The sequence below is a fragment of the Streptomyces lancefieldiae genome (assembly GCF_031845825.1).
Taxonomy (GTDB): Bacteria; Actinomycetota; Actinomycetes; order Streptomycetales; family Streptomycetaceae; genus Streptomyces; species Streptomyces lancefieldiae.
This window is the reverse complement of record NZ_JAVRFH010000005.1, coordinates 113,269-170,593: the sequence shown is the minus strand read 5'-3', so window position 1 is coordinate 170,593 and position 57,325 is coordinate 113,269. Positions and strand designations below refer to the sequence as shown.

Sequence of the window (57,325 nt, the reverse complement as noted above, 5' to 3'; positions counted from 1 at the left end):
CCGAGATCTGCGCCCGTGCCGGGTACTACATGTCCTTCGCCGGCAACGTCACCTTCAAGAACGCCCAGAACCTGCGCGACGCCCTCGCCGTGGCCCCCCTCGAGCTGGTCCTGGTGGAGACCGACGCGCCGTTCCTGACACCGGCGCCCTACCGGGGCCGGCCCAACGCCCCCTACCTGGTACCGGTCACGGTGCGCGCCATGGCAGACGTGCGCGGCATCGACGAGGACGCCCTGGCGACGGCACTGGCGGCGAACACGGCCCGCGCCTTCGGCTACTGACCCGAGAACCGTCACGGTCGGCAGCCGGGGGGCGGCCCCGCGCACGACCCCGGCCGACCCGCGCCCGCCCCCGGCTACCCTTGCGGAGTGAGCAGCCCCACCCCAGACGCCCTCCTGGGCCCCGCCGACGTCCGTGAACTCGCGGCAGCCCTCGGCGTACGCCCCACCAAGCAGCGCGGCCAGAACTTCGTGATCGACGCGAACACGGTCCGCCGTATCGTCCGCACCGCCGAGGTACGCCCCGACGACGTGGTGGTCGAGGTGGGACCGGGTCTCGGCTCGCTCACCCTGGCCCTGCTGGAGGTCGCCGACCGGGTCACCGCCGTCGAGATCGACGACGTCCTCGCCGGCGCCCTGCCCGCCACCGTCGCCGCCCGCATGCCGGGCCGCGCCGACCGGTTCGCGCTCGTCCACTCCGACGCGATGCACGTGACCGAGCTGCCGGGCCCCGCCCCGACCGCGCTGGTCGCCAACCTGCCGTACAACGTGGCCGTGCCCGTCCTCCTGCACATGCTCGACACCTTCCCGAGCATCGAGCGCACCCTCGTCATGGTCCAGGCCGAGGTCGCCGACCGCCTCGCCGCCGGACCCGGCTCGAAGGTGTACGGCGTGCCCTCCGTGAAGGCCAACTGGTACGCCGAGGTCAGGCGGGCCGGTGCCATCGGCCGCAACGTTTTCTGGCCCGCGCCGAACGTCGACAGCGGACTGGTGTCACTCGTCCGGCGCACCGAGCCGCTCAGGACCACCGCCTCCAAGCGCGAGGTCTTCGCCGTCGTCGACGCCGCCTTCGCCCAGCGCCGCAAGACCCTGCGGGCCGCCCTCGCCGGGTGGGCCGGGTCCGCGGCGGCGGCCGAGGCGGCCCTCGTCGCCGCGGGCGTGTCGCCGCAGGCGCGCGGTGAGGCGCTGACCGTGGAAGAGTTCGCGCGTATCGCCGAACACAAGGAGTGACGAGCAAGTGAGCGTGACGGTCCGCGTCCCCGCCAAGGTCAACGTCCAGCTCGCGGTCGGCGCCGCCCGCCCCGACGGCTTCCACGACCTGGCCAACGTCTTCCTCGCGGTCTCCCTCTACGACGAGATCACCGCGACCCCCTCACCGCAGGGCCTGCGCGTCACCTGCGAGGGCCCGGACGCCGACCAGGTCCCGCTGGACCGCACCAACCTGGCGGCACGCGCCGCCCTCGCCCTCGCCGAGCGCTACGGCCGTGAGCCCGACGTCCACCTGCACATCGCCAAGGACATCCCCGTCGCCGGCGGCATGGCGGGCGGCAGCGCGGACGGCGCGGGCGCGCTGGTCGCCTGCGACGCCCTGTGGGGCACCGGCGCCTCCCGTGACGAGCTGCTCGCGATCTGCGCCGAGCTGGGCAGCGACGTGCCGTTCAGCCTGGTCGGCGGGGCGGCGCTGGGCACCGGGCGGGGCGAGAAGCTGAGGGAGCTGGAGGTGGGCGGCGACTTCCACTGGGTGTTCGCGAGGGCCGCGCGGGGACTGTCCACGCCGGCCGTCTTCCGCGAGTTCGACCGGCTGGGGGAGGGCCTGGACATTCCGGAGCCGGTCGCCGACCAGGCGGTGCTGGACGCCCTCGCCAAGGGTGACCCGGCCGCGCTCGCCGTCGCCGTCACCAACGACCTCCAGCCCGCGGCGCTCTCCCTCTTCCCCGAGCTGGGCGACACCCTCGCGGCAGGGCGGGCGGCGGGGGCGCTGGCGGCGCTGGTCTCGGGGTCGGGCCCGACGACGGCCTTCCTCGCACCGGACGCCCGCTCCGCGTCCGACATCGCCGGGGTACTGCGGGCTTCGGGGACGTGCCGCGACGTGCGTACGGCGTCGGGGGCGGTGGCGGGGGCGTCGGTGGTCTGAGAGGGCTACTGCCTGCCGAGCGCCGAGAGATCGATGCCGATGGCGTAGGGCTTGTCGACCTTGATGACGTCTCGATGCAGGCCCATGTGTACGTAGGCCTTGCTCACCGGGTCGAGTTCGTAGACGTGGATGAGGAGCCCGCCTTTGGTCCCTTCCCGTTCAACGCGCCAGAAGCTCGGAATGCCGGCGGCAGCGTATTTGTGAGGCTTTGTGGTGCGGTCGCGAGACTCGGATTCCGGGGACACGACCTCGACGGCGAGGAGGACGTCCTCGGCCCGGAAGCTGGTCTGATCCAATCCGGTGACCGCGTCGGCGCGCACCACACTGATGTCGGGCTCGGGTCCGTTGCGCTCGTCCAGGAGAACGGTCATCTCGCGTTCGACACTGAGTCCGGCCGCCAGCGAGCTGCGCAGTCCGTTGAACAGCAGGTCGATGGCCAGGTAGTGGAAACGGCGCTGCGGACTCACGAAAACCAGGCTCCCGTCGATCAACTCTGTGTGCGGCGGGAGATCCGGCAGCGTGGACAGGTCGTCCACGGTGTATCCGTCCTGCGGCGGCACCGGCCACTGGACGCGGCGCTCTACGGACTCGGCGGTCATGGTTCCTCCCATACGCGGGATCCTGCTGCCTGCTCCCCACCGTAGCCGCGCGGTCCGACATACGTCACCACAAAGAGTGACGAACCCCTTCCGCGTCACCCCACCCCCCGGAGGGCCTACGCTTGAAGGCTGATCGATCCCCCAGGCAGGAGAGAAATGGCCGTCAACCTGGTCAATGTCGAGAACGTCAGCAAGGTGTACGGCACCCGTGCACTCCTCGACGGCGTGTCCCTCGGCGTCTCCGAAGGGGACCGCGTCGGCGTCGTCGGTCGCAACGGCGACGGCAAGACCACCATGATCCGGATGCTCGCCAAGCTGGAGGAGCCCGACACCGGCCGGGTCACCCACTCCGGCGGGCTGCGGCTCGGCGTGCTCACCCAGCACGACTCGCTCGACCCGGAGGCCACCGTCCGCCACGAGGTCATCGGCGACCTCGCCGACCACGAGTGGGCGGGCAACGCCAAGATCCGGGACGTACTGACCGGGCTGTTCGGCGGGCTCGACATGCCCGGCTTCCCGCAGGGGCTGGACACCGTCATCGGGCCGCTCTCCGGTGGTGAGCGGCGCCGGATCGCGCTCGCCAAGCTGCTCATCGACGAGCAGGACCTGATCGTCCTCGACGAGCCCACCAACCACCTCGACGTCGAGGGCATCGCCTGGCTCGCCCAGCACCTGCGCGAGCGCCGCTCCGCCCTCGTCTGCGTCACCCACGACCGCTGGTTCCTCGACCAGGTCTGCACCCGCATGTGGGACGTGCAGCGCGGCGACGTCTACGAGTACGAGGGCGGCTACTCCGACTACGTCTTCGCCCGCGCGGAACGCGAGCGGATCGCCGCGACCGAGGAGACCAAGCGGCAGAACCTGGTCCGCAAGGAGCTGGCCTGGCTCCGGCGCGGCGCGCCCGCACGCACCTCCAAGCCGCGCTTCCGCGTCGAGGCCGCCAACGAGCTGATCGCCGACGTGCCGCCGCCCCGGGACAGCAGCGAGCTGATGAAGTTCGCGTCGTCCCGGCTCGGCAAGACCGTGTTCGACCTGGAGGACGTGACCGTCCAGGCCGGCCCCAAGGTGCTGCTCAAGCACGTCACCTGGCAGCTCGGCCCCGGCGACCGCATCGGCCTCGTCGGCGTCAACGGCGCCGGCAAGACGTCCCTGCTGCGGGCCCTCGCCGACGCCGCCCGCAGCGAGGGCGAGCAGCAGCCGGCGGGCGGGCGGGTGCGCGTCGGCAGGACCGTCAAGCTCGCGTATCTGTCGCAGGAGGTGGCCGAGCTCGACCCGGACTGGCGGGTGCTGGAGGCCGTGCAGCGCGTGCGGGAGCGCGTCGACCTCGGCAAGGGCAGGGAGATGACCGCCGGTCAGCTCTGCGAGACGTTCGGCTTCGGCAAGGAGAAGCAGTGGACGCCGGTCGGAGACCTCTCCGGCGGTGAGCGGCGGCGGCTCCAGCTGCTGCGGCTCCTCATGGACGAGCCCAACGTCCTCTTCCTCGACGAGCCCACCAACGACCTCGACATCGAGACCCTGACCCAGCTGGAGGACGTGCTCGACGGCTGGCCGGGATCGATGATCGTCATCTCCCACGACCGGTTCTTCATCGAGCGCACCACCGACCGTGTCTTCGCCCTGCTCGGCGACGGCGCGCTCCGGATGCTGCCGCGCGGCATCGACGAGTACCTGGAGCGGCGTCGGCGCATGGAGGAGGCGGCTGCGGCCAACGTCCCGGCGGCAGCGGCCAAGCCGGCCTCGGAGGTGCCGGAGAAGAGCGCCGCCGACGTGCGCGCCGCCAAGAAGGAGCTCCAGAAGATCGAGCGGCAGCTCGACAAGGTCTCCGAGAAGGAGGCCAAGCTGCACGGGCGGATCGCCGAGAACGCCACGGACTTCGCGAAGGTGGCCGAACTGGACGCCGAGCTGCGTGAACTGGCGGGGCAGCGCGAGGAACTGGAGATGCGCTGGCTGGAACTGGCCGAGGACGCCTGAGTCCTGCGCGCAGGGGGCGCGCGTGGCGTGAAGAGGGCGTGAAGGCGCGTAACAGAGGCATCACGGGCCGGTCCTCCCTTGGGAACAGGGGCGGACACGGCCCGTTGTGCCGTCCGGCGCGGTGATAGAAAGGCCGTCCGAGGACTGTCCAGGGACCGTCCGAGACAGTCCGAACGATCGCCTGCAGACGACTCCGGGGCCAGCGCGTACCTCGGGGCGTGGCTAGAAATCAGTAGTAATAAGGGGGAACGCGCTGATGAGCCAGCCGCCCAATCAGCCGCCGCAGCCGGGTGGCTTCGGAGCACCGCAGGATCCACCGCCGGGAGGCTTCGGGGCACCGGCCCCGCAGCCCCCGCAGGGCCCGCCGTCCGGCCCGCCGCCGCAGCCGCAGCCGGGGTACGGCTACCCGCCGCAGCAGCAACCACCGCAGCCGGGGTACGGCTACCCGCAGCAGCCGCCGGGGCAGCCCGCGCAGCCGGGTCCGTACACGCAGCCCGGACCGTACAACTCCGGCCCGTACGGCCAGCCCCAGCAGCCGGGCCCGTACGGCCGGCAGCCCGGCTACGGCTATCCGCAGCCGCAGTTCCCGGGCACGCCCGGCACCCCACCGCCCGGCGGCTCCGGGTCCCGCAACCCCTTCAAGGGCAAGCCCGCCCTGGCCGTCGGGGCCGCCGTCGCGGCGCTGCTCGTCATCGGCGGCGGCGTGTGGGCGGTCACCGCGAACAGCGGTGACGACAAGGACAAGAAGCCCGTCGCCGGCAAGAGCGACGACCCCAAGCCCACCGGCTCCGGCAGCGCACCCGTCGACACCGGTGACGGCAGCGGCGACGGCGGCGAGGACCCCGAGAACCTCAACGAGGGCCGCCAGGCGGGTGAGTCCCAGGTGCTCTGGTACAAGGAGGCGCCCGACGCACCCGGTTCCGGCGCCGACGCCCCCGGCATGTGGATCACCGGCAAGACCGCGGTGAAGGCGGCGTACAAGCAGGTCGTCGCCTACGACGTCGGCGACGGCAAGCCCAGCTGGGACCCCATTGTCTTCCCGGAGAAGATCTGCTCGGTCACCCCGGAGAAGACGGCCGACGACAAGATCGTCGTCGTCTACATGAGCGGCTCCAGCGACCGCGCCAAGTGCAACCAGATGCAGGAGATCGACCTCGCCACCGGGGCGAAGGGCTGGAAGGCGGAGATCGAGGACGGTGAGCTCTTCGACAGCACCCTCTCCGTCGAGCTGAACGTCAGCGGCCAGATCCTCATGGCCGGCCGCTCCCAGTCCGGCACGGCCTACGACGTCACCACCGGAAAGAAGCTGTACGACAAGAAGCGGTACGGCGACGCCTGCTTCCCCGCCGGGTTCGCGACCGGACCGACGCAGATCGTCCAGGTCGCCTCCTGCGGCGCCGGCGGCAACAACGACCACGACGAGCTCCAGGGGCTCGACCCGAAGACCGGCAAGGTCCTGTGGACCTACCCGTACGAGAAGGGCTGGCGGGTCGAGCGCGCCTACTCCGTCGACCCGCTCGTCGTCTACGCCACCAACGAGGAGAAGAAGGTCTGGAACATCTCCACCTTCACCTCCGCCGGCAAGGTCCTCCAACAGGTCGGCGTGCAGGAGGACTTCGCCCCCGAGTGCGGCTGGGCCATCCTCGAGCGCGACCTCCAGGGCTGCGAGGGTGTCGTCGTCGCCGACAACACCCTCTACCTGCCGACCGAGGCGACCAGCGGCGCCAACGCGATCGTCGCGATCGACCTCACCACCGGCAAGGAGAAGTGGCGCGTCAAGTCCCCCGCGGAGGAGTCGATGATGCCGATGAAGGCCGAGGGCGGGCAGCTCATCGCGTACGTGCGGCCGTCCTACGACGCGGGCGGCCAGGTCGTCTCGATCGCCACCGGCGGCGGCGACCACCAGCCGGCCAAGCTGATGCAGAACCCGCGGGGTGTCGCGGAGATCGAGAACAGCTTCTACTCCAAGGACATCGACTGGGTCGACGGGCGCTTCTACATCTCCAGCACCCGCCTGAGCGGAGACGACGACTCGAAGGAGAAGTTGATGCTCGCCTACGGCAAGTGACCTTCTCCGCCCGCTCGTTCCCGTCGTCTCCGCTTCCCGAGGTACTCACGCCATGACACAGCCACCGCAGCCGCCGAACCAGCCCCCGCAGGCAGGGGGCTTCGGCCCTCCGCAGGGCCCTCCGCCGCAGCCGCCGACCCCGCCGTCGGGCGGTGCGCCGAACTTCGGCGGGGCGCCCGAGCCGGGGTACGGCTATCCGCAAGTCCCGCAGGCCCCGCAGGCGCACCCGCAGGGGCCCGCGGCTGCGCCCACCCCGCCGGTGGGTCCGCCGCAGCCCGGGTACGGGTATCCGCAGGCGGCCCCGCCGCAGCCCCAGCCCGGTTACGGCTACCCCGGGCAGCAGCCGGGGCCCTACGGTCAGCCGACGCCGCCGTACGGCCAGCCCGGCCAGCCCGGGTACGGATATCAGGCGACCGTGCCGATGCAGCCCCAGGCGGGCGGGTCCGGCGGCGGGCGGAAGATCAACGCGCAGCTGGCGATCATCGTGTCGGCCGTCGTCGCGATCGCGTTGATCATCGGCGGTGGTGTCTGGTACGCCGGCTCGGCCGGTGACGACGACGGCGGCAAGGACGACACCGCCAGCTCCAGCGGCGGCACCGGCGGCAAGGGCGGCACGGACGAGAAGGGCGGCACCGACGAGAAGGGCGGCTCCGGCGGCACCTCCTCCGAAGCCAAGGAGAAGGCGCCCGCGGACCCCGCCGCCAAGGTGCTCTTCCAGGTACCCGCCCCCGCCGTGAGCAAGGACGACAACAGCGTCGTCGTCTCCGGGTCGTGGCTCACCGACAAGGTGTACGCCAAGAGCGGCATCGCCGAGATCGTCGGCTACGAACCCGGCAAGGGCAACAAGCTGTGGACGGTCAAGCTGGCCGGGCCGGTGTGCGCGGCCGGCCGGTACGTCACCGACGACAACAAGGCGGTCGTCATCCACCAGCCCGCCATGCCGACCAAGACCGAGCGCTTCCGGGGGTGCACCGAGGTCGCGATGATCGACCTCGACGCGGGCAAGACGCTGTGGACGAAGAACGGCAAGCTCAGTGGCCGGTCGGTCTCCTTCAACAACGTCACGATCAGCGGCGACACCGTCGCCGCCGGCAGCAACGACGGCGGCTTCGCCTTCGACGCGGCCAACGGCGACGTCCGGTGGTCCCCGAAGACGGCCGACACCTGCTCCGACGCGGGCTACGGCGGCGGCGAGAAGCTGGTCGCGGTGCGGCGGTGCGGCTCGTACGACGCCCGGTGGCTGAACATCCAGACCATCGACCCGAAGAGCGGGAAGGTGCTCTCCGAGTACAAGATGGCCAAGGGCATCGAGTACGCGGGCGTCGTGTCGACGAACCCGCTGGTCGTCGCCGCCGACGTCGCCGAGTCCGCCGGTGACGGCAGCGGGATCTCGGACTTCTTCTCCATCGACAACAAGACCGGCAAGCTGCGCGCCCGCATCTCGGCGCCGGGCGACCAGTTCGCCGCCAGCTGCGACAACATCACGAAGATCGAGCAGTGCACGGGCCTCGCGGTCGGCAACGACCGGCTCTACATCCCGACCGAGGAGCACGAGAGCAGCGGCGAGGGCTACAGCCAGACCAACGAGGTCGTCGCCTTCGACCTGGCCACCGGCAAGCAGACCGGGCAGCGCGCCGACGCCGGTGAGGACTACACGATCACGCCGCTGCGCATGGACGGCGGCAACGTGCTGGCGTACCTGCGTCCGCCGTACGACAAGGGCGGGAAGATCGTCAGCATCGACGGCGGGACGTTCAAGCAGACCACGCTGCTGGAGAACCCGGCGACCGAGGCGGTGCGGGACGTGGAGGCCGGCATGTCGCCGGAGTACTCCGAGCTTCTCTACGCGCAGGGGCGCCTGTACATGTCGCAGGTGTACGCCAGCGAGCCGTCCAGCGCGGACGACAAGGAGTACCTGGTGATCGCGTTCGGTACCGGCGGCTGAGACCGTTCGTCGTTCCGTCGGTGCCTTCCTGTGGCCCTCGGCCCTCACGGCCCCGTCCCTTTTCAGGGGCGGGGCCGTATTGCGAGGGATTTCGGCGATCCGGGGCAGTTCTCGCCGGTAGGGGCAGCGCGAGGCCGCACGAGCGTGTAGCTTCCGGGGAACTGGGGTGACTGGGGGGTTGCTCGATGGGAGTACGGCTCATGGTGGTCGACGACCACCGTTTGCTCGCCGAGGCGTTGGCCTCGGCACTGAAGCTGCGGGGGCACCGGGTGCTCGCCGCGGCGGCGCCGGCCGCGGGCGCGGCGGAGCTGGTGATCAGCCGCGCGCCGGAGGTGTGCCTGCTGGGGACGGCGGCGCCGGCCGAGCCGGGGATCTTCGACCCGGTGGTGCGGATCAAGCGGGAGCGTCCGCAGGTGGCGGTGCTGGTGCTGGGCCCGGTGCCGAGCCCTCGCGGTATCGCCGCGGCGTTCGCGGCGGGGGCCTCGGGGTATGTCCGGCACGACGAGCGCATAGAGGGTGTCGAGCGGGCGATCATGAAGGCGCGGGCCGGGGAGGCGGCGGTGGCGCCGGCGCTGTTGCAGGGGGCGTTCGGTGAGCTGCTGAACCCGGCGGCTCAGCCCGACGACGAGGGGCAGCGGCTGTTGCGGATGCTGACCCCGCGGGAGGTCGAGGTCCTGGTGCGGGTCGCCGACGGCGAGGACACCCGTCTGATCGCGGCCGGGATGGGAATCGCACCGTCCACGGCTCGTACGCATGTGCAGCGGGTGCTGATGAAACTGGGCGTGGGCTCGCGGCTCGAGGCGGCGGCGCTGGCGGCCCGGACGGGGCTGCTGGACCGGGCGGGGACGGGGGCCTCCGGCGGTTGAGCGGGGTGCGCCGTCTGTGCGGTGGTGGGTCGGGGGGGGGGGGGGGGGGGGGGTGTCCGTCCTCGGAACGGCGCGGAATCGGTCGGCCACGGAAGTGACGGCGTGGACGCGCCAACCACTGTGGGCGGACACCCCCCGACCCGCCCCCTTCCCGCCGTACGCGGCTTTCCCGCCGTAGCTGCCCAGCTGCGGACAGCCCGTGCCGCGTAGCTGCGGGCAGCCGGGTTCCGCCGAGCTGCGGGCAGTCGTGCCGCTGGGGCGGCACGGGTGGGCGCAGCGGCACCCCGTAATGCCGGGCCGCGCACCCCACCCCCGCCCCGCACCCACGCCGGGTGCCAGGCCCACGCCCGGCCGCGCAGCGCCCCGCACCCACGCCGGGTGCCAGGCCCATGCCCGTCACGGCACCGGCGTCACTCCTGCGCAGACTCCTCCGTGGAGGCCGGCGCCGTAGGCCTCAGCTTCAGCCAGGCCAGGAAGAACAGCCCCAGCACCAGCATCCCCAGCCCGGTCCACAGGTTGATGTTCACCCCCTGCGCCTTGTCGATGTCGTCGTCGGACGCCACGAAGCCCGCGATCGTCACGATGACGCCGTAGACCACGAACAGCCCGCCGATGATCCGCCGGATGTCGAACAGCCGTGCGGCGGTGACGGACTTGGTCTCCAGCTCGGAGACCTCGTCCTGGACGTTCCTGTCGGAGTAGGAATCAGACATGCTCTCTCAATCCTCTCGCGGTCAGAACGAGAACGGGATGTAGCAGGCGGCGGCCAGCACGACCGCGCCCCAGCCGAGCAGCGCCGGCCTGCGGTACCACGCGTCGTCGCCCTTGGCGGGCGCCTCGGTCATGCCGGGGGAGGTGGTGCCGTAGACCAGGCCCTGGAGCTCGGCGGCCGGCTTCGGGCTGGTGAACAGGGACACGGCGACCATGACGACCGCGCCGGCCACGAAGCCCGCGATCGCGGAGACGAAGTTGGCGCCCTGGTCGGAGGGGATGTCGATGATGCCCTGCTTGTAGATGACGAAGTAGTTCACCATCGCCGCGGTGGTGCCCGCGATCAGACCCCAGAAGCCGGACTTCATCGACGCGCGCTTCCAGAACATGCCGATGATGAAGACCACGAACATCGGCACGTTGAAGAAGGAGAAGAGCGTCTGGAGGTAGCTCATGATGTTGGAGAAGGAGGAGGCGAGGAACGCCGTGCCGATCGAGGCCAGGACGCCGATCACCGTGATCAGGCGGCCGAAGCGGACGTAGTAGGCGTCCTCCCGGTCCTTCACGACGTACTTCGCCCAGATGTCGGTGGTGAAGACCGTGTTGAACGACGAGACGTTCGCCGCCATGCCCGCCATGAAGGCGGCCAGGAGGCCGGTCACCGCGATGCCGAGGACGCCGTTGGGCAGCAACTGCTGCATCAGGTACGGGATGGCGTCGTTGTACTGGAGGTCCGAGCCGGGGGTGCCGATCTTCGGGACGAGGACCGCGGCGACCAGGCCCGGGATCATCACCACGAAGACGATGAAGATCTTCGGGAAGGCGGCGATGAGGGGGGTGCGCTGGGCCGCCGAGAGGTTCTTCGCCGACAGGGCGCGCTGCACCTCGGCGAAGTTCGTCGTCCAGTAGCCGAAGGAGAGCACGAAGCCGAGGCCGAGGACGATGGTCAGCCAGTTGGCGCCCAGGGGGTTCGCGCTGCCGATGCCCGTGCCGCCCCATGAGGTCATGAAGTCGGCGCCGTGGGACTGGGAGAGGGAGTCGGACAGGCCGTCCCAGCCGCCGACCTTCTTCAGGCCCAGGATGGTGATCGGGATGAGGCCGGCCAGGATCACGAAGAACTGGAGGACCTCGTTGTAGATCGCCGAGGACAGGCCGCCCAGGGTGATGTACGCCAGGACGAAGAAGCCGGCCACCACGATGGCCACCCACTCCGGCCAGCCCAGGAGCGCCTCGACGACGATCGCGAGGGCGTAGAGGTTCACCCCGGCGATCAGGATGGCGGCGAAGGCGAACAGGATCGAACTGAGCATGTGTGCCGCTTTGTCGAAGCGGAGGAGGAGGAACTCGGGGACCGAGCGGACCTTCGAGCCGTAGTAGAACGGCATCATCACCAGGCCCAGGAAGACCATCGCCGGGATGGCGCCGATCCAGTACCAGTGGGTCGTGTAGACGCCGTACTGGGCGCTGTTGGCGGCCATGCCGAGGATCTCGGTGGCGCCCAGGTTGGCCGCGACGAAGGCCAGACCGGTGACCCAGGCGGGCAGTGAGCGGCCGGACAGGAAGAAGTCCAGGCTGGTCTTGACCGAGCGGCGGGCGGCGAAGCCGATGCCGAGCACGACGACGAAGTAGATCCCGAGGATCGAGTAGTCGAGCCAGTTGGTCGGGAGCCGAAGCTCCGCGGCCAGATATGTGGGGGTATGCATACGAACTCGCTTCGTTGCGCGAACTGATCCGAGCGGAACCTACGCCTCCGCGTTCAGTAATTGAACACTTCCGGTGATGTTCTTTGTTTGATTGTGATGATCGCCATGCTGGTGGGTTGTGATGTGTTATGTTTGATTGTGTTGAGTGATTGGGTGTGGGTGTAGAGGAGTACGACAGTGAAGAAGACCTCGACCCGGCTGGCCGACGGTCGTGAGCTCGTCTACTACGACCTGCGCGACGACACGGTGCGGGACGCCGTGGACCGCCGACCGCTGGAGCGGACCGTCACCACCTCCGAGGTCCGCCGGGACCCGTTGCTCGGCGACTCGGTCGCCATCGCCTCGCACCGCCAGGGCCGCACCTACCACCCGCCGGCCGACGAGTGCCCCCTGTGCCCGTCGCAGGGCGAGCGGCTGAGCGAGATCCCGGACTCGTCGTACGACGTGGTGGTCTTCGAGAACCGTTTCCCCTCGCTGGCCGGCGACTCCGGCCGCTGCGAGGTCGTCTGCTTCACCTCCGACCACAACGCCTCCTTCGCCGACCTGAGCGAGGAGCAGGCCCGCCTCGTGCTCGACGCCTGGACGGACCGCACGTCGGAGCTCTCGCATCTGCCCTCCGTTGAACAGGTGTTCTGCTTCGAGAACCGGGGCGCCGAGATCGGCGTGACGCTCGGTCACCCGCACGGGCAGATCTACGCCTACCCCTTCACCACCCCCCGCACCGCGCTGATGCTCCGTTCCCTCGCCGCGCACAAGGACGCCACCGGCGGGGAGAACCTCTTCGACGCCGTCCTGGCGGAGGAACTGGCCGGTGACCGGGTCGTCCTCGAGGGCGAACACTGGGTGGCCTTCGTGCCGTACGCGGCGCACTGGCCCTACGAGGTGCACCTGTATCCGAAGCGGCGGGTGGCCGACCTGCTCGGGCTCGACGAGGCGGCGCGCACAGAGTTCCCCCAGGTCTATCTGGAACTGTTGAGGCGGTTCGACCGGATCTTCGGGGAGGGCGAGCCTCCGACGCCCTACATCGCCGCCTGGCACCAGGCGCCGTTCGGGCAGCTGGAGGACTTCGAGGGTGTGACGCGGGACGACTTCGCGCTGCACCTCGAGCTTTTCACCATCCGCCGTACGTCCGGCAAGCTGAAGTTCCTCGCGGGTTCCGAGTCCGGCATGAACGTGTTCATCAACGACGTGCCGCCGGAGCGCGCGGCCGAGCGACTGCGAGAGGTAGCGAGTTCATGAGCGGGAAGTACCTGGTGACGGGCGGTGCGGGGTACGTCGGCAGCGTGGTCGCCCAGCATCTGGTCGAGGCCGGCCACGAGGTCGTCGTCCTCGACAACCTCTCCACGGGTTTCCGGGAAGGGGTGCCGGCGGACGCCTCCTTCATCGAGGGCGACATCCGTGACGCCGCCAAATGGCTGGACTCCTCGTACGACGGTGTCCTGCACTTCGCCGCGTTCTCGCAGGTCGGCGAGTCGGTCGTGAAGCCCGAGAAGTACTGGGACAACAACGTCGGCGGGACCATGGCCCTGCTGGAGGCCATGCGGACGGCGGGCGTGCGGCGCCTCGTCTTCTCCTCCACGGCCGCCACGTACGGCGAGCCGGAGCAGGTCCCGATCGTCGAGTCTGCGCCGACGAGGCCCACGAACCCGTACGGCGCCTCGAAGCTCGCCGTCGATCACATGATCACCGGTGAGGCGGCGGCCCACGGACTGGGCGCGGTCTCGCTGCGGTACTTCAACGTCGCGGGCGCGTACGGTGCGTACGGCGAGCGCCACGACCCCGAGTCGCACCTCATCCCGCTGGTCCTCCAGGTGGCGCAGGGCAGGCGGGAGGCCATCTCCGTCTTCGGCGACGACTACCCGACGCCGGACGGCACCTGCGTCCGCGACTACATCCACGTCGCCGACCTGGCCGAGGCCCACCTGCTGGCCCTGGACGCGGCCGTCCCCGGCGAGCACCTCATCTGCAACCTGGGCAACGGCAACGGCTTCTCCGTGCGCGAGGTCGTCGAGACCGTCCGCCGGGTGACGGGCCATCCGATCCCCGAGGTCGTGGCCCCCCGCCGGGGCGGCGACCCGGCGGTCCTGGTGGCGTCGGCCGGCACGGCGCGGGAGAAACTGGGCTGGAACCCGTCCCGCGCGGACCTCGCGGGGATCGTCGCGGACGCGTGGGAGTTCGCGCAGCGGCGCGCGGACCAGGACTGAACGGAAGGGCGAGGGGACAGGGCATGGACGAGGCTGTCGCAGGAGCGGTCGGCGAGCGGTTCCGGGAGCTGTACGGGGTGGACCCGCAGGGGGTGTGGGCGGCGCCGGGCCGGGTGAACCTCATCGGTGAACACACCGACTACAACGACGGCTTCGTCATGCCGTTCGCCCTGCCGCACACCGCCGTCGCGGCGGTCGCCCGGCGCGACGACGGCGTGCTGCGCCTGCACTCGGCGGACATCGGCACCGACCCCGTCGAGCTGCGCGTCGCGGACCTGACCCCCGAGTCGGACAGGTCCTGGACGGCGTACCCCTCGGGCGTGGTCTGGGCGCTGCGCGAGGCCGGCCACGAGGTGACCGGCGCCGACATCCACCTGGCCTCCACGGTCCCGTCGGGCGCGGGTCTGTCCTCCTCGGCGGCCCTGGAGGTCGTCGTCGCCCTCGCCCTGAACGACCTGTACTCCCTCGGCCTGCGCGGCTGGCAGCTGGCCCGCCTGTGCCAGCGCGCGGAGAACGTGTACGTCGGCGCACCGGTCGGCATCATGGACCAGACGGCCTCCGCCTGCTGCGAGGCCGGCCACGCCCTGTTCCTCGACACCCGCGACCTCTCCCAGCGGCAGATCCCCTTCGACCTCGCCGCCGAGGGCATGCGCCTGCTCGTCGTCGACACGCAGGTCAAGCACTCCCACAGCGAGGGCGAGTACGGCAAGCGCCGGGCGGGCTGCGAGAAGGGCGCCGCGCTGCTGGGCGTGGACGCGCTGCGGGACGTGGCGTACGCGGAACTGGACGCGGCGCTGGAGCGGCTGGCCGACGACGAGGAGGTCCGCCGCCTGGTCCGGCACGTCGTCACGGAGGACGAGCGCGTCGAACGCGTCGTGTCCCTCCTGGAGTCCGGTGACACCCGCGCCATCGGCCCCGTCCTGGTCGAGGGCCACGCCTCCCTGCGCGACGACTTCCGCATCTCCTGCCCGGAGCTGGACCTGGTCGTCGACACGGCCCTCGCCTCCGGCGCCCTGGGCGCCCGCATGACCGGCGGCGGCTTCGGCGGCTCGGCGATCGTCCTGGCCGAGGAGGCCGACGTCGACCCCATCACCAAGGCGGTGGAGGAGGCCTTCGCGGCGGCGGGCTTCACGGCGCCCCGGGTGTTCGAGGCGGTGCCCTCGGCGGGGGCGCGGCGGGTGAGGTGACGGGCGGAGCGGACCGGGGGTTCGCCGACCAGGGGCCTGGATCATCGACTGTTGTCCCCCTGGCGAGCTACGTGCAGGTGCCCACCGCAGGGTGAAGATGCGGGACCGCCGCGTCCATAGAGTTCTCATCAGTCGCCGGGAACGACCGACCGGCCGGCCGGGAAAGACCCTCGAGAACTCGTACCCGTAGCTCACCCTCGCCTGCTGGAGGCCCCTCATGTTCCGCGCCCTCGCCAAGACGACCGCTGCCCTCGCCATCGTCTGCACCGTGGCCGGCGCGGGACTTGTCCTCAACGAGGAGTACGCCGAGGCCGACTCCGACACCAAGGACATGGTCGCTGCGGTGTCCGAGGGAGCCTCCTTCACGGGCACGAAGAGGATCCGCGTGGACGGCCGCGCGGTCAACGTCTCCTGCTCCGGCCGCGCCGAAGCAGACGAGCCCCTCGTGATGCTGATGGCCGGCGGCGGCGAAGGCCTGGACAACATGGCCCCCCTCCAGAAGGCCCTCAGCAAGACCTCCCGCGTCTGCTCCTACGACCGCCTCGGTGAAGGCAGGAGCGACAAGCCCGACGCAGGCCCGCAGACCATCAACGACAGCGGCGCCCTGCTCACCAAGGTCCTCGACCGCCTCGCGGGCGCGCGCCCCGTCGTCCTGGCCGGTCACTCCCTGGGCGGCTACATCGCTGCCCGCTACGCCCCCGACCACACCGACCGCGTCAGGGGCCTGGTCCTCCTCGACGCCACCATCCCCCACCTCACCCGCGACATGAACCGGACCATCCCCGCCGATGCCACCGGCATGGCAGCCCAGCTGCACGACGGGGCGATCGCCGCCAACGAGGGGCAGAACCCGGAGCAGTTCGTCATCGCCGACGGCCCGGTCCGCTCCGCCGGCCGGATCCCCGTCGAGATCCTCAAGCACGAGTCCCAGTACGCCGAGGTCCCCGAGTACGGCCCCGCCCTGGAGCGGATGTGGGCCAAGGGCCAGCACGAGTGGCTCAGGATCTCCCGCAACAGCCACCTCACCACCGCCAGGGGCAGCGGCCACTACATCCACACCGACCGCCCCGACCTCGCCCTCAAGACCATCCAGAAGGTCACCGCACGCGCCGCGCACGTCCGGTAGCAACGCCCCGCAGACCGGCCCTGGGCCGTGGCATCCCCCGCCACGGCCCAGGGCCTCTGCCGTTCCGCCTTCTGGTCACCGGATCGACCTCCGGGCCCTGTGAATCTCCGCGACAGCCCGGGCCGCTGCAGGCTGACCGCCCGCAGCGGCCCAGTGTTCTCAGTGCTGGTCGCACGGTGGCCGGCAATGGTGTTCGGCTATAGGCCGATGCCGTACAGCGGATTGGTCTGTCCCAGATCCCGGCCTGGACGAAGTAGCCAGTCAGGGACTTGGAGCCGTCGGTCCAGCCGCCATGGCGGCCGGTATCGACGAGGTCCTCGCCGGCCTGCTCGGCAGCGGTGGCGAAGCCGCGGCGCAGGCCGTGCCCGCTCCAGCGGGGCGGGAGGTGGGGCAGCAGCCCGCCGATGGCGGACGGGCCAGCGCGGGTGGCTGCCCGGGACACCGCGTCCCCGATTCCCTCTCCGGTGATCCGGCCGCTGGGGTCGCCGATCGGCTCGTGAACATCCACCTGGGCCAGCTACGGCAGCTCGCGTCACAGCGGGCCCAGGCCCAGACCCGGATCGATTTCTCCATGAACAGCAGGTGGAACACTCACTACGAGGCTGACGTAGACAGTCTCGGCCAGGAGATCGAGCAAGCCCGGGAACATGGCCCGGAACTCTTGGAGCAGTACCTGGTCAGGCCAATGTCACAGCAATGCTGGCAGACCCTGGCCCTGGCGACGAGGTCGGCAGCCTGTACGGGCTGGCTGGGCAGCCCGTCGATACACCCTGCTTGGAACCGGCAGAAGCGACTGCGAGGACGTGTCATTCAGGACGCCCTCGCCACTGTTGAGGTCATGCCCGGCACTCGGGCCGGCGCTGTATGGCGGCATACGAGCAGGACAGGCCGGGCCTATTACGCCGAGCGGGCTGCGGTCTACGAGAGCCTGCTGCAGCTCCTTGACTACCAGCTGGCGGACGTCGGCGACCAGGGCATCATCGTCATGGACGGTGACGGCACCGACGCTGCTTACCAGCGAGCGCACCGCAAGCTGAAGCTGGCCACCAGGCACATCGTCGAAGACCCCTGGTTCATCGGCTCACGCACCCAAGCCCAACGTCGACCCAGCCGTAGACGATGTATCCGGTGCTTTCCGCACCCGAGTCGTCGATGTGGAAGATCCGCGCTGCCACGTCCTCAACCTACCGATGGGGCGTACTGCTGGTTCATTGTGTCGGTGCTGCCCGGGCGACGCGGTCACGGTCGGCGTGAGCGACGAGGGCGGGGTGAAGGCGGTGCGGCTGTGGTGCCCAGGGCGCCTGGGGTGGATCAGGAGAACGGGCGTGGCCTGTTGATCACCGATGCGTTGGCCGCCCGGTGGGACACGGGGGACGGGTGGGGGGGCTGACGGTGTGGGCCGAGGTCGCCGTCGGGGCCGCGGCGGACATCTCGGCCGGTTCCGGTGAGTGAGAGGACTGGCGCCCGCAGCGGAAGGCTGTCGCCTTCATACTGGAGGCCGGGAGGACCCATGACTCAGCAGACCCTGTACCGGCGGCTGCGCGACATGCGTGACCACTTCACACCCCCGCCCGGCCTCGCCTGGCCCGAGATCAGTGACGGGAAGATCGTCATGATGATGAGTCCGCGCCCGCGCCATCAGCTGACGGCGACGCGGGTACGAGACCGGATCGTCCCGCAGCTGCCGGACGGCTTGGGCGTGTTCGAGGCGACCGACACCGACGACGAGGGGCTGGGCAAACTGCGCGTTCCCGACCTGCATGTCTGCGCCTACGACGCCATGGAGACCGACGCGCCCCTCGACCCCCGCGAGATCACGCTGGCGATCGAGATCGTCTCCCCGTCCAACCCCGACAACGACTACCGCGACAAGACCCGTGACTACCCCGCCATGGGCATCCCCCACTACCTGATCCTCGACCCGCGCGACGGCACCTGGACCTACCAGTGGGGCATCGGCCGGACCGAGGGCCGCCCCGCCTACGAGAACCGTCTGCACCTCCCGTACGGCAAGCCGGTCACCCTCGTCACCGAGCTCGGCACCTGGACCGTCGAGACGACCGGCCTGCCCCGCTACAGCGCGAAGGACATGGGGCTGGAGCCCGAGTGACGGCGACCGGCCCGGCAGTCGCCCGGTCGTCTCAGCCCAGCCGCTTCACCAGCGTGTACTCCGTGATCCCCGGTGGATAGTCGGGGATCACGCACATCACCTCGTAGCCGCGCTTCGTGTAGAAGCCCGGGGCCTGGAAGTCCCAGGTCTCCACGCGGGCGGCGGCGCAGCCGCGTTCGGTGCGGGCCGTGCGTTCCGCCTCGTCGAGGAGGGCGGAGCCCAGGCCCGAGGCGCGGCACCCGTCGTCGACCCACAGGTACGTCACGTGCAGCCAGGTCGCCCAGGTGTGGCCGACGAGGCCGCCCCCCAGCGCGCCGGTCTCGTCCAGGGCCCACACGTGCAGGGGGAATTCGCGTTCGTGAGGGGTTCCGCGCAGCGAGCGCAGGACGGAGGAGGCCGCCGTGTTCGTCTCCCGCAGGCGGGTGCGCAGCAGATCGCGCCGCGCCTTGTCTACTTCTGTCACAAGACGAAACATGCGGCTCACCATAAACGGGCCGGGCGGTCAGTTCTGCAAATAGCCTTCCGCTCCCGGCGCCCGCCCGTACTCTGATGGGCAGCACCGGTGGGGGCCGGTGCCGTTCAGGGGGCGAGACAGCCGGGTACGGCGCCCGGGGCGGGGGAGCGCATACTGCGCGGCGGCGGCCGTGCGACTGCGGCGACCCGTCCCCGGAGTACCGAGCGCACTGCTGGATACGGGGCTTCGGGCGGCGTCGTACCCGTGCCGGTGTCGACCTCCCGACGACGGGTAGACGAGGTATCCCCTGCTCCTCGAGGAGCTTGGGGGAGGGGGTTTCGTGGTTCGTATCCGAGTCCTGGTCGTCGACGACCATCGCATCTTCGCCGAGTCGCTGGCCGCCGCGCTGGCCGCCGAGCCCGACGTCGACGTCTCCGCGGCCGGCAGCGGCCCGGCCGCGCTGCGCTGCCTGGAGCGGGCCGCGTCCGAGGGGCGGCGGTTCGACGTGCTGCTGGTCGACGCCGACCTGGGCGGTCACGTGCCCGGCGCCCGCCCGGCCGTGCCCGTACGGGACGGCAACGAGGACGGACTGGTGGACGGGATCTCGCTGGTCACCGGGGTGCGGACGGGACAGCCGGGCGTACGGATCGTCGTCCTCGCCGAGAAGGACGACCCCCGCCGGGCGGCTCTCGCGCTGGGGGCCGGCGCCTCCGGGTGGGTGGCCAAGGACTGCTCCCTGTCCCGGCTGCTCAGCGTCATCCGCGGCGTCCTGCGCGACGAGACGCATCTGCCGCCCGCCCTGCTCACCGGCGTGCTGCGCGAGCTGACCGCCGCCCGCAAGCACCGCACCGACAGCGAGACGCTGGTGGAGTCGCTGACCCCGAGGGAGCGGGAGGTGCTGCGCTGCATGGTCGCCGGGCTGGGGCGCAAGGCCGTCGCCGAGCGGCTGTACCTGTCCCCGCACACCGTGCGCACCCACATGCAGAACGTCCTGGGCAAGCTGGGCGTCCACTCCACCCTCGCCGCCGTGGCGCTCGCCCGGCGGGCAGGTGTGGGGCCGGTCGACCTAACCGGGAATGTTGTCGAACGGGGCGGTCAACTGGCGTAGCAGCGCCGCCAGTTCGCTGCGCTGGGCGCGGGAGAGTTCGCCCAGGATGGCGCGCTCCTGCTCCAGCAGGCCCGCCAGCGACTGGTCGGCGCGGTCCCGGCCCTCGTCCGTGAGTCGCACCAGCACGCCGCGCCGGTCGCTCGGGTCGGGCAGGCGTTCCACCAGGCCCTTCTTCGCCAGGCGGTCGATGCGGTTGGTCATCGTGCCCGAGGTGACCAGGGTCTGGGTGAGGAGCTGTCCCGGCGAGAGCTGGTACGGGGAGCCCGCGCGGCGCAGTGCCGTCAGGACGTCGAACTCCCAGGGCTCGAGGTGATGTTCGGAGAAGGCCAGCCGCCGGGCGCGGTCCAGGTGCCGGGCGAGTCTGCTGACCCGGCTCAGCACCTCGAGCGGTTCCACGTCGAGGTCCGGGCGCTCCCGGCGCCACGCTGCGACCAGCCGATCGACCTCGTCCTCCATGACGATCAGTGTAGTGGTTGTGTCGACGTGAAGTCTCTTGATGTCGACTGTCTTGACGTCGAGAGAGTGTGCGGGTGACGCTGGGGTATCCGTCCCGTACGGCCACCCCCGGAGGCACCATGTCCGCCACCGCCCCCACCTGGGACCCCGCCCAGTACCTGCGCCACGCCGGCCACCGCGCCCGCCCCTTCACCGACCTCCTCGCCCGCGTCCCCGACCTCCCCGCGGGGCCGCCCGCCCGGCCACCCCGCATCGCCGACCTCGGCTGCGGCCCCGGCAACGTCACCGCCCTGCTCGCCGGCCGCTGGCCCACCGCCCGCATCACCGGCCTCGACAACTCCCCCCAGATGCTGGAACGGGCCCGGGAACACGCCGGCCCCACCCCCGGCGGCGGCCACATCGACTTCGCCCACGCCGACGCCCGCACCTGGACCCCCGCCGAGCCGTACGACCTGATCGTCAGCAACGCCACCCTCCAGTGGGTCCCCGGCCACGTCGACCGCTTCGCCGACTGGATCGCCCACCTCACCCCCGGCGGCACCCTCGCCTTCCAGGTCCCCGGCAACTTCGACGCCCCCAGCCACCGCCTGATGCGCGACCTCGCCCACTCCCCGCGCCGGCGGGACCGCCTCGCCGGCACCCTGCGCCACGACGACGCCGTCCTCACCCCCGAGGCCTACCTCGCCCACCTGACCGGCCTCGGCTGCACGACGGACGTCTGGGAGACGACGTACGTCCACCTGCTGACCGGGGAGGACCCCGTCCTGGACTGGGTGAAGGGGACGGGACTGCGGCCCGTACTCACCGCCCTCGACGACGACCCGGAGGCCCGGGACGCGTTCGTAGAGGAGTACCGGACCGCCCTGCGCGAGGCCTACCCGCCCGGCCCCCACGGCACCCCGTTCCCCTTCCGCCGGGTATTCGCCGTCGCCACCAAGGAGGCGTAAGCCGTGCTCGTCGCAGTCGACCACGTCCAGCTCGCCGCCCCGCCCGGCTCCGAGGACGACCTGAGGGCGTACTACGTGGACGTCCTCGGCATGACCGAGATCCCCAAGCCGCCGGCCCTCGCGGCGCGCGGCGGGTGCTGGTTCCGGGCCGGCACCGTCCAGCTCCACCTGGGCATCGAGGCGGACTTCCGACCGGCGGAAAAGGCCCATCCGGGGCTCAGGACGACCGGCATCGAGGCGTACGCCGCCCGGCTGGCCGCGCGCGGCGCCCCGGTCACCTGGGACGACGCCCTGCCGGGCCACACGCGCTTCTACTCCGAGGACCCCGTCGGCAACCGCCTGGAGTTCCTGGAGCCGGTCGGCTGACGCCCCGGCCGGCTGACGCCCCGGCCGGCTGACGCCCCGGCCGGCTTACGGACGCAGGCCCAGGATGCGACCGACCTCCGCGTGTGGGATGCCCTCGGTGAGGGTTCCCTCGGCCTTCCGGCGCCGGTAGCCGGCGACGGCCACGGAGTCCTCCAGGTCCTCGATCACCTGGGGAGCGACGAGGAGCGCGGTCACGCGGCCCTCGTCGGTGAGCGCGATGAGCTCGCGGCTGTCGGCCACTCGGCGGACCAGCTCCTCCAGCCGGGACGCGGACTCACTGATCGTCATCTCGGTCACGCCCGCACGATGACACACGGCGGGCCGTGTTCTCAGCTCCACCGGTGCCCGATGCTCCAGTGCCCGGTCAACTCTTCCGGTGCCCGATCAGCCGCGGCTTCGGCTCCAGGCCGTCCAGCCCGTGCCACGCCAGGTTCACCAGGTGCGCCGCCACCTCCGCCTTCTTCGGGCGACGCACGTCCAGCCACCACTGGCCGGTCAGCGCCACCATCCCGACCAGCGCCTGCGCGTACAGCGGGGCCAGCTTGGCGTCGAAGCCGCGGTTCTTGAACTCGCGGCCCAGGATGTCCTCCACCTGGGTGGCGATGTCGGAGATCAGCGAGGCGAAGGAACCCGTCGACTGCGGGATGGGGGAGTCACGCACCAGGATGCGGAAGCCGTCCGTGTACTCCTCGATGTAGTCCAGGAGTGCGAACGCGGCCTGCTCGCACAGCTCACGCGGATGGCCGGCGGTCAGGGAGCTGGTCACCATGTCCAGCAACCGCCGCATCTCCCGGTCCACCACCACCGCGTACAGCCCCTCCTTGCCGCCGAAGTGCTCGTACACCACCGGCTTCGAGACCCCGGCCTTCGCCGCGATCTCCTCCACCGACGTCCCCTCGAAACCCTTCGCCGCGAAGAGGGTGCGACCGATCTCCAGCAACTGCTGGCGACGCTCGGCGCCGGTCATCCGGGTACGGCGCGCGCGCCGCGGCTTCTCATTGCTGGGAGTGCTGGAGTCGGTCGCCACAGCGACCATCATGCCGCCTCGACGGTTTCCCTCCGGCGCCGGGCGCCGCCTTCGTCCGCGTTGCGGCGGGAATCGATACGCGAGCGTGACGGCCACCGCACGTCGTACGCCCACCCGAACCGCTCGAACCAGCGGATCAGACGAGCGCTCGAGTCGAGCTGCCCGCGCATCACCCCGTGCCGCGCGGACGTCGGATCGGCGTGGTGCAGGTTGTGCCAGGACTCACCGCAGGACAGGACCGCCAGCCACCACACGTTGCCCGAACGGTCCCGCGACTTGAACGGGCGCTTGCCGACCGCGTGACAGATCGAGTTGATCGACCACGTCACGTGGTGCAGCAACGCCACCCGGACGAGTGACCCCCAGAAGAACCCGGTGAACGCGCCCCACCAGGACATCGTGACCAGCCCGCCGATCAGCGCCGGAAGGGCCAGCGACACCACCGTCCACAGGACGAACTGACGGGAGATCGCACGCAGTGCCGGGTCCTTGATCAGGTCCGGCGCGTACTTGTCCTGCGGCGTCTGCTCCTCGTCGAACATCCAGGCGATATGGGCCCACCACAGGCCCTTGACCAGGGCGGGAACCGTCTCCCCGTAGCGCCACGGCGAGTGGGGGTCGCCCTCGGCGTCGGAGAACTTGTGGTGCTTGCGGTGGTCGGCGACCCAGCGGACCAGCGGCCCCTCGACCGCCATCGAGCCCGCGATCGCCAACGCGATCTTCAGGGGCCGCTTCGCCTTGAAGGAACCGTGCGTGAAATGACGGTGGAACCCGATGGTGATGCCGTGGCAGCCCAGGAAGTAGAAGAACACCAGCAGGCCCAGATCCAGCCAGCTCACGCCCCACCCCCACGCCAGCGGCACCGCCGCCAACAGCGCGAGGAACGGAACCGTGATGAACAGCAGCAGGGTGATCTGCTCGATCGAGCGTTTCTGCTCACCGCCCAGCGTGGCGGAGGCCCCGGCGTCGTCGTCAGGGCCCTTCGGAGCGTCTGGGATCACATCGGAACTCGTGGTCATGCGCGTCCTCTGTGGGGTCGAGGGTCGTGGCAGGTGCCGGGCTACGGGAACACGCACAGTTCCCTACGGTTCCGTAACCTACGGCGACGTAAGTATGACAGCGCGTCGCGCCGCGGCAAGAGCCCGAGAGCCTGCGCGTCCTGGCCGACACCTATCCTGGAAGTCGGTCGGACAGCGCGGTCCGCTCTGAATACTTCCCGGACGTCCGGCCCCGTAAGCGGCGCTCGCCGCGCGAGACGCCGTCCGGGTTCCCTCCCAGACGAGCTTCAACACTGCAAGGAGCCGCACCTGTGAGCAGTGCCGACGACCAGACCACCACGACGACCAGCAGCGAGCTGCGAGCCGACATCCGCCGGCTGGGTGATCTCCTCGGGGAGACCCTCGTCCGCCAGGAGGGCCCCGAACTTCTGGACCTCGTCGAGAAGGTACGCCGACTCACCCGAGAGGACGGCGAGGCCGCGGCGGAACTGCTGCGCGGCACCGAACTGCAGACCGCCGCCAAGCTGGTCCGCGCCTTCTCCACCTACTTCCACCTCGCCAACGTCACCGAGCAGGTCCACCGCGGCCGCGAACTGCGCGCCCGGCGCGCCGCCGAAGGCGGACTGCTCGCCCGCACCGCCGACCGCCTCAAGGACGCCGACCCCGAGCACCTGCGCGACACCGTCCGCAACCTCAACGTCCGGCCCGTCTTCACCGCCCACCCCACCGAGGCCGCCCGCCGCTCCGTCCTCAACAAGCTGCGCCGCATCGCGGCCCTCCTCGACACCCCGGTCATCGAATCCGACCGGCGCCGCCTCGACACCCGCCTCGCCGAGAACATCGACCTCGTCTGGCAGACCGACGAACTCCGCGTCGTGCGCCCCGAGCCCGCCGACGAGGCCCGCAACGCCATCTACTACCTCGACGAACTGCACGCCAACGCCGTCGGCGACGTCCTCGAAGACCTCACCGCCGAACTGGAACGCGCCGGCGTCAAGCTGCCCGACGACACCCGCCCCCTCACCTTCGGCACCTGGATCGGCGGCGACCGCGACGGCAACCCCAACGTCACCCCCCAGGTCACCTGGGACATCCTCATCCTCCAGCACGAACACGGCATCAACGACGCCCTGGAGATGATCGACGAACTCCGCGGATTCCTCTCCAACTCCATCCGCTACACCGGAGCGACGGAGGAACTGCTCACCTCCCTGCGGACCGACCTCGACCTGCTCCCCGAGATCAGCCCCCGCTACAAGCGCCTCAACGCCGAAGAGCCCTACCGGCTCAAGGCCACCTGCATCCGGCAGAAGCTGGAGAACACCAAGCAGCGCCTCGCCAAGGGCACCCCCCACGAGGACGGCCGCGACTACCTCGGCACCGCCGAACTCATCAACGACCTGCGCATCGTCCAGGCCTCGCTCAGGGAACACCGCGGCAGCCTCTTCGCCGACGGCCGCCTCGCCCGCACCATCCGCACCCTGGCCGCCTTCGGCCTCCAGCTCGCCACCATGGACGTCCGCGAACACGCCGACGCCCACCACCACGCCCTCGGCCAGCTCTTCGACCGGCTCGGCGAGGAATCCTGGCGCTACGCCGACATGCCCCGCGAGTACCGCACCAAGCTGCTCGCCAAGGAACTCCGGTCCCGGCGTCCGCTCGCCCCCACCCCGGCCCCCGTCGACGCCGCCGGCGAGAAGACCCTCGGCGTCTTCCAGACCGTCAAGCGCGCCCTGGAGGTCTTCGGACCCGAGGTCATCGAGTCCTACATCATCTCCATGTGCCAGGGCGCCGACGACGTCTTCGCCGCGGCGGTACTGGCCCGGGAAGCCGGCCTCATCGACCTCCACGCCGGCTGGGCGAAGATCGGCATCGTGCCCCTCCTGGAGACGACGGACGAGCTCAAGGCCGCCGACACCATCCTGGAAGACCTCCTCTCCGACCCCTCCTACCGGCGCCTGGTCGCCCTGCGCGGCGACGTCCAGGAGGTCATGCTCGGCTACTCCGACTCCTCCAAGTTCGGCGGCATCACCACCTCGCAGTGGGAGATCCACCGCGCCCAGCGCCGCCTGCGCGACGTCGCCCACCGCTACGGGGTACGGCTGCGCCTCTTCCACGGCCGCGGCGGCACCGTCGGCCGCGGCGGCGGCCCCACCCACGACGCCATCCTCGCCCAGCCCTGGGGCACCCTCGAAGGCGAGATCAAGGTCACCGAACAGGGCGAGGTCATCTCCGACAAGTACCTCATCCCCTCCCTGGCCAGGGAGAACCTGGAGCTGACCGTCGCGGCCACCCTCCAGGCGTCCGCACTGCACACCGCGCCCCGCCAGTCCGACGAGGCCCTCGCCCGCTGGGACGCCGCCATGGACGTCGTCTCCGACGCGGCCCACACGGCCTACCGCAAGCTGGTCGAGGACCCCGACCTGCCGACGTACTTCCTCGCCTCCACGCCGGTCGACCAGCTCGCCGACCTGCACCTGGGCTCGCGGCCCTCCCGCCGCCCCGGCTCGGGCGTCTCACTCGACGGACTGCGCGCCATCCCGTGGGTGTTCGGCTGGACCCAGTCCCGGCAGATCGTCCCCGGCTGGTACGGCGTCGGCTCCGGCCTCAAGGCGCTGCGCGAGGCCGGACTGGACACCGTCCTCGACGAGATGCACCAGCAGTGGCACTTCTTCCGCAACTTCATCTCCAACGTCGAGATGACCCTCGCCAAGACCGACCTGCGCATCGCCCAGCACTACGTCGACACCCTCGTCCCGGACGAGCTGAAGCACGTCTTCGACGCCATCAAGGCCGAGCACGAGCTCACCGTCGCCGAGGTCCTGCGCGTCACCGGCGAGAACGAACTGCTCGACGCCGACCCCGTCCTCAAGCAGACCTTCGCCATCCGCGACGCCTACCTCGACCCCATCTCCTACCTCCAGGTCGCCCTCCTCGGCCGCCAACGCGAAGCCGCCGCCGCCGGCGAAGAGGCCGACCCGCTGCTCGCCCGAGCCCTGCTCCTCACCGTCAACGGCGTGGCCGCCGGCCTCCGCAACACCGGCTGACACCGGCCGCGGCGCCGGGCAGTGCGGACCCCCACCCCGGCCCGCACCGACGCCGCGCACCCGCACGACAGTGCCCCCGTGCTCGACCCAGAGCACGGGGGCACCGTCACGTCGTACGCGGACTCACACCCGACTCACACCGGACTCACACCACCAAGAACGCCGCCGTCAGCAGAGCCATCCCCGCCCCCGCCATCACCCACGCCGCCCGCACCCGCCGCAGACCCCCCGCCACCACCACCGACGCCAACAGCAGCGCCCCACCCAACGGCACCCACGCGTACAGCACCCCGGCGGGACCGGAACGCACCGCGTCGTCGCTGCCCGGCTTCAGCACCACGCTGTACGTCCGCCCCGCCGCCACCGCGACCGAGTCCTCCAGCACCACCCGGTCCCGCGCCTGCGACCCCGCCGACACCGGCGCGTACGGCCCACTGCACGACCCGCCGCCGCACCGCGTCACCTCGACCGTGCCCTGCTCACGCCCCTTGGTCAGCAGCACGTGCTGCGCCGTACCCCAGGACGCCCAGACACCGGCGATCAGGATCACCACCGCGACCCCGCCCATCGCGGCGACCCGGCCGAACCGCAACACGGCGGACGAGGCCTGACGGGAACGGGCAGCGGCGGCGGCTGAGGCAGGCATGGCCGGGATCATTGGCCATATCTGTGCGCTCGGTCAACTCACCCGCGAGGCAAGGACGGACAAGTCAGGAGTTGTACGCGCTCTGCGCCCGCTCCAGCCCCTCGATCACCAAGGCCTCCACCGCATCCGCCGCCCGGTCCACGAAGTAGTCCAGCTCCTTGCGCTCCGCCGAGGAGAAATCCCGCAGCACGAAATCCGCCACCGGCATCCGCCCCGGCGGCCGCCCGATCCCGAACCGCACCCGGTGGTAGTCCGAACCCAGCGCCTTCGTGATCGACTTCAGCCCGTTGTGCCCGTTGTCCCCACCGCCCAGCTTCAGCCGCAGCACGCCGTAGTCGATGTCCAGCTCGTCGTGGACCGCCACGATGTTGCCGACCGGCACCTTGTAGAAGTCCCGCAGCGCCGTCACCGGTCCACCCGACACGTTCATGAACGACATCGGCTTCACCAGCACCACCCGGCGGTTCGCCGGCCCCGGCGGCCCGATCCGCCCCTCGACCACCTGCGCCTGCGCCTTGCCGTGCCGCTTGAACCGCGCACCCATCCGCTCCGCCAGCAGGTCCGCCACCATGAAACCCACGTTGTGCCGGTTCGAGGCGTACTCCGGGCCCGGATTGCCGAGACCGGCCACCAGCCAGGGAGCACCCGCGTCCGTCGTCACGTTCGTGTCTCCTTCGTTTCCTTCATACCCGTCCCACACATACACGTCGGCCGCTGCCCCGCAAGGGAACAGCGGCCGACGAACATCAGACCGTACGGAAGGATCAGGCCTCGGCGGCCGCTTCGCCCTCGCCCGCACCCTCGGCGGGGGCCTCCTCGGCCTGCGCGGCCAGGACCTGCAGCACGACGGTGTCCCCGTCGACGGCCAGCTTCACACCGGACGGCAGCGCGATGTCCTTGGCGTGGACCGAGGCACCGGCCTCCAGACCCGCCACCGACACGGTGACCTGCTCCGGGATGTGCGTGGCCTCGGCCTCGACCGGCAGCGCGTCCAGGACGTGCTCCAGCAGGTAGCCACCCGGGGCCAGCTCGCCCTCGGCCTGCACCGGGATCTCGACGGAGACGGTCTCGCCGCGCTTCACCAGCTGCAGGTCGACGTGCTCCAGGAAGCCCTTGATCGGGTCACGCTGAACCGACTTCGGGATCGCCAGCTCGTTGGTCTTGCCGTCGATGTCCAGCGCGATCAGCACGTTGGAGGTACGCAGCGCGAGCAGCAGCTCGTGGCCCGGAAGGGTCAGGTGCAGCGGGTCCGAACCGTGCCCGTACAGAACACCGGGGACCTTGTTGTCACGACGGATACGACGCGCGGCACCCTTGCCGAACTCGGTGCGCGTCTCGGCGGCGATCTTCACCTCGGACATGATCACTCCTCGTATAGCTAGAAACGGACGTGGTCACCCGGCCACGAACGGCCTGCTACGAAGAGCGCGTCGATTACGGACCGCCGTACCCACGTCTTCGGAAAGACGAGTACGGCCTCCCTCGCCGAGCAACTTCAGCAGTCTACTCGGAGAGGAAGGCCGTACCCAAAACGATCTGTGCAGAACGGTTACTGCTCGTCGAACAGGCTCGTCACCGAACCGTCCTCGAACACCTCACGCACCGCACGCGCGATCGTCGGCGCGATCGACAGCACCGTGATCTTGTCCAACTCCAGCTCGTTCGGCGTCGGCAGCGTGTTCGTGAACACGAACTCGCTCACCTTCGAGTTCTTCAGCCGGTCCGCCGCCGGACCCGACAGCACACCGTGCGTCGCCGTCACGATGACGTCCTCCGCACCGTGCGCGAACAGCGCGTCCGCCGCGGCGCAGATCGTGCCACCCGTGTCGATCATGTCGTCGACCAGGACGCAGATACGCCCCTTCACGTCACCCACGACCTCGTGCACCGTGACCTGGTTCGCCACGTCCTTGTCACGCCGCTTGTGCACGATCGCCAGCGGCGCACCCAGACGGTCGCACCAACGGTCCGCCACCCGCACCCGGCCCGCGTCCGGAGACACCACCGTCAGCTTCGACCGGTCCACCTTCGCACCCACGTAGTCCGCGAGCAGCGGCAGCGCGAACAGGTGGTCCACCGGGCCGTCGAAGAAACCCTGGATCTGATCCGTGTGCAGATCCACGGCCAGAATCCGGTCCGCACCCGCCGTCTTCATCAGGTCCGCGATCAGACGCGCCGAAATCGGTTCACGTCCACGGTGCTTCTTGTCCTGCCGCGCGTAACCGTAGAACGGCACGATGACCGTGATGGAGCGGGCCGACGCCCGCTTCAACGCGTCGATCATGATCAACTGCTCCATGACCCACTTGTTGATCGGAGCCGTGTGGCTCTGGATCAGGAAGCAGTCCGCACCGCGCGCCGACTCCTGATACCGCACGTAGATCTCGCCGTTCGCGAAGTCGAAGGCCTTCGTCGGGACGACCCCGACACCCAGCTGCTGGGCGACCTCCTCGGCAAGCTCGGGGTGGGCGCGGCCGGAGAAGAACATCATCTTCTTCTCGCCGGTCGTCTTGATCCCGGTCACAGCACTTTCTCCTCAGAGGTTTCGCAGCTGAGCGTCACGACGCTCTCCCGGCTGGCTGCGGGGGCGTCTCAGCTGGTGGGGTGCGGATGTGCACTTATCACGGTACGCCGTGTTCGACGCACCGGTTTCCGGTCAGCCTTCGCCGCCGGACTCCGGAGCCACCGCCTCGGCCGCCTTCGCCGCCGCGCTCCCCGGACGCTTTCGAGCCACCCAACCCTCGATATTCCGCTGCTGGCCCCGGGCCACGGCCAGCGAACCGGGCGGCACGTCCTTCGTGATCACCGAGCCGGCAGCGGTGTAGGCACCGTCCCCGACCGTGACAGGAGCCACAAACATGTTGTCCGAACCCGTGCGGCAGTGGGACCCCACCGTGGTGTGGTGCTTGTCCTGCCCGTCGTAGTTCACGAACACACTCGCCGCACCGATGTTCGTGTACTCACCGATCGTCGCGTCACCCACATAGGAGAGATGCGGCACCTTGGAGCCCTCGCCGATCGAGGCGTTCTTCGTCTCGACGTACGTACCCACCTTGGACCTCAGCCCCAGACGCGTGCCGGGACGCAGATACGCGTACGGGCCCACCTTCGCCTCCGGACCCACGTCGGCACCCATCGAGACCGTGTTGTCCACGCGCGCGCCCGCGCCGACCCGGGTGTCCGTGAGCCGGGAGTTCGGCCCCACCTCGGACCCCTCCGCGAGATGCGTGGCGCCGTGCAACTGCGTCCCCGGGTGGACGACCACGTCCTGCCCGAAGGTCACCGTCACGTCGACCCACGTCGTCGCCGGATCCACGACCGTCACGCCGGCCAGCATCGCCCGCGTCAGCAGCCGGTCGTTGAGGATCCGACGCGCCTCGGCGAGCTGCACCCGGTTGTTGATCCCCGCGATCTCCCGGTGATCACCGGCCACGGAGGCACCGACCCGGTGACCGGCCTCACGCAGGATCCCGAGGACGTCGGTGAGGTACTCCTCGCCCTGGCTGTTGTCGGTCCGCACCTTCCCGAGCGCGTCGGCGAGCAGCTGCCCGTCGAAGGCGAACACCCCGGAGTTGATCTCACGGATCGCCCGCTGCGACTCCGAGGCGTCCTTGTGCTCGACGATCGCGGTGACGGCACCCGACGCCCCGTCCCGCACGATCCGGCCGTACCCCGTCGCGTCCGGCACCTCGGCCGTCAGCACGGTCACGGCGTTGCCGTCGGCGGAGTGGGTGGCGGCCAGCGCCTGCAGCGTCCCGCCGGTCAGGAGGGGGGTGTCACCACAGACGACCACGACCGTGCCGTCCAGGGCACCGCCCAGCGCCTCCAGCCCCATCCGCACGGCATGACCCGTGCCGTTCTGCTGCTCCTGCACGGCGGTGCGCACGTCGGGGGCGACCTCGGCGAGGTGCGCGGTGACCTTCTCGCGGGCGTGCCCGACGACGACGACCAGGTTCTCGGGGTCGAGCTCACCGGCGGCGGCGAGGACGTGCCCGACGAGGGAACGGCCGCACAGCTCGTGCAGGACCTTGGGTGTGGCCGACTTCATACGGGTGCCCTCACCCGCTGCGAGAACGACGACGGCTGCCGGGCGAATGGCGCTCACGGGATGCCCTTCGGCTTTGAGGGGGAGGGGGTGGACATCCGCAGGATACCGGGGTGGTTCGTGGGGGGGCATGAGTGCGGGCCCTGACGGCACTGTCTGCAAGTCAGGACCCGAACCGAACAACTGCTCCCGGGGGAGGACTCGAACCCCCATGATCAGAACCAAAATCTGACGTCTTGCCCTTAGACGACCCGGGACTACCGCTATGTCCGATTTGCTAGATCGACTGCGGAGGCAGCACCTACTATGCCGTACCACCAGCCTTCGATGCGACGGTACAGGTCCGCTCCGCCTCGCACGTCGATGCGTAGGCAGCCCCGGTAGCTCTGGTCGGTGTTCTTCCGGTTGGTGCTCGGATTGTGTCGCTTGAGGGTGGTCTTCAGCAGGTCGGACGTCCCGATGCCGACATGGGCGGCCCAGAACGCCTCGGCTCCGGCTACGTCGGCGGTCTCGTGGATCTGCACGGCAAATCGGAGGCTGGCGGGATCCACGCGCAGCAGTTTCAACCAGGCCAGGAAGACCGAGATCACGTTCGGGTCGCTGTTGACGAAGGTGACGCGCTCACGGCGTGAGTACGGTTTGCTCTTCGCGCCTTCCGCCCAATAGAGGGCCACGCCTGCCGCGAAGAGCTCGCGGTCGGTCATCGTGCCCATCTCTTGGGATGCCTGCCGCATGGTCTGCTGCCGCTCTTCTTCGCGTACTCGGAGCTTCGCCTCCCAGCCCCTTCTGGCGATGGCGGAGGCCTCCTCACGGGTGCGTGTCCGCCGCTCCGGCTTCGGCAGGTCCCGCACCCAGAGCGAGATGGAACTCTTGCTGCACCCCAGCTCCACCTGGATCTGGTCGTACGTCCAGCCCCGGAGCCGTAGCTCCCGTGCCCTGTCCCTCAGGTCGTCCTTCGCGTTCGGGCGTTTCGTCCATTCCGGAGGAGGCTCGCCCTCCAGGAGCCGGTTGAGGATGTCGTTGTTGTCGACGTGCAGCCGGTCGCGGATCTGGCGGCGGCTGAGCCCCTCGCGCCGCAGTGCCACCGCACGCTCCCGGAGTCCCTCGAAGTCCGCGTACTTGCCTTGTGGATGTGCCATGGGCATACCGTCCGGCCGGAATGGGTGGCTCCGGTGCTGGTCGCCGGAGGGTTCACGAGTTCGAGGGATATCGCGTCGTATCGCTTGTCGAAAGTCGCCGGAAATGTGCCGCCCGCCGCCCGTAGGCTGGAGGGCATGACCACGACGGGGGAAGAACACGCACCGGCCCGGGGTGGGCCTTGGTGGTGGGACAGGCGGCGCGGTGCGGTGCTCGATGTGAGCCTCGGTGTCGCGTCCGCGTTGGAGTGCGCGGCGGAGGGCGTTCCGTTCGCGAGGGATGCCGGGATTCCCTGGGCGCTGGGGATCGTCTTCGGGTTGCTGGCCGGTTCGGTGCTGGTGGTGCGGCGGAAGTGGCCGATCGCGGTGGTGCTGGTGACGATCGCCGTCACGCCGGCCGAGATGGGCTTCCTGATGGGCATCGTCGGCCTGTACACGCTGGCGGCGTCGGAGTTGCCTCGGCGGATCATCGGTGCGCTGGCCGGGATGTCGTTGCTGGGGACGTTGATCGTGACGTTCGTGCGGGTGCGGCAGGACATGGCGCGGGAGGACCTGGGGATCGGGGACTGGTTCCTGCCCTTCGCGTCGATCACGACCTCGCTGGGGCTGACCGCCCCGCCGTTGCTGCTGGGCATGTACGTGGGGGCGCGGCGGCGGTTGATGGAGAGCTTGCGGGAGCGGGCGGACAGTCTGGAGCGGGAGCTCCAGTTGCTCGCGGAGCGGGCGGAGGAGCGTGCCGAGTGGGCGCGCAACGAGGAGCGGACGCGGATCGCGCGGGAGATGCATGACGTGGTCGCGCATCGGGTGAGTCTGATGGTGGTGCACGCCGCCGCGCTTCAGGCCGTGGCGCGCAAGGACCCGGAGAAGGCGGTGCGGAACGCGGCTCTCGTGGGGGACATGGGTCGGCAGGCGCTGACGGAGCTGCGGGAGATGCTCGGGGTGCTGCGCAGCGGCGGGGCCGGTGGGCGTGCGGAGCGTGCGTCGGTGCCGTTGGCCGCGGTGGGGGTGGCCGCGGCGGCGGCGGCTTCGCGGGCGGTGGAGGACGGGGAGGGGCCGTCCCTGTCCGAGTTGGACGAGTTGATCGGGCAGTCGGAGGCGGCCGGGATGGTCGTGGATCTGTCCGTGGAGGGGGAGCGGCGGTCGTATGCGGCGGTGGTGGAGTCGACGGCGTTCCGGGTGGTGCAGGAGGCGTTGACGAACGTGCACAAGCATGCGGCGGGTGCGAAGACGTATGTGCGGCTGGCGCACCGGGTGTCGGAGATCGCGATGCAGGTGGAGAACGAGCCGCCGCCGGAGGTGTCGTCGGAGTCGTCGGCGCGGTTGCCGTCGGGGGGCAATGGGCTGGTGGGGATGAAGGAGCGGGTGGCCGCTCTGGGCGGTGTGTTCGTGTCGGGGCCGACGGACGCGGGGGGTTTCCGGGTGTCGGCGGTGATTCCGGCGTCGTAGCCGCGAGGTGGGTCAGCCCGTGGTGAGGCGGGTGGGCTGGGCGCCGGCGACGAGGGTGGCGAGGGCCCGGTCGATGTCGGGGCCGAGGTACCAGTCGCCGGTGTGGTCGAGGGCGTAGACGCGGCCGTCGGCGTCGATGGCGATGAGGGCCTGGCTGTCGGTCTCGGTGCCGAGGGGGCAGGTCTGGGTCTCGAGGGCGCGGCCGAGGTCGCCGAGGGTGCGGGCCATGTGGAGGCCGTGCAGGGGGTCGAGGTGCACGGTGGCGGGGGCGACCTGGCGGCCGGGGCCGGTGGGTGTGATGTGCAGGCCGCCGAATTCGGCCCAGGCCTCGACGGCGGCGGGGAAGACGGTGTGGCGGTGTCCGGCGGGTGAGGTGTGCTCGCGCAGGGCGTCGGCCCAGATCTCTGCCTGCTTGATGTCCCAGCGTCCGGGCTGCCAGCCGGCGTCGCGCAGGGCGGCGTCGACGGGGACGGGGAAGCGGGTGGTGGAGGTGCGGTCGGCGTGCATCTGCCCTTGGTTCGTTTCGGTCGTCGTGGGTCGTCGTGGGTCGTCGTGGGTCGTCGTGGGGCCTCGGGGGCCGGCGTCGGGTGTCCGGTGCGGCGTGGGGCGTCTGTCGTGGGGTCAGTCGCCGCTGGTGGTCGGGTCGACGACGCGGACGCCGAAGTGGGCGCTGAGGGCGGTGCAGGCGCGGCAGGGCGGGGCGAAGCTGCCGTGGAGGGGGTCGCCGTCCTCGCGGATGTGCCGGGTGGTGAGTTTGGCGTGTTTGAGGGCTCTGCGTGCTTCGCCGTTGGTCATGGGTTTGCGGGAGGCGCGTTTGCTGCGGGCGGCCTCGGCGGTGGTGAGGTGCCGTGAGATGAGGATGGTCTCGGCGCAGCGGCCGGTGTAGCGGTCGCGTTGGCCGCTGGTGAGGGTGTCGAGGAAGTCCTGGACGAGGTGGTGCAGGGGGGGAGGTGTGTCGGCGCGGGTGGCGGTGCCGGTGAGGGTGGTGCCGCGGACGGAGAGCGCGGCGGCGACGGTGGGGAGGATGCCGTCGCGGCGGTGGTGGAGGGTGGGGGTGTGGAGGCCTTCGGTGGCGCTCCAGCCGATGCGGGGGTCGCCGCTGCCGGGGTCGTCGGACCGGCCGGTGTGCGGTCCCGTCTGTGTCGCACTCATGGTCATTTTCCCCTCCTGAGCATCCCCCCGAAGGTCACAGGGTGCCAAATGGCGTGGCTGGTGCGGAAGCTGGGGCGTGGTGACACGCCCGTGTGCGGGTGGTGTGTGGGCGGTGTGTCACGGGAGGGTGACGGCTGGTCACGGAAGCGGAGGGTCGGGTGTCGGGTGCGGTGTCCGGTGCCGGTGACCGGTGTCGTCGTACCGCATAGGCTGTCGCCACCGCGATCGCGTGCGGTGCATCAGACAGTGCAGACGGATCAGACAGACGCCGCAGGGGGCAACCGCCATGACGACAGGTCGGCTCGGGCAGCGAGCCGCGCCGCCGAACGCGGCCTACGCCGGGCAGGTCGTGCATTTCCCGGATCCGGTGCGGGCGGCCCGTCACCCGAGAGGGGTGCGGGTGGACGAGGGCGGTTATCCCGTTTTCGCGCCGTACGCCCGTGCGGTCGCGGAGATCGCGGAGCCGCCGGAGGGGTTCGGGGTCGACGAGTTGCGGCTGACGGACTACGTGTCGGCGAACGCGGCGCTGTCGGCGTCGGGGCACGAGTTGTGGGACACGGTGCCGGCGGTGGCGACGCCGCACGGCTGGACGTGGCATCACGTGGCCGGGTCGCGGCGGATGGAGCTGGTCCCGGTCGAGGTGAAGGCGCTGCTGCGGCATCACGGCGGGATCGCGACGGCGGCGGTGGACCAGGGCAAGCGGGGCACGCGGCCGTTGCAGGAGACGCGGCCGGTGCATTTCGGGCTGCCGAAGTCGGGTCTGGCGGTGTCGGAGCAGCAGGTGCAGGGGGTCGAGGAGGACCTCGGGTACCGGCTGCCGGGTGCGTACCGGTCGTTCCTGAAGGCGGCGGGTGGCTGCGCGCCGGTGGGTACGGCGTTGGACGCGGAGCTGGGGCTGCTGGTGGACCAGCCGTTCTTCACGGTGCGTGAGGAGGCGGCGGTCAATGACCTGGTGTACGTCAACAAGTGTCTGCGGGACCACCTGACGAAGGATTATCTGGGTGTCGCGTTCGTCCAGGGTGGCCTGCTGGCGGTGAAGGTGAAGGGCGAGCGGATCGGTTCGGTGTGGTTCTGCGCGTACGACGACGCGCGGGACGTGGATCCGGCGTGGCCGCCGGCGGAGCGGGTGGAGCGGTTGCTGCTGCCCTGTGGTGAGGACTTCGACGCGTTCCTGTCGCGGTTGGCGGGTTCTCCGCCGGAGCTGGAGACGGTGGCGAACCTGATGGTGGACGGCGGGTTCGCGCGTGCGGTGCCCGTGGCGTCGGCGTCTTCGGCGTCTTCGGTGGGGGAGTGAGCTGACGATGGTGACGTACGCGCAGGCGCAGGAGCGCGCCGAGGAGTGGGTCAACGGCGAGCTGCCGGCGTACCAGCACCGTGAGGTGCGGGTGCGGGAGTTCGACCTCGGGTTCGTGGTGTGGGCCGAGGACCGTGCGGACGGGCCGCGTTCGGACGGCGGCGCGCAGCGGTTGGTGCTCGCGCGGGACAGCGGTGAGGCGACGCTGTGGCCGGGGTTGCCGGTGGGTGAGGTGATCCGCCGGTACGAGGAGGAGTACGGCCGTTCCGAGGGGGCCGGGGAGTCGGCGCCGGCGCCCGCGGCGCGGGTGGATCTTAATCAGACGTCGTTCTTGTTGAGTCCGCCGGAGTGGCTGCAGGAGGCGGCGGACAAGCTGGGGATTCCCGATCGGCGGCGGGGGGACCACGAGGGTGGCGGTGGTGCCACCGGCGGGGCCGGTTCGGGTGCGCTGCCCGAGACCCGGGCGGGGGTTCCGTCGGCGCCTGCCGGGTCTTCCGGGTCTTCCGGGGCTGGGGCGCCTGGTGCTCCGGCTGCCGCGCCTGGTGCCCCGTCTGCTCCCGCGGCTCCTGCCGCTGCGTCTGCTCCTGCGGCGTCTGCCGCTTCGGCGGGTGCGCAGGGGAGTGGTGCGGCGTGGCCGGCCGCCGGTGGCGCCGGTGCGGCGGGTGTGCCGGGTGCGCCTGTCGGGGCGACGCCCTGGGCGGGGACGGACACCAACGCGGACGCCGGCGAGGACCGTTCCGTACCGCTGCCCGCGACCGTGTTCGCGCCGCCGTTGAGCGGTGCCGACGACGGTACGCCGACGCCCTCGGCGGCGTCGGACGCCAAGACGGCGCTGATGTCGGGGGGCAGCGCGCTTCCACCGACGGCGCTCGCGCCGGCGATCGACGAGTCGAACGCGCCGGCCGCGTCCGCGGGGGCGGGTACGCCGCCACCGGCCGCGCCGTCGGCGCCGGCCGCTCCCGGTGCGTCCGCCACGCCCGCCCGGCCGCTCGCGCCGAATGCCGGGGACATCGCCGACGCCGCGACCAGCAAGGCGGCGCCTCCGCCGCGCCGGGGCGGTGGCTCGACCACGCCGCCTCCGCCGGGTGCTCCGGGGACGCCGGGCGCGCGGCCGGGGAGCACGCCTCCGCCGCCGTCGGGGCCGCACGCGCCGGGTGCGCCTGGCTCGCCGGGCGCGGCGGTGGGCGGGTACGTACCGACGCAACTGGTGTCGTCGCTCGGTCCCGAGGGTCCGGGTGGTGCGGGCGGTCCGGGTACGCCGCCGCCGCCGAGCGCTCCTCCGGCCGGTCCGGGTGCGCCGGGTACGCCGCCTCCGCCGAGCGCCCCTGGTGGGACTCCGCCGGGCGGGATGCACCATGCCGCCACGATGCTGGCCGACCCGGGCCGGACGGGCGGTGGGGCGCCTCAGCGTCCCGGTCCGCCGCCCGCACCTCCCGCACCTCCCGGCGCTCCGGGCGCTCCCGGCGCGCCTGCTGGTGCGGGTGCACCGCCGCCTCCCTCCGCTCCTGGCGTGCCCGGTGCGGCGCAGGGTTCTTCAGGGGGCGCGGGTGGTGCCGTGCACCATGCGCAGACCGTGCTGGCCGCGCCGCCGGTGGGCGGTCCCGGCGCGCCTCCGCCGCCCCCGGGTGCTCCGGGTGTTCCCGGCGGTCCGGGTGCGCCGGGTGGACCGGGTGCCGCACAGCCCATGCCGCCCGGCGCGATGCCGCCAGGAGCCACGCCGCCCGGCGCGATGCCGCCACCCGGTCAGCCCGGTCACCCGACGGCGTACGGCTACCCGCAGCAGCCCGCCGGTCTGCCGACCGTCGGCCCGGGCTACCAGGCCGTCCTGCGCTACCGCGCGCAGGACGGGTCCGAGCAGCAGTTGATCCGGCGTTCGGCGCCGGGTACGCCGCACCCGGAGTGGCAGATCTTCCACGAGCTGCGGGCCATGAACGTGCCGCCGGACCAGGTGCTGGAGCTGCACACGGAGCTGGAGTCGTGCGAGCTGCCGGGCGCGTACTGCGCGCGGATGATCCGGGAGCAGTGGCCGCAGGCGCGGATCACCTCGATCGCGCCGTACGGCACGGACCACGCGAGCCGGCAGCAGGGCATGGGGCAGTTGCTGGCACACCAGGGCGAGCTGCACCAGGTGGCCGACGGGCCGGCGCGTCCGGCGCCGGTGCGGGCGCCGCTGCCGCAGGTGCAGCCGGTGCCGCCGGTTCCGCCGGAGGCCATCGGGCAGGAGCTGGGTGCCGCGTTCGGGCCGGGCGTCTTCCGGTTCGAGCAGGCCGCGGTGTCCCGGCAGGGTGTGCCGCCGGTCGTGGCGCACACGCTGGTGGCGGCGGGCCTGCCGATGGACATGGGGCCGTTCTTCTGGGCGCAGGCCCAGCCGGGCCGTCCGGTGCCGACGCTGGCGGAGCTGGCGGCCGAGCGGGGGGTGCAGCCGGCCTCGGACGCGGGCTCGTACCTCGTCGTCGGCAGTGACTTCGGCCGCGCGATCTGCGTGCAGTACGGCACGGCGGCCATCGTGGCGGTGCCGGTGGAGGCGGGGCCGGGCGGTGCGCCCGTGCCGCCGCAGTTCGTGAACACGGGGCTGCCGGAGTTCGCGCGCTGCCTGGCGCTGCTGGGCCGGATGTGGCGGCTGAGGTTCGGTCTGAACCAGGAGCAGGCGGGTCGCTGGACGGTGGACTTCCAGGCTCAGCTGGCCGCGCTGGACCCGGCGGCGCTGGGATCGCCGGAGAGCTGGTGGTCGGTGCTGCTGGAGCAGATGTGGGACGGGTTGCTGTGAGGCGGCCGCGCCGCTGACACCGTCGGCTTCTCAGGGGCCGGGCCCGGTCGCTCTCGTGTGCGACCGGGCCCGGCCCCTTTTCTCGTGGTGTGTCGCTGCTGCGGCGCTGCGTCGGAGTGTCACGTTATGTGTGACTCATTCTGATCCATAAAGATATGCGCTGATTGTCATTGAATCGGGTGAGACTCGGGCGAAACAGGGGTTCCGGCATGAGCAGCGCATCGGCGTCGCCGCACGGCTTCGTGGTCGTACGGGGGCGCGGCTACCGTCCAGCACAGGCCGACGCGTGTGCCGAGGCCCTCTCCCAGGAACGTGACGCCGCGTGGGAGCGGGCGGCCCGGCTCACCGTGCTCGCCCGTGAGATGGGTACGGAACTGGAGCGGCTGCGGGAGACGGTGGCGGGACTCGCCCCGCAGGACTACGAGGCGCTCGGGGAGCGCGCCCGCCGCCTCTTCCAGCTCGGGCAGGAGGAGGCCGAGGCCCTGCGGGAGGGCGCGCGGCGTGCGGCGGAGAGCCTGATGGCGGACGCTCGCGACTACGCGAGGGGCGTGCGTGAGACCGCGCGGGCGCACGCCGACGCCGTACGGGCCGAGGCCGACGAGTGGGCCCGGCAGCGGTTGCTCGCGGCGCGCGCGGAGGCCGACGGGATGCGGGTCGCGGCGCGACGCGAGGTGAAGGCCGGGCGGGCCGAGGCGCTGGCCGCGTTGCGTGAGATGCGCGCGCGCACCACCGGGATGCTCGACGAGCAGAGCAGGGAGCACGCCGAACGGGGGGCCGCGGCCGAGCAGGCGGAGGCCGAACGGGTGAAGGCCCTGGACGCGCACCATGCGGAGCTTTTGGCGCGCGCCGAGCGGGAGATGGGCGAGGCGGAGCGGGCCCTGGCCGACGCCGAGGCGGCGGCCGCACGTCGGCAGGAGGAGGCCCGGGCCCGGGCGGCCGAGGTGGTCGCCGAGGCCCGGGTGCGTCAGGAGCGGATCGCCCGCGAGACGGAGCGGGTGCTGCGCGAGCACGGGGACCGGTGGGACGACGTGCAGGCCCACATGGACTCGGCGCGCAGCAGCCTCCGCTCACTGACGGGGCGGGCGGTGGAGTGACACCGCGGGCACCGGCCCCGCGCCCGCGGTGCCGCCGTCACCGTCGCGCCCGCGGCGCCGCCGTCACCGTCGCGCCCGCGGTGCCGCCGTCACCGTCGTGCCCGCGGTGCCGCCGTCACTGTCGTGCCCGCGGTGCCGCCGTCACTGTCGTGCCCGCGGTGCCGCCGTCACTGTCGTGCCCGCGGTGCCGCCGTCACTCGCCTCTGCGTACCGCACCCGCCAGGAGCCCCGCCTCCAGTGCCTCGTACCGCCGGCGCTGCTCCTGTGCGTGTCGGCGGCCGGAGGCCAGGGTGCCCAGCCAGCCGCACAGGAATCCGGCCGGGATGGAGACCAGGCCGGTGGTGGTGAACGGGAACCAGTTGAAGTCGGCCTCGGGGAACGCGGCGACCGGGGTGCCGGAGACCAGGCTGGTGCCCGGCATCAGGGCCACCACCGTGACGGAGCCGCCGATCAGCGTCCACAGCAGGCCCCCGCGGGTGAAGCGGCGCCAGAAGAGGCTGTAGACCAGGGCGGGGCACAGGGCCGAGGCGCCCAGGCAGAAGGAGAGGGTGGCCAGCGGCTGCAGGCTGCGGTGCTGCACCAGGGTCGCCAGGATGATCGCGGGGATGCCCACGGCCAGCGCCGACAACCGGGCGAGCGTCATCTCCCGGCGCGGTGACGGCTTCCGCGCCCGGGTCGCGAACACGTCGTGGGCCAGGGAGTTGGCGCAGGCGAGGATCATGCCGGCCACGGAGGCGAGCAGGGTGAGGAACAGGGCGGTGCTGACGGTGGTGAACAGGAACGTCTCCACCGTCGTCACACCGGTCCCGAAGGCCGCCCGGGAGCCCAGCAGGAAGGCGGTGTTGCCCGCGGCGTCCAGCCTGGCGACCGTCTCCCGTCCGACCAGGGCGGTCGCGCCGAACCCGACCACCGTGACGACGAGTACGAACAGGGCCACCAGGGACACGGCCCAGGACATCGACCGGCGTACCTGGCGTGCGCTGGAGGCGGTGTACATGCGCATGGTGACGTGCGGCAGGCAGGCGCCGCCGAGCACCACCGCCAGCTGGGAGGAGACCATGTCCAGGCCCGGCAGGGGTCCGGCGGCGTACTCCAGGCCGGGATGCAGGAAGGCCTGCCCCGCGCCGCTGCCGTGGGCGGCGGCGTCGAAGAGGGCGCCGGGGTTCCAGTCGAACCGGTCGAGGATCAGTACGGTGACCACGGCGCCCGAGCCCAGCAGCATCACGATCTTCAGGATCTGGATGAGGGCGGTGCCCTTCATGCCGCCGATCGCCGCGTAGCTGATCATCAGGGCGCCCAGACCGACGATGCAGCCCGTCTGCACGGTCTCGTTGGTGAACCCGAGGAGGAACGACAGCAGTTGGCCGGTGCCCGCCAGCTGCACCAGCATCATCGGCAGCAGTGCGGCGATGGTGACCACGCACGCGGTGATCCGTACGCTTCGGCCCGCCGTGCGCCGGGCCAGTACGTCGCCCATGGTGAACCGGCCCGCGTTGCGCAGGGGTTCGGCCATCAGGACCATGAGCAGCAGCAGGGACAGGGCGGTGCTCAGGGCGAGGACCACCCCGTCGTAGCCGAACAGCGCGATCACGCCGCAGGTGCCGAGGACGGTCGCCGCGGAGATGTAGTCGCCCGCGATCGCCAGGCCGTTGCGCATCGGGGACAGGGAGCTGTAGCCGGTGTAGAACTCGTCCAGGTCGTCCCGGTCCGGGCCGGTCATCACGCACAGCAGCAGCGTGACCGTCGCGATGACCGTGAAGGCGACCAGGGCCATCGACTGGGCGTTGTCGCTGAAGCCCGTCATCGGGTCGCCTCCCGGCGCGCGGCCACTTCGCTCTCCTTGCGGATGCGGTCGGCGAGCGGGTCGACGCCCCGGCGCGCGGTGTGCTCGTACAGGGCGATCGCGAGCCAGGTGACGGGGAGTTGCAGCAGCGCGAGGAGCAGGCCGAGGGGCAGCCCGTCGGTGACGGTGCCGGTCAGGGTCGACGGGGAGAACGCCGACAGGCCGAGGAAGAGGAGGAAGTAGCCGAGTGCGGCGAACGTGGCGGTGCGCCGCTGCCGTCGACAGGCGGTGCGCAGCGCCCGCATGTCACAGTGGTCGCTGTGCTCGCGGTGGCCGCTGTGGCGCCCGAACGGGCGGGGGGCGTACGGCGTCGGGGAGTACGGCGGGGCGTACGGCGTCGGGGAGTACGGCGGCGGCGCGTGCGGGGACTGGTGGGGGACGTACGTAGGCGGGGGCGAGGGTGAGGGCGGGGTCCGGTGCGGGAACGGGTCGTGGGTCATCCCGGTGCTCCTTGCGTGGGTTCGGGTCCGGTGCGGCGGACCGCAGGGAGTGGGGGTGCGGTGCGGGCCACGCACGCTACTCGCCGGTACGGGACCGCGAGCGGTTTTCCCCGCACGGGGTGGTCGGTATGTACGGGATGGCGCTGACCTCGGGGATTGCGCCCAGCGATTCCGGACGACGGCGTTGCCCCGGCACAACTACGCGCCGCGGAGCGGACGTTCCGTTTGACCCTGCCGTCACGGGAGGGTGGATGCTCGAAGCACCCGAAGGAGGAGGCGACCCCGAGGCCGGCTCCGCCGATGGGTGGACTGCCCCTAGGGGTACCTCCGTACTACGGGTCGGGGAGGGTTCGTACCGACGGAGGACGAGGCGGGCCCGGCGGCGTCCTTAATCTGGCTCTACGCCGCTGGGGGGCGGTGAACCGGACCTGTGGGGGTGGGGTTTTCCCCAGCAAAAGAGTGCGCTGAGCACCAGCGCGGTCGACCCCTGGTTCGGGCCAGACTCTTCGAAGCAGCAGCGACACGCACACCGGTACCGCTCGGCGGGCACCGACGGCACCGACGGCTCACTTGATGACCGACATAGGAGACTTGCCATGACATCGGCCGTAACCATTCCCCGGCACGGGAGCACTGGAGGACGTACGGCCGTTGCCGCGCGAGCGCGGCAGGTCGTGAAGGCGTACGGATCGGGCGAGACCCGGGTGGTCGCCCTCGACCACGTGGACGTGGACATCGCCCGCGGCCAGTTCACCGCGATCATGGGCCCGTCGGGGTCCGGCAAGTCCACGCTGATGCACTGCCTGGCCGGCCTGGACACCGTGACCGGCGGCCAGATCTACCTGGACGAGACCGAGATCACCGGCCTGAAGGACAAGAGGCTCACGCAGCTGCGCCGGGACCGGATCGGCTTCATCTTCCAGGCGTTCAACCTGCTCCCGACGCTGAACGCGATCGAGAACATCACGCTGCCCATGGACATCGCCGGGCGCAAGTACGACCGGGCGTGGCTGGACCGGGTCGTGGAGACCGTGGGACTCGCCGGGCGGCTCAAGCACCGGCCCACCCAGCTCTCCGGCGGCCAGCAGCAGCGGGTCGCGGTGGCGCGGGCACTGGCCGCGCGGCCCGAGATCATCTTCGGTGACGAGCCGACCGGAAACCTCGACTCGCGCGCCGGCGCCGAGGTGCTGGGCTTCCTGCGCCAGTCGGTCGACGAGCTGGGCCAGACCATCGTGATGGTCACCCACGACCCGGTGGCCGCCAGCTACGCGGACCGGGTGCTGTACCTCGCCGACGGCCGCATCGTGGACGAGATGCACAAGCCGACCGCGGACGCCGTCCTCGACCGCATGAAGGACTTCGACGCCCGGGGGCGTACGTCATGACCGTCGTCAAGACCTCGATGCGCAACTTCTTCGCGCACAAGGGCCGCATGGCGCTCTCGGCGGTGGCGGTGCTGCTGTCGGTGGCGTTCGTGTGCGGCACCCTGGTGTTCACGGACACGATGAACACCACCTTCGACAAGATATTCGCGGTCTCGACGTCCGACGTGACGGTCGCCCCGAAGGACGCCGAGGCCGAGGACGCGCCGCAGAGCGGGGTGCCCGAGTCGCTGCCGGCGTCCACGCTGGAGAAGATCCGGTCGGTCGAGGGCGTGAAGTCGGTCGAGGGCGCGGTCGTCTCGATGAACGTGACCGTCGTCAACGCCGACAACGACAACGTGGGGGCCACCAGCGGAGCCCCGACCCTCGCCGGGAACTGGACCAAGAACGACCTGCGGTCCATGGAGATCACTTCCGGGCACGCGCCGCGCGGCCCGACCGAGACGATGGTCGACTCCGACACCGCCGACAAGCACGACCTGAAGATAGGCGACGAGCTGCGCACCATCGCGCAGACCGGCGACTTCAAGGCGAAGATCGTCGGTATCGCCTCCTTCACCGTCACCAACCCCGGTGCCGCGGTCGTCTACTTCGACACCCCCACCGCCCAGCGCCAACTGCTCGGCGGCGCGGACCGGTTCAGCCAGTTCAACGTCACCGCCGCGTCCGGTGTCACCGACGCGCAGCTCAAGCAGAACGTCTTGGGGGCCCTTGACGGCGGCGCGTACAAGGTCCAGACGGCGAAGGAGGCGTCCGACGAAGGCCGCGAGGACATCGGCGAGTTCATGGACGTCATCAAGTACGCCATGCTCGGCTTCGCCGGCATCGCGTTCCTGGTCGGCATCTTCCTGATCATCAACACCTTCTCCATGCTGGTCGCCCAGCGCACCCGCGAGATCGGCCTGATGCGGGCCATCGGCTCCTCCCGCCGCCAGGTCAACCGCTCGGTGCTGGTCGAGGCACTGCTCCTCGGCATCGTCGGCTCGATCCTCGGCGTCGCGGCCGGTGTCGGGATAGCCGTCGGCCTGATGAAGCTGATGTCGGCGGCGGGCATGAACCTGTCCACCGACGACCTGACCATCAAGACGGCGACCCCCGTGATCGGCCTGGTCCTCGGCGTCGTCGTCACCGTCCTGGCCGCCTACCTGCCGGCCCGCCGCGCCGGCAAGGTCTCCCCGATGGCCGCCCTGCGCGACGCCGGTACGCCGGCCGACGCCAAGGCCGGCTGGATACGCGGCCTGATCGGCCTGGTCCTCACCGGCGCCGGCGCCGCGGCCCTGTTCACGGCCGCCGCCGCGGACAAGGCGAGCGAGGGCTCGATGATGCTCGGCGCGGGCATCGTGCTGTCCCTCATCGGCTTCGTCGTCATCGGCCCGCTGCTGGCCGGCTTCGTGGTGCGGGTGCTCAGCGCCGTGCTGCTGCGGGCCTTCGGGCCGGTGGGCCGCCTGGCCGAGCGCAACGCCCTGCGCAACCCGCGCCGCACCGGTGCCACGGGTGCCGCCCTGATGATCGGCCTCGCGCTGGTGGCCTGCCTCTCGGTCGTCGGCTCCTCGATGGTCGCCTCCGCCACGAGCGAGCTGGACAAGACGGTCGGCGCGGACTTCATCGTCGAGGGCAACCAGCGGATCGTGCCGCAGGCCGAGAAGGCGATGCAGGACACGCCCGGCCTGGAGCACGTCACCCGCTACAAGGTCCTCGACGCCACGCTGACCTCACCCGACGGCAAGACGGACGACGACGGCCTCACGGCCGCCGACCCGACGTACGCCGAGGACGTGAACCGCGCGACGACGCAGGGCGAGCTCTCCGCCGCCTACGGACCGGACGCCATGTCGGTCGGCACGGACTACGCCGAGAAGCACGGCGTGCACGTGGGCGACACGATCTCCGTCGCCTTCAAGGGCGGCGAGACCGCCAAGCTCAAGGTCGCCGCGATCACGGACGACGACGTGGCCATCGACCAGGGCGCGCGGTACATCAGCATCGAGACGATGCGGAAGTACCTGCCGGCCGAGAGCATCCCGCCGAACACGATCATGTTCGCCAAGGCCGCGGACGGCCAGGCGGAGCAGGCGTACGCGGCGCTGAAGAAGTCGCTGGACCCGTACCCGCAGTACCAGGTGCGCGACCAGACCGACTACAAGCAGGAGCTCAAGGACCAGGTCGGCCAGCTGCTGAACATGGTCTACGGCCTGCTCGCCCTGGCGATCATCGTCGCGGTCCTCGGTGTGGTGAACACGCTGGCGCTGTCGGTGGTCGAGCGGACCCGCGAGATCGGCCTGATGCGGGCGATCGGCCTCTCCCGCCGCCAGCTGCGCCGGATGATCCGCCTGGAGTCCGTGGTCATCGCCCTCTTCGGCGCCCTGCTGGGCCTGGGGCTGGGCATGGGCTGGGGCGCCACGGCCCAGAAGCTGCTCGCCCTTGAGGGACTGAACGTCCTCGACATCCCCTGGCCGACCATCATCGGCGTCTTCATCGGTTCGGCCTTCGTGGGCCTGTTCGCCGCCCTGGTCCCGGCGTTCCGGGCGGGCCGCATGAACGTCCTGAACGCCATCGCGACGGAGTAGCGACCGCCGGTCACCGCACACGGGGGTTGCGGGGAAGGCCCGGCGCCGGAAGTCCTGAGGACTTCCGGCGCCGGCCTCATTTCCCCACCACCGCCCCACCAACACCCCGACTTCCCGCCCTTCGACCCGGCTGCCGCCTCGGCCTTCGCTTTCCGTCGGCGGAGGCGTCCGTCACCCTGGGCGTTCACCTTTCAGCCCACAGAGTCGGGTGGTGGGTGGGCACAGGCCCGGGGGTCCAGGGGGCGGAGCCCCCTGGTTGGGCCACCGCGGCGCCGCCCACCCCGCACCGGACGTCATCCACAGCCCCCGACGCCGGCCCGCGCAGCGACGTACGCTGGACACCCCCGGCCCTCACCGCGTCGGGTTATTCGTGTTGCCACCCAGGACGGAAAGCGCCCCTCCATGAGCCTGCACGGTCTGCTCGACGCCGTCGTCAAGGACACCGCCCTCGCGGAAGCGATCTCGGCGGCCGCAGACGGCAACCGCATGCACGTCGACCTGGTCGGCCCCCCCGCGGCCCGCGCCTTCTCGGTCGCCGCCCTGGCCCGTGAGACGGGCCGCCCCGTGCTGGCGGTGACCGCGACGGGACGCGAGGCCGAGGACCTGGCCGCGGCCCTGCGCTCCCTGCTCCCCCCGGAGGGCGTCGTGGAGTACCCCTCCTGGGAGACCCTCCCGCACGAGCGGCTCAGCCCCCGCAGCGACACCGTCGGCCGCCGCCTCGCCGTCCTGCGGCGCCTGGCCCACCCCCGCCCCGACGACCCCGAGACCGGCCCGGTCTCCGTCGTCGTCGCGCCCGTGCGCTCCGTACTCCAGCCGCAGGTCAAGGGCCTCGGCGACCTGGAGCCGGTGGCGCTGCGCACCGGGCAGAACGCCGACCTGAACGAGATCGTCGAAGCCCTGGCAGCCGCCGCGTACGCGCGCGTGGAGCTGGTGGAGAAGCGCGGCGAGTTCGCCGTACGCGGCGGCATCCTGGACGTCTTCCCGCCGACCGAGGAGCACCCCCTCCGCGTCGAGTTCTGGGGCGACGACGTCGAGGAGATCCGCTACTTCAAGGTCGCCGACCAGCGCTCCCTGGAGGTCGCCGACCACGGCCTGTGGGCCCCGCCCTGCCGCGAGCTGCTGCTCACCGAGGACGTACGCGCCCGCGCCCGCGCCCTCGCCGAGGACCACCCCGAGCTGGGCGAACTGCTCGGCAAGATCGCCGAGGGCATCGCCGTCGAGGGCATGGAGTCCCTGGCCCCCGTGCTCGTCGACGACATGGAACTGCTGCTGGACGTGCTGCCCAAGGGCGCCATGGCCGTCGTCTGCGACCCGGAGCGGGTGCGTACGCGGGCCGCCGACCTCGTGGCCACGAGCCAGGAGTTCCTCCAGGCCTCCTGGGCGGCCACCGCCGGCGGCGGCGAGGCGCCGATCGACGTGGACGCGGCCTCCCTGTGGTCCATCGCGGACGTCCGGGACCGGGCCCGCGAACTGGACATGATGTGGTGGTCGGTCTCCCCGTTCGCCGCCGACGACGCGCTCGAAGAGGCCGACACCCTCAAGCTCGGCATGCACGCCTCCGAGACCTACCGCGGCGACACCGCCAAGGCGCTGGCCGACACCAAGGGCTGGCTCGCCGACGGCTGGCGCGCGGTCTACCTCACCGAGGGCCACGGCCCGGCCGCCCGCACCGTCGAGGTCCTCGGCGGCGAGGGCATCGCGGCCCGCCTGGACAACGACCTGGACACGCTCAGCCCCTCGGTCGTGCACGTCTCCTGCGGCTCGATCGACCACGGCTTCGTCGACCGGGCGCTCAAGCTGGCCGTGCTCACCGAGACCGACCTGACCGGGCAGAAGGCCGCCGGCCGCGAGGGCGCCCGGATGCCGGCCCGGCGCCGCAAGACCATCGACCCGCTGACCCTGGAGGCCGGCGACTACATCGTCCACGAGCAGCACGGCGTGGGCCGCTACATCGAGATGGTGCAGCGCACCGTGCAGGGCGCCACCCGCGAGTACCTGGTCGTGGAGTACGCACCCGCCAAGCGCGGCCAGCCCGGCGACCGGCTCTACATCCCCACCGACCAGCTGGAGCAGATCACCAAGTACGTCGGCGGCGAGGCCCCCACCCTGCACCGCCTGGGCGGCGCCGACTGGACCAAGACCAAGGCCCGTGCGAAGAAGGCGGTCAAGGAGATCGCCGCCGACCTGATCAAGCTCTACAGCGCCCGGATGGCTGCCCCCGGCCACGCGTTCGGCGCGGACACCCCCTGGCAGCGCGAGCTGGAGGACGCCTTCCCCTACGCGGAGACGCCGGACCAGCTCACCACCATCGCCGAGGTCAAGGACGACATGGAGAAGACGGTCCCCATGGACCGCCTGATCTGCGGCGACGTCGGCTACGGCAAGACCGAGATCGCGGTCCGCGCCGCCTTCAAGGCCGTACAGGACGGCAAGCAGGTGGCCGTACTCGTCCCGACGACCCTGCTGGTGCAGCAGCACTTCGGGACGTTCAGCGAGCGGTACGCCCAGTTCCCCGTGAACGTGAGGGCGCTGTCCCGCTTCCAGACCGACACCGAGGCGAAGGCGACCCTGGAGGGCCTGCGCGAGGGCGCGGTGGACGTCGTCATCGGCACCCACCGCCTCTTCTCCTCCGAGACGAAGTTCAAGGACCTCGGCCTGGTCATCGTCGACGAGGAGCAGCGCTTCGGCGTCGAGCACAAGGAGCAGCTGAAGAAGCTCCGCGCCAACGTCGACGTCCTGACCATGTCCGCCACCCCCATCCCCCGGACCCTGGAGATGGCGGTCACCGGCATCCGCGAGATGTCGACGATCACCACCCCGCCCGAGGAACGCCACCCGGTGCTGACCTTCGTCGGCCCCTACGAGCAGAAGCAGATCGGCGCCGCGATCCGCCGCGAGCTGCTGCGCGAGGGCCAGGTCTTCTACATCCACAACCGGGTGGAGTCCATCGACCGCGCGGCGGCCCGGCTGCGTGAGATCGTCCCCGAGGCGCGCATCGCCACCGCCCACGGACAGATGTCCGAACAGGCCCTCGAACAGGTCGTCGTCGACTTCTGGGAGAAGAAGTTCGACGTGCTCGTCTCCACGACCATCGTCGAGTCCGGCATCGACATCTCCAACGCCAACACCCTGATCGTCGAGCGCGGCGACAACTTCGGTCTCAGCCAGCTCCACCAGCTGCGCGGCCGGGTCGGCCGAGGACGGGAACGCGGCTACGCCTACTTCCTCTACCCGCCGGAGAAGCCGCTGACCGAGACCGCCCACGAGCGGCTCGCCACCATCGCCCAGCACACCGAGATGGGCGCGGGCATGTACGTGGCGATGAAGGACCTGGAGATCCGCGGCGCCGGCAACCTGCTGGGCGGCGAGCAGTCCGGCCACATCGCGGGCGTCGGCTTCGACCTGTACGTACGCATGGTCGGTGAGGCCGTCGCCGACTACCGGGCCTCCCTGGAGGGCGGTGTCGAGGAGGAGCCGCCGCTCGAGGTCAAGATCGAGCTGCCGGTCGACGCGCACGTCCCGCACGACTACGCCCCCGGCGAGCGGCTGCGGCTCCAGGCGTACCGGTCCATCGCCTCCGCCAACAGCGAGGAGGACATCAAGGCCGTACGGGAGGAACTCGTCGACCGTTACGGCAAGTTGCCGGAGCCGGTGGAGAACCTGCTGCTGGTCGCGGGCCTGCGGATGCTCGCGCGGGCGTGCGCCGTCGGCGAGATCGTGCTCCAGGGCAACAACATCCGGTTCGCGCCGGTGGAGTTGCGCGAGTCCCAGGAGCTGCGGCTCAAGCGGCTCTACCCCGGGAGCGTCATCAAGGCGGGCACCCACCAGGTGCTCGTGCCGCGCCCGAAGACCGCGAAGGTGGGCGGCAAGCCGCTGGTCGGGCGGGAACTGCTCGGCTGGGTGGGCGAGTTCCTGACCTCGATCCTGGGGTCGTAGCCGCCCGCCCACCGCAGAAGCCGTCCACGGGGACAGGCCCGTGGACGGCTTTCCATGTGTGCGAGGTGTGCATGTGTGCGAGGTGTGGGGAGCACCCTACTGCTGCTCCCGGCGGCCCCCGCCCCGCTCGCGCCCGATACCGAGCTTGCCCTCGGCCTGCTGCTGCGCGGCGTCGACCTGCTTCTCGTACTTGCCGCCGGTCCTCTGGTTGACCTGGCGCTCGGCGGCGTCGGACATCTTCCTTGACCTGTCCTTGTCCTTGCCCGCCATGCTCTTCATCTTGTCGAGGATGCCCATGCAGAGCTCCTTCCGAGACGTGACTCACTGCCGACCGTACGACAGATACGCCCTGTATGCCCAACAAACGCCCCCTATGGTCTGAACCTCTCCGTCGCTACCGTGGTACTGGCGAACGGCAAGGGGAGGGGCCCGCATGAGGCGGCACAGCAGGATCCGTACCGGATGGGCCGCGGGCGCGGCCCTCGCTCTGGCCCTGGTCACCGGATGCGAGGGCCTGGACGACGCTCCCTCGGCCAAGGACGGTGGCGCCCCGGCGGCCCCGGACGGCCGAGCCGTCAGCCCGCTGGAGAACCCGGACGGTACGAAGCCGGGACTCTCGCCGGTGACGACGGAAGCGGACCGGGCGGCGGGTCGGAAGATCATCGAGGAGGTGTCCACGAAGGGGCGGGGCCCGAAGACGGGGTACGACCGGGACGAGTACGGCTCTGCGTGGACGGACACGGCGGACGGAGTACCGCTGGCGAGGAACGGCTGTGACACGCGGAACGACGTGCTGAAGCTCCACGGTCACCACGTCCGGTTCCGGGCGGGCTCCGACTGTGTGGTCGTCTCGATGGACCTGTACGACCCTTACACCGGCAAGGACATCGCCTGGAAGAAGGCGAAGGCGGCCGAGGTGCAGATCGACCACGTGGTCCCGCTGTCCTACAGCTGGCAGATGGGGGCTGCCCGATGGCCGGAGAGCAAGCGCGAGCAGCTGGCGAACGACGTGCTCAATCTGCTTCCCGTCGAAGGGCGCGCCAACTCGGTGAAACGGGACTCGGGACCCGGTTCCTGGCTGCCGCCGAACAAGAAGATCCGGTGCTCGTACGCGGTACGGTTCGCGCAGGTCGCCGACAAGTACGAGCTCCCGGTGACGACGGCGGACAAGGCGATGATGCTGAAGCAGTGCGGCGCCTGAAGCAGCTCCGGCTCAATTCTCCGCCCCCTCGTGGCCCAGGCGGTCGTCAGTGCGGGACTGCTACTGGGGCCCGGGTGGCGACTGGAGGCCGCAGGAGGAACGGCTGCCGTGGCCCGCGACCGAGGAGGCGCTGCGGGTGCTGGGCACGCGGAAGCCGACCGGTCGTACGTGCCGAGGTTCGAGGGGCTCGGCCACTGGCGTTGGTACGGGCGGTGCGCGGTGCCCCATGACGACCAGGGGGCGCCGCGGGAGGTCTACTTGAACAATGCGAGAGCGCGACAGCGCCCGCGCAAGGCCAGACCGCATCGCCGCCGCAGGTCACAGACGTGCTGGTCAGAAGGGGTGTCCCTCAGCGAGGGGTGCCCCTTCTGCGTGTGGTCTGTCTTACCTTGATGCGGCTCTGTTGCGTTGTGGATCAGTGCTGTGGACCAGGCGTGGACCAGAATCGGATCGTGGGAAGTGCTGTGACCAGGGGCGTCGGTCACAACCCAGACGTTGAAGGCTTGTGCCGCAGCAGCAGTCGCCCGCCGACCAGGACGGCGCAGGACCCGACGGACAGCAGCCCGCCCACGAGGAAGATGCCCCGCACGTCGGCGAGCGGCAGGACCAATCCCCCGAGCGCGGCCCCCGCGGCGATGCCGGCGTTGTAGGCACCGGAGTTGGCCGCAAGGGCGATGTCGGTGCGGCCAGGTGCGCAATGCAGCATCTCGTTCTGTGTGGCCATGAACACTGGCCCAAGTGCACCGCCCATCAACACCAGAAACAGCACTGCTGCCAAGGAATGAGTACCGGTTCCGTACAGACCGAGCATGCCCACTGCCTGGGTGGCTACGGCCGTGGTCAGCGTGGAGTGCGGGAAGCGGTCCAGCAGTGCCCCGGCGATACCCACTCCGGTCAGGCACGCAACGCCGAAAGCGGCGAACAGAGCATTGACTGTGCTGGGGGAGAACCCGCTCACATCCCCCAGGAACTTCACGATGTAGGTGAATCCCGCGAACGCTCCGGTGGCGGACAGTGCGCCGGCCGCGAGTACGGTCCCGAACCGGCGCGTGTCAGGCTTGGAACCGTAAGCGGCCCGCCCCTCGTCCGGACGCGAGGTCGGCAACAGGGCGGCGATCGTTAAGAGGGAGAGAAGCCCGAGAGCCGCCAGCAGAGCGAGTGGCACTGGCCAGTCGCTCTGCTGGCCGATCCAGGTCCCCAAGGGAACACCAACCACGAGGGCGAGCGAACCGGCGACCGACAGCGCCCCCACTACTCGCCCTCGGACCTCCGGTGGGAACAGGCCCACCGCGACCGGCCCCATTACGGCCCAGAACAGCGCCTGAGCGAGCGCGGTCATTACCCGCGCTGTGAGCAGCAGCGAGTAGGACGTGGCCAGTGCCGCGACCAGACTGGACACGATGAGAGCGGCCAGCAGTCCCGCAAGCACATGGCGTCGAGGCATGGCCCGCGTGACGTGGGCCAGCGGCAAGGACGCCAGGGCGACTGTCACGCCGTAGCCGGTGACCAGGTAGCCGACCGCTGACACTGACACATGTAGGCCCTCGGAGATGAGTTCCAGGAGACCGACCGGCAGGTTCTCCGCAGTGTTGAAGGTGAAGGCGGCCAGCATCAGGGCCGCGAGCACTGCCATTCTGTGCCATGAAGCCGGTTGCGTCGTCACCATATGGCCAAGAAGTAGCACCGGAATGGCTGTCGCCCCCACTCGTTTTCCAGTGGGGGCGACGCGTCTATGACATCGGCGGGGCGGCGTTGTTTGGCCTGTCCCGTCTACTCCTCTTCGGCGGCCTGCAAAAGCCCGCTCGATCTGTTCGTTTGAGCGGGCCTGGTTGGGGTGAGTTGCTTTGGCATAGAACCGGAAGAGAACCGCGATGCTGTGTCCGGCCCGGCGTGCGGCTTCGGCTGGGGAGACGCCGGACTCAAGCCAGAGTGAGACGCCCGCGTGACGCAGGGAGTAAGGCACGTCAGCCAGGGGGGAACCGCTTCGGATTCGGTCAACACCGAGAGTCGAGCCGCTTTCCAAGCTTCCCGTACTCCTTGGACAACAGGCCGCCTCCCTGGGCCGCGCGGAACAGCCGGCCGTAGTCGGCGCTACCGAACTCCTTGATGTGCTAGCGGACCAGGTGGACGAGGACGGGGGGAATCGGCACAGGCCGGGTCGCCTTGCGGGCCCGCTTCTTCAGGCCGCGCGTATCGAACGACTGGCCTGTGTCGGTCCACCCGGAGCCGACGCGGGGTGTGCCCGTGGACAGCAGCACTTCTCCCCAACCCTCTTCGGGCAAGGTGAAGTCTTCTTCCCGGAGATTGGCCGCCTCCCCAAGGCGGTTGGCCGCGTAGTAGAGACAGCCGAAGAACGCCATCAGGTGGCGCCCGCGCGCCCCCTGCTCGCCTACAGTGTCGATCAGTTCCTTCGCCAGCTTCGGGCCGGGTACGAACCGGAAGTCGATCTCGTCGTCAGTTTCAGGCGGAGTCCAGTCGACCTTGTCGAGGGGCAGGGTCGGCAGTAGCTCCCGTTCGACCGCGTAGCGGAGGCAATTGCTGAAGACGGTGCGCTTACGGTTCACCGTGTGCGGGGCCCTGACCAGGGCTTCCAGGACCGGACCACCCCGAATCGCTGTCCAGGCTGAGGGGTGGTCCGGTCTTTGTTGTGGGCGTCCGCCGCTCGCAACACGGGTAGCGAGCGGCGGACGCCGGGGGAGCCGAACCGCCCTGTCGTGGTGTCGAGGGCTGTACGGCTGGCTTGCTGCGGGCCGCTACGGGCGGTTTGTGGCCGCCATCACACGGGAGCGCAGAGGCTCGGCGGTCAGCATGTCGGCGAACTGCCAGGAGTAGTTCGTGACCTCTTCCTCTTGCAGCTCGACGGCGTCGGCGGTGGTCCGGAACAGGAACCGGAAGTCGAAGTGCAGGTGCTCCGGCTCGCCCTTGTGATCGTTCACCGGGATCGAGTGAACGTCGATGTGGAGGGGCGCGTCACTGGCCGGTTCGACCTGGTCACTACTGATGCCGGTTTCCTCGGCCAGCTCCCGCAAAGCAGCCTCCCGAAGCGTCGTGTCGCTGTCCTCGACGTGTCCGCCGGGCAGCAACCACTTGCGCAGGGCCCGGTGCTCGATGGTGAGGACGCGGCCGTCGGGGCGGACGAGGGCGGCGCCAGCGGTGACGTGTCCGCGGAACTCCTTGCGGGAGGCGACCGAATCGCCGGCCTGTTCCACGACCTCACCCACGGCCGAAAGGGCGTCCTTCTCTTCCGGGTGGTCGGCGAGGTAGGCGGCGACCGTGTCGCGCACGTGCTGTGCGGTGATCGGCATGTGGTGCTTCTCCTAGCGGTTGAAGTAGTTCAGCCACGTTCCGGCGATCGCCGCGCGTTCGGCGGCGTCGACCTCGTGCATACCGGGCCCGAGGTTGCCACGGGCCAGATTCCGGACGCCCGCGAGGATCTCCGCCTGAACGAGGTAGATGAACGGGCCTACGCTGGCGCCGTGCAGGAAGTTGACGGCGTTGCCACCGTTGAGTAGGTAGAAGTAGTGGCCGGTGGTCTGGTAACGGGTGATGTGCTCCCCGTTCGGAGTGCGCTGGTACACGTTGGGCAGGCCCGCCAGGTCGAGTTCGTCTTCGCTGCTGGTGACGGTGGCGACGTAGGCACCGTTCCGCAGGGCGGAGAAGTCTTCGCCCTTCAGCGAGACCGCACCGGTAGCGCACAGGATCAGCCCGGCACCGTGTAAGGCGGCGTCGCGGTCCCTGGCGACGGTGAAACCCTGCGAGAGCGCCTGTGTGCGGCGGACGGGGTCGAGGTCGTACACGGTGACCTGCACGCCCTTGGCGTGCAGCAGTCGGGCGATGCTGGAACCGAGCTTGCCGAACCCGATCACGAGGGCCGTGCGACCGTGCAGGATGTCTCCCCGGCTGCGCATCAGGGCCTCGGTCGAGAAGACGACCGACTGACCGACGAGGAAGTCTTCGGGGTCCTTCAGCGGGGAGCGAGCGACCGAGACGACCGGACAGGGCAACTTCTCGGCGCTCGCGTACCGCTTGTGTCCGTTCTCCGTGTCCTCGACGACGCCCAGGACGCGGCCCGAGAACCGCTCGTACAGGGCGTCGAGGGTGGGTGCGAAGTACCCGCCGACGTCGAGCAGTACGACGGCTTCACCACCGGCCCGCGACTCGAGGTAGTCGACCGCGCTGACGGGGTCCTCGAACAGCTCCCGCGAGAGGGTGTCGCACTGCGTCGTCTTCTCGATCTCGCGGCGGGCGGTGAGGTCGATGGACTTGGGTTTGGGCAGCACGGCCCGCAGGTTCGTGCCGATGCCCACGGCCCGCACGAACGCGGGTCGCTCGGGCAGCAAGTGCGTGATCAGGAAGGCGGACGGCTTCTCCTCCGGGGCGAAGGTCTCCGCGATACGCGAGAAGTAGGAGTCGAGGCGTGCACGCTCGAACTGTTCCATTGCTCACTTCCCTTGGTTGGGCGGTAAGGCTCAGGACAGGTGCTGGACCCGCCCCCGCGCCGGGGAGATGGGAGACGCGGGGACGGGGGCATCGGGTGGCGCGCCGCCCGCGAGGTCTGCGGTGGCGGCCTGTCCCCGCCGGGGAGTGGGGCGGACACCGAGCGGGGACGGGAGCTTGCGGGGGCGCCTGCCGCCGAGTGGACAACGGGTACACCCGGAGGGCGTACCGAGCGTCGTAGTCCGTCACGGTGAACACGAAGGTTCGACCGGCGGCAAGGGCCCGAAGGGCGTGTTCGTACACGCGCTCGTTTCCCGCCCACGCGCGCAGCTCAGCGTCAGGGCGAGCGACGTTCGGACCGGCGAAAACGAGAGGAGCGTTCCGCAGGGATGTGGCGCCAAGGTCCGGAGACAACAGTTGAGCGAGGTGGCAAGCCTCAGCGCGCAGCCAGCGTGCGGCGAGGCGGGCGGAACGGCCGCGGTAGGTGGCGAGAAGGATCTCGCGGGAGCCGTTGAGGTCGTGGGCGGTGGCTTCGCAGCGGAAGGCGATGGGAGGCCGCGGAGCGCCGCACAAAGAGGCCGGCGGAGGGAGCGTCAGCGCGGCCGGGCTCACCGCGCGGGCTCCCGTGCCGTCTCTCGCGCCTCGATGATCTGGCCGAACTGGATCGAGTACAGCTCGACTTGCGCCGGGGTGAGGACGAGTACGGTCTCGCAGACGCCACCGTCCTCGTAGTGGACGGTGACCGGTAGAGCCGCTTGTTGAGCGCGGTGGTCATAGATGGCATCTCGCCGCATCGGCGTCACGTGCGTGGCCGGGACCGGCACCGGGTGCAGGGTGGTTCCGTCGGACCGGGCTCGCCAGTCCTCACCGCCGCCGGGTGGGCGAAGTTGGTACGACGCCGAGGTGTCGCTGG

General features: G+C 70.8%; 49 protein-coding genes and 1 tRNA gene (2 of these 50 running past the window's edge). 25 read left to right on the top strand and 25 right to left on the bottom strand.

The annotated features are described in order from the left end of the window. The 3 genes from RM812_RS07175 to RM812_RS07165 all read left to right on the top strand — a co-directional run. Positions 1-281 carry the 3' end of a TatD family hydrolase gene (locus tag RM812_RS07175; protein ID WP_311571552.1) on the top strand. Its footprint begins 610 nt before the window's first position, so the window shows 281 of its 891 coding nt (coding positions 611-891); its start codon lies beyond the left edge, outside the window; the stop codon is at positions 279-281. 87 nt (positions 282-368) lie between these two features. Further along, positions 369-1,229 carry a 16S rRNA (adenine(1518)-N(6)/adenine(1519)-N(6))-dimethyltransferase RsmA gene (rsmA, locus tag RM812_RS07170; protein ID WP_311571551.1) on the top strand — a complete coding sequence of 287 codons (861 nt, stop codon included), beginning with the start codon at positions 369-371 and terminating at the stop codon, positions 1,227-1,229. A 7-nt stretch (positions 1,230-1,236) separates the two neighbouring features. Beyond that, positions 1,237-2,133 (top strand): 4-(cytidine 5'-diphospho)-2-C-methyl-D-erythritol kinase, encoded by an 897-nt coding sequence (locus RM812_RS07165; protein WP_311571550.1) that lies wholly within the window; start codon positions 1,237-1,239, stop codon positions 2,131-2,133. Between the two features lie 5 nt (positions 2,134-2,138). On the opposite strand, the gene RM812_RS07160 is transcribed toward RM812_RS07165, so the two are convergent. Next, entirely contained in the window at positions 2,139-2,732 is a 594-nt protein-coding gene (locus RM812_RS07160; RefSeq protein ID WP_311571549.1) for a Uma2 family endonuclease, read from the bottom strand. Between the two features lie 156 nt (positions 2,733-2,888). Here RM812_RS07160 and RM812_RS07155 point away from each other — a divergent pair, with 156 nt between their 5' ends. From RM812_RS07155 to RM812_RS07140, 4 genes are all read left to right on the top strand, one after another. Beyond that, positions 2,889-4,703: an ABC-F family ATP-binding cassette domain-containing protein gene (locus RM812_RS07155; RefSeq protein ID WP_311571548.1), complete on the top strand. Its 1,815-nt coding sequence runs from the start codon at positions 2,889-2,891 to the stop codon at positions 4,701-4,703. Between the two features lie 256 nt (positions 4,704-4,959). After that, positions 4,960-6,771, top strand: coding sequence for an outer membrane protein assembly factor BamB family protein (locus RM812_RS07150; protein ID WP_311571547.1), 1,812 nt, complete (start codon positions 4,960-4,962; stop codon positions 6,769-6,771). Between the two features lie 52 nt (positions 6,772-6,823). Next, on the top strand, positions 6,824-8,716 hold the full coding sequence (locus RM812_RS07145; RefSeq protein ID WP_311571546.1) for an outer membrane protein assembly factor BamB family protein: 1,893 nt from the start codon (positions 6,824-6,826) through the stop codon (positions 8,714-8,716). A gap of 185 nt (positions 8,717-8,901) precedes the next feature. After that, on the top strand, positions 8,902-9,582 hold the full coding sequence (locus RM812_RS07140; RefSeq protein WP_311571545.1) for a helix-turn-helix transcriptional regulator: 681 nt from the start codon (positions 8,902-8,904) through the stop codon (positions 9,580-9,582). Positions 9,583-9,992: 410 nt separating this feature from the next. On the opposite strand, the gene RM812_RS07135 is transcribed toward RM812_RS07140, so the two are convergent. Continuing rightward, positions 9,993-10,295 carry a hypothetical protein gene (locus tag RM812_RS07135; RefSeq protein ID WP_311571544.1) on the bottom strand — a complete coding sequence of 101 codons (303 nt, stop codon included), beginning with the start codon at positions 10,293-10,295 and terminating at the stop codon, positions 9,993-9,995. 21 nt (positions 10,296-10,316) lie between these two features. Then, positions 10,317-11,996, bottom strand: coding sequence for a sodium:solute symporter family protein (locus tag RM812_RS07130; protein WP_311571543.1), 1,680 nt, complete (start codon positions 11,994-11,996; stop codon positions 10,317-10,319). Between the two features lie 177 nt (positions 11,997-12,173). Between RM812_RS07130 and galT the strand changes: the two genes are divergently transcribed. The 6 genes from galT to RM812_RS07100 all read left to right on the top strand — a co-directional run bounded on the left by galT (position 12,174) and on the right by RM812_RS07100 (position 18,623). Continuing rightward, positions 12,174-13,235: a galactose-1-phosphate uridylyltransferase gene (galT, locus tag RM812_RS07125; RefSeq protein WP_311571542.1), complete on the top strand. Its 1,062-nt coding sequence runs from the start codon at positions 12,174-12,176 to the stop codon at positions 13,233-13,235. Continuing rightward, entirely contained in the window at positions 13,232-14,200 is a 969-nt protein-coding gene (gene galE / locus RM812_RS07120; RefSeq protein WP_311571541.1) for a UDP-glucose 4-epimerase GalE, read from the top strand. The genes galT and galE overlap by 4 nt, the downstream gene beginning before the upstream one ends. A gap of 23 nt (positions 14,201-14,223) precedes the next feature. Then, a complete protein-coding gene (gene galK, locus RM812_RS07115) occupies positions 14,224-15,387 on the top strand; it encodes a galactokinase (protein ID WP_311571540.1) in 1,164 nt (387 codons plus the stop codon). A gap of 217 nt (positions 15,388-15,604) precedes the next feature. After that, positions 15,605-16,513 carry an alpha/beta fold hydrolase gene (locus tag RM812_RS07110; protein ID WP_311571539.1) on the top strand — a complete coding sequence of 303 codons (909 nt, stop codon included), beginning with the start codon at positions 15,605-15,607 and terminating at the stop codon, positions 16,511-16,513. Between the two features lie 292 nt (positions 16,514-16,805). Continuing rightward, entirely contained in the window at positions 16,806-17,903 is a 1,098-nt protein-coding gene (locus RM812_RS07105) for a hypothetical protein (protein ID WP_311571538.1), read from the top strand. A gap of 120 nt (positions 17,904-18,023) precedes the next feature. Continuing rightward, positions 18,024-18,623, top strand: a complete 600-nt coding sequence (locus tag RM812_RS07100) for a Uma2 family endonuclease (RefSeq protein ID WP_311571537.1) — start codon at positions 18,024-18,026, stop codon at positions 18,621-18,623. A 31-nt stretch (positions 18,624-18,654) separates the two neighbouring features. Here RM812_RS07100 and RM812_RS07095 read toward each other — a convergent pair whose 3' ends face one another. Next, a complete protein-coding gene (locus RM812_RS07095; protein ID WP_311571536.1) occupies positions 18,655-19,110 on the bottom strand; it encodes a GNAT family N-acetyltransferase in 456 nt (151 codons plus the stop codon). A gap of 307 nt (positions 19,111-19,417) precedes the next feature. Between RM812_RS07095 and RM812_RS07090 the strand changes: the two genes are divergently transcribed. Continuing rightward, positions 19,418-20,185, top strand: coding sequence for a response regulator transcription factor (locus RM812_RS07090; RefSeq protein ID WP_311571535.1), 768 nt, complete (start codon positions 19,418-19,420; stop codon positions 20,183-20,185). Here RM812_RS07090 and tamR read toward each other — a convergent pair. Next, positions 20,144-20,641 carry a MarR family transcriptional regulator TamR gene (tamR, locus tag RM812_RS07085; RefSeq protein WP_311571534.1) on the bottom strand — a complete coding sequence of 166 codons (498 nt, stop codon included), beginning with the start codon at positions 20,639-20,641 and terminating at the stop codon, positions 20,144-20,146. The genes RM812_RS07090 and tamR overlap by 42 nt on opposite strands. 119 nt (positions 20,642-20,760) lie before the next feature. Between tamR and RM812_RS07080 the strand changes: the two genes are divergently transcribed. Beyond that, the gene (locus RM812_RS07080) at positions 20,761-21,588 is read left to right on the top strand and encodes a trans-aconitate 2-methyltransferase (protein WP_311571533.1); all 828 of its coding nucleotides are present in this window, start codon (positions 20,761-20,763) and stop codon (positions 21,586-21,588) included. Between the two features lie 3 nt (positions 21,589-21,591). Then, entirely contained in the window at positions 21,592-21,954 is a 363-nt protein-coding gene (locus RM812_RS07075) for a VOC family protein (protein WP_311571532.1), read from the top strand. Positions 21,955-21,999: 45 nt separating this feature from the next. Here RM812_RS07075 and RM812_RS07070 read toward each other — a convergent pair whose 3' ends face one another. The 3 genes from RM812_RS07070 to RM812_RS07060 all read right to left on the bottom strand — a co-directional run bounded on the left by RM812_RS07070 (position 22,000) and on the right by RM812_RS07060 (position 24,000). Then, positions 22,000-22,251 (bottom strand): type II toxin-antitoxin system prevent-host-death family antitoxin, encoded by a 252-nt coding sequence (locus RM812_RS07070; RefSeq protein WP_311571531.1) that lies wholly within the window; start codon positions 22,249-22,251, stop codon positions 22,000-22,002. Positions 22,252-22,318: 67 nt separating this feature from the next. Continuing rightward, on the bottom strand, positions 22,319-22,993 hold the full coding sequence (locus tag RM812_RS07065; protein WP_311571530.1) for a TetR/AcrR family transcriptional regulator: 675 nt from the start codon (positions 22,991-22,993) through the stop codon (positions 22,319-22,321). Next, positions 22,990-24,000 carry an acyl-CoA desaturase gene (locus tag RM812_RS07060; RefSeq protein WP_311571529.1) on the bottom strand — a complete coding sequence of 337 codons (1,011 nt, stop codon included), beginning with the start codon at positions 23,998-24,000 and terminating at the stop codon, positions 22,990-22,992. Before RM812_RS07060 ends, RM812_RS07065 begins: the two co-directional genes overlap by 4 nt. A gap of 290 nt (positions 24,001-24,290) precedes the next feature. Between RM812_RS07060 and ppc the strand changes: the two genes are divergently transcribed. Beyond that, positions 24,291-27,026 (top strand): phosphoenolpyruvate carboxylase, encoded by a 2,736-nt coding sequence (ppc, locus tag RM812_RS07055; RefSeq protein WP_311571528.1) that lies wholly within the window; start codon positions 24,291-24,293, stop codon positions 27,024-27,026. Positions 27,027-27,171: 145 nt separating this feature from the next. On the opposite strand, the gene RM812_RS07050 is transcribed toward ppc, so the two are convergent. The 7 genes from RM812_RS07050 to RM812_RS07020 all read right to left on the bottom strand — a co-directional run bounded on the left by RM812_RS07050 (position 27,172) and on the right by RM812_RS07020 (position 32,856). Then, positions 27,172-27,684, bottom strand: a complete 513-nt coding sequence (locus tag RM812_RS07050; protein WP_311571527.1) for a hypothetical protein — start codon at positions 27,682-27,684, stop codon at positions 27,172-27,174. Positions 27,685-27,736: 52 nt separating this feature from the next. Continuing rightward, on the bottom strand, positions 27,737-28,333 hold the full coding sequence (gene pth, locus RM812_RS07045) for an aminoacyl-tRNA hydrolase (protein WP_311571526.1): 597 nt from the start codon (positions 28,331-28,333) through the stop codon (positions 27,737-27,739). 103 nt (positions 28,334-28,436) lie between these two features. Beyond that, the gene (locus RM812_RS07040; RefSeq protein WP_311571525.1) at positions 28,437-29,033 is read right to left on the bottom strand and encodes a 50S ribosomal protein L25/general stress protein Ctc; all 597 of its coding nucleotides are present in this window, start codon (positions 29,031-29,033) and stop codon (positions 28,437-28,439) included. Positions 29,034-29,221: 188 nt separating this feature from the next. Then, complete coding sequence (locus RM812_RS07035) at positions 29,222-30,196, bottom strand: ribose-phosphate diphosphokinase (protein WP_061444301.1); 975 nt, start codon at positions 30,194-30,196, stop codon at positions 29,222-29,224. A 132-nt stretch (positions 30,197-30,328) separates the two neighbouring features. After that, complete coding sequence (gene glmU / locus RM812_RS07030; protein WP_311571524.1) at positions 30,329-31,777, bottom strand: bifunctional UDP-N-acetylglucosamine diphosphorylase/glucosamine-1-phosphate N-acetyltransferase GlmU; 1,449 nt, start codon at positions 31,775-31,777, stop codon at positions 30,329-30,331. A 126-nt stretch (positions 31,778-31,903) separates the two neighbouring features. Next, positions 31,904-31,974 (bottom strand) — tRNA-Gln (locus tag RM812_RS07025). 6 nt (positions 31,975-31,980) lie between these two features. After that, positions 31,981-32,856 carry a hypothetical protein gene (locus RM812_RS07020; RefSeq protein ID WP_394816426.1) on the bottom strand — a complete coding sequence of 292 codons (876 nt, stop codon included), beginning with the start codon at positions 32,854-32,856 and terminating at the stop codon, positions 31,981-31,983. A gap of 135 nt (positions 32,857-32,991) precedes the next feature. Here RM812_RS07020 and RM812_RS07015 point away from each other — a divergent pair, with 135 nt between their 5' ends. After that, positions 32,992-34,299, top strand: a complete 1,308-nt coding sequence (locus RM812_RS07015; protein ID WP_311571522.1) for a sensor histidine kinase — start codon at positions 32,992-32,994, stop codon at positions 34,297-34,299. A 12-nt stretch (positions 34,300-34,311) separates the two neighbouring features. Here the strand turns inward: RM812_RS07015 and RM812_RS07010 are convergent, their stop codons facing one another. Both RM812_RS07010 and RM812_RS07005 read right to left on the bottom strand, forming a co-directional pair. Then, complete coding sequence (locus RM812_RS07010) at positions 34,312-34,806, bottom strand: SUKH-3 domain-containing protein (RefSeq protein WP_311571521.1); 495 nt, start codon at positions 34,804-34,806, stop codon at positions 34,312-34,314. A 114-nt stretch (positions 34,807-34,920) separates the two neighbouring features. Next, positions 34,921-35,451 (bottom strand): YwqJ-related putative deaminase, encoded by a 531-nt coding sequence (locus RM812_RS07005; RefSeq protein WP_311571520.1) that lies wholly within the window; start codon positions 35,449-35,451, stop codon positions 34,921-34,923. Between the two features lie 286 nt (positions 35,452-35,737). Between RM812_RS07005 and RM812_RS07000 the strand changes: the two genes are divergently transcribed. From RM812_RS07000 to RM812_RS06990, 3 genes are all read left to right on the top strand, one after another. After that, positions 35,738-36,745 (top strand): SMI1/KNR4 family protein, encoded by a 1,008-nt coding sequence (locus RM812_RS07000; RefSeq protein WP_311571519.1) that lies wholly within the window; start codon positions 35,738-35,740, stop codon positions 36,743-36,745. A 7-nt stretch (positions 36,746-36,752) separates the two neighbouring features. Beyond that, positions 36,753-39,512, top strand: a complete 2,760-nt coding sequence (locus RM812_RS06995) for an SUKH-4 family immunity protein (protein ID WP_311571518.1) — start codon at positions 36,753-36,755, stop codon at positions 39,510-39,512. A gap of 209 nt (positions 39,513-39,721) precedes the next feature. Beyond that, positions 39,722-40,606 carry a cellulose-binding protein gene (locus RM812_RS06990; protein ID WP_311571517.1) on the top strand — a complete coding sequence of 295 codons (885 nt, stop codon included), beginning with the start codon at positions 39,722-39,724 and terminating at the stop codon, positions 40,604-40,606. A 193-nt stretch (positions 40,607-40,799) separates the two neighbouring features. Here RM812_RS06990 and RM812_RS06985 read toward each other — a convergent pair whose 3' ends face one another. Both RM812_RS06985 and RM812_RS06980 read right to left on the bottom strand, forming a co-directional pair. Continuing rightward, complete coding sequence (locus RM812_RS06985) at positions 40,800-42,410, bottom strand: sodium/solute symporter (protein ID WP_311571516.1); 1,611 nt, start codon at positions 42,408-42,410, stop codon at positions 40,800-40,802. Next, the gene (locus RM812_RS06980) at positions 42,407-42,889 is read right to left on the bottom strand and encodes a DUF485 domain-containing protein (protein WP_311571515.1); all 483 of its coding nucleotides are present in this window, start codon (positions 42,887-42,889) and stop codon (positions 42,407-42,409) included. The genes RM812_RS06985 and RM812_RS06980 overlap by 4 nt, the downstream gene beginning before the upstream one ends. A gap of 596 nt (positions 42,890-43,485) precedes the next feature. On the opposite strand from RM812_RS06980, the gene RM812_RS06975 reads away from it, so the two are divergent. From RM812_RS06975 to mfd, 3 genes are all read left to right on the top strand, one after another. Beyond that, positions 43,486-44,274: an ABC transporter ATP-binding protein gene (locus tag RM812_RS06975; protein ID WP_311571514.1), complete on the top strand. Its 789-nt coding sequence runs from the start codon at positions 43,486-43,488 to the stop codon at positions 44,272-44,274. Next, positions 44,271-46,838, top strand: coding sequence for an ABC transporter permease (locus RM812_RS06970; RefSeq protein ID WP_311571513.1), 2,568 nt, complete (start codon positions 44,271-44,273; stop codon positions 46,836-46,838). Before RM812_RS06975 ends, RM812_RS06970 begins: the two co-directional genes overlap by 4 nt. A gap of 402 nt (positions 46,839-47,240) precedes the next feature. Then, on the top strand, positions 47,241-50,774 hold the full coding sequence (mfd, locus tag RM812_RS06965; protein WP_311571512.1) for a transcription-repair coupling factor: 3,534 nt from the start codon (positions 47,241-47,243) through the stop codon (positions 50,772-50,774). 96 nt (positions 50,775-50,870) lie between these two features. Here the strand turns inward: mfd and RM812_RS06960 are convergent, their stop codons facing one another. Further along, positions 50,871-51,071, bottom strand: coding sequence for an antitoxin (locus tag RM812_RS06960; RefSeq protein WP_311571511.1), 201 nt, complete (start codon positions 51,069-51,071; stop codon positions 50,871-50,873). A gap of 136 nt (positions 51,072-51,207) precedes the next feature. On the opposite strand from RM812_RS06960, the gene RM812_RS06955 reads away from it, so the two are divergent. Beyond that, positions 51,208-51,975: an HNH endonuclease family protein gene (locus RM812_RS06955; RefSeq protein ID WP_311571510.1), complete on the top strand. Its 768-nt coding sequence runs from the start codon at positions 51,208-51,210 to the stop codon at positions 51,973-51,975. 481 nt (positions 51,976-52,456) lie between these two features. Here RM812_RS06955 and RM812_RS06950 read toward each other — a convergent pair whose 3' ends face one another. The 5 genes from RM812_RS06950 to RM812_RS06930 form a co-directional block, all read right to left on the bottom strand. Next, positions 52,457-53,608 carry an MFS transporter gene (locus tag RM812_RS06950; RefSeq protein ID WP_311571509.1) on the bottom strand — a complete coding sequence of 384 codons (1,152 nt, stop codon included), beginning with the start codon at positions 53,606-53,608 and terminating at the stop codon, positions 52,457-52,459. Between the two features lie 478 nt (positions 53,609-54,086). Further along, positions 54,087-54,539 carry a hypothetical protein gene (locus tag RM812_RS06945; protein ID WP_311571508.1) on the bottom strand — a complete coding sequence of 151 codons (453 nt, stop codon included), beginning with the start codon at positions 54,537-54,539 and terminating at the stop codon, positions 54,087-54,089. A gap of 189 nt (positions 54,540-54,728) precedes the next feature. Then, on the bottom strand, positions 54,729-55,280 hold the full coding sequence (locus tag RM812_RS06940; protein WP_311571507.1) for an NUDIX hydrolase: 552 nt from the start codon (positions 55,278-55,280) through the stop codon (positions 54,729-54,731). Between the two features lie 12 nt (positions 55,281-55,292). Continuing rightward, positions 55,293-56,414, bottom strand: a complete 1,122-nt coding sequence (locus tag RM812_RS06935; protein ID WP_311571506.1) for an adenosylhomocysteinase — start codon at positions 56,412-56,414, stop codon at positions 55,293-55,295. Positions 56,415-57,020: 606 nt separating this feature from the next. Then, positions 57,021-57,325, bottom strand: the 3' portion of a protein-coding gene (locus RM812_RS06930; protein WP_311571505.1) for a hypothetical protein. The gene runs 136 nt beyond the window's last position; only the last 305 of its 441 coding nucleotides appear in the window; its start codon lies off the right edge, out of view — the gene reads right to left on this strand; it ends in the stop codon at positions 57,021-57,023.

Excerpts from the sequence above, each read along its gene's own strand:
- mfd (WP_311571512.1), top strand. The coding sequence starts at position 47,241 with ATGAGCCTGCACGGTCTGCTCGACGCCGTCGTCAAGGACACCGCCCTC.
- galE (WP_311571541.1), top strand. The coding sequence starts at position 13,232 with ATGAGCGGGAAGTACCTGGTGACGGGCGGTGCGGGGTACGTCGGCAGC.
- RM812_RS06995 (WP_311571518.1), top strand. The coding sequence starts at position 36,753 with ATGGTGACGTACGCGCAGGCGCAGGAGCGCGCCGAGGAGTGGGTCAAC.
- RM812_RS07065 (WP_311571530.1), bottom strand. The coding sequence starts at position 22,993 with ATGATGGTCGCTGTGGCGACCGACTCCAGCACTCCCAGCAATGAGAAG.
- RM812_RS06950 (WP_311571509.1), bottom strand. The coding sequence starts at position 53,608 with ATGGCAGTGCTCGCGGCCCTGATGCTGGCCGCCTTCACCTTCAACACT.
- RM812_RS07015 (WP_311571522.1), top strand. The coding sequence starts at position 32,992 with ATGACCACGACGGGGGAAGAACACGCACCGGCCCGGGGTGGGCCTTGG.
- RM812_RS07010 (WP_311571521.1), bottom strand. The coding sequence starts at position 34,806 with ATGCACGCCGACCGCACCTCCACCACCCGCTTCCCCGTCCCCGTCGAC.
- galK (WP_311571540.1), top strand. The coding sequence starts at position 14,224 with ATGGACGAGGCTGTCGCAGGAGCGGTCGGCGAGCGGTTCCGGGAGCTG.
- RM812_RS07150 (WP_311571547.1), top strand. The coding sequence starts at position 4,960 with ATGAGCCAGCCGCCCAATCAGCCGCCGCAGCCGGGTGGCTTCGGAGCA.
- RM812_RS07005 (WP_311571520.1), bottom strand. The coding sequence starts at position 35,451 with ATGAGTGCGACACAGACGGGACCGCACACCGGCCGGTCCGACGACCCC.
- RM812_RS07080 (WP_311571533.1), top strand. The coding sequence starts at position 20,761 with ATGTCCGCCACCGCCCCCACCTGGGACCCCGCCCAGTACCTGCGCCAC.
- RM812_RS07000 (WP_311571519.1), top strand. The coding sequence starts at position 35,738 with ATGACGACAGGTCGGCTCGGGCAGCGAGCCGCGCCGCCGAACGCGGCC.
- tamR (WP_311571534.1), bottom strand. The coding sequence starts at position 20,641 with ATGGAGGACGAGGTCGATCGGCTGGTCGCAGCGTGGCGCCGGGAGCGC.
- RM812_RS07040 (WP_311571525.1), bottom strand. The coding sequence starts at position 29,033 with ATGTCCGAGGTGAAGATCGCCGCCGAGACGCGCACCGAGTTCGGCAAG.
- RM812_RS06940 (WP_311571507.1), bottom strand. The coding sequence starts at position 55,280 with ATGCCGATCACCGCACAGCACGTGCGCGACACGGTCGCCGCCTACCTC.
- RM812_RS06970 (WP_311571513.1), top strand. The coding sequence starts at position 44,271 with ATGACCGTCGTCAAGACCTCGATGCGCAACTTCTTCGCGCACAAGGGC.
- RM812_RS07155 (WP_311571548.1), top strand. The coding sequence starts at position 2,889 with ATGGCCGTCAACCTGGTCAATGTCGAGAACGTCAGCAAGGTGTACGGC.
- RM812_RS07050 (WP_311571527.1), bottom strand. The coding sequence starts at position 27,684 with ATGATCCCGGCCATGCCTGCCTCAGCCGCCGCCGCTGCCCGTTCCCGT.
- RM812_RS07110 (WP_311571539.1), top strand. The coding sequence starts at position 15,605 with ATGTTCCGCGCCCTCGCCAAGACGACCGCTGCCCTCGCCATCGTCTGC.
- RM812_RS07105 (WP_311571538.1), top strand. The coding sequence starts at position 16,806 with ATGGCGGCCGGTATCGACGAGGTCCTCGCCGGCCTGCTCGGCAGCGGT.
- RM812_RS06935 (WP_311571506.1), bottom strand. The coding sequence starts at position 56,414 with ATGGAACAGTTCGAGCGTGCACGCCTCGACTCCTACTTCTCGCGTATC.
- RM812_RS07020 (WP_394816426.1), bottom strand. The coding sequence starts at position 32,856 with ATGGCACATCCACAAGGCAAGTACGCGGACTTCGAGGGACTCCGGGAG.
- RM812_RS07100 (WP_311571537.1), top strand. The coding sequence starts at position 18,024 with ATGACTCAGCAGACCCTGTACCGGCGGCTGCGCGACATGCGTGACCAC.
- RM812_RS06990 (WP_311571517.1), top strand. The coding sequence starts at position 39,722 with ATGAGCAGCGCATCGGCGTCGCCGCACGGCTTCGTGGTCGTACGGGGG.
- RM812_RS06955 (WP_311571510.1), top strand. The coding sequence starts at position 51,208 with ATGAGGCGGCACAGCAGGATCCGTACCGGATGGGCCGCGGGCGCGGCC.
- RM812_RS07095 (WP_311571536.1), bottom strand. The coding sequence starts at position 19,110 with ATGGTGAGCCGCATGTTTCGTCTTGTGACAGAAGTAGACAAGGCGCGG.
- RM812_RS06985 (WP_311571516.1), bottom strand. The coding sequence starts at position 42,410 with ATGACGGGCTTCAGCGACAACGCCCAGTCGATGGCCCTGGTCGCCTTC.
- RM812_RS07145 (WP_311571546.1), top strand. The coding sequence starts at position 6,824 with ATGACACAGCCACCGCAGCCGCCGAACCAGCCCCCGCAGGCAGGGGGC.
- RM812_RS07160 (WP_311571549.1), bottom strand. The coding sequence starts at position 2,732 with ATGACCGCCGAGTCCGTAGAGCGCCGCGTCCAGTGGCCGGTGCCGCCG.
- RM812_RS06975 (WP_311571514.1), top strand. The coding sequence starts at position 43,486 with ATGACATCGGCCGTAACCATTCCCCGGCACGGGAGCACTGGAGGACGT.
- RM812_RS07135 (WP_311571544.1), bottom strand. The coding sequence starts at position 10,295 with ATGTCTGATTCCTACTCCGACAGGAACGTCCAGGACGAGGTCTCCGAG.
- RM812_RS07140 (WP_311571545.1), top strand. The coding sequence starts at position 8,902 with ATGGGAGTACGGCTCATGGTGGTCGACGACCACCGTTTGCTCGCCGAG.
- RM812_RS07060 (WP_311571529.1), bottom strand. The coding sequence starts at position 24,000 with ATGACCACGAGTTCCGATGTGATCCCAGACGCTCCGAAGGGCCCTGAC.
- RM812_RS06960 (WP_311571511.1), bottom strand. The coding sequence starts at position 51,071 with ATGGGCATCCTCGACAAGATGAAGAGCATGGCGGGCAAGGACAAGGAC.
- RM812_RS06980 (WP_311571515.1), bottom strand. The coding sequence starts at position 42,889 with ATGACCCACGACCCGTTCCCGCACCGGACCCCGCCCTCACCCTCGCCC.
- RM812_RS07130 (WP_311571543.1), bottom strand. The coding sequence starts at position 11,996 with ATGCATACCCCCACATATCTGGCCGCGGAGCTTCGGCTCCCGACCAAC.